Origin of the sequence: Nonomuraea basaltis (assembly GCF_005893125.1) — a bacterium.
GTDB lineage: Bacteria > Actinomycetota > Actinomycetes > Streptosporangiales > Streptosporangiaceae > Nonomuraea > Nonomuraea basaltis.
Genome location: NZ_VCJS01000014.1, coordinates 1 through 56,505 on the forward strand (window position 1 = coordinate 1; position 56,505 = coordinate 56,505).

The 56,505-nt window shown below is 68.4% G+C and carries 57 protein-coding genes and 2 tRNA genes (1 of these 59 only partly in view); 21 read left to right on the forward strand and 38 right to left on the reverse strand.

All coding sequences use genetic code 11. The features are described from left to right. A partial coding sequence (locus EJK15_RS08865) for an ATP-binding cassette domain-containing protein (RefSeq protein ID WP_240776852.1) occupies nt 1–1,203 on the reverse strand: 1,203 nt, incomplete at its 3' end. A 300-nt stretch (nt 1,204–1,503) separates the two neighbouring features. On the opposite strand from EJK15_RS08865, the gene EJK15_RS08870 reads away from it, so the two are divergent. The 4 genes from EJK15_RS08870 (at nt 1,504) to EJK15_RS08885 (ending at nt 5,531) form a co-directional block, all read left to right on the forward strand. Continuing rightward, entirely contained in the window at nt 1,504–2,670 is a 1,167-nt protein-coding gene (locus EJK15_RS08870) for a DUF4185 domain-containing protein (protein WP_138709898.1), read from the forward strand. Continuing rightward, a complete protein-coding gene (locus tag EJK15_RS08875; RefSeq protein WP_138709899.1) occupies nt 2,667–3,677 on the forward strand; it encodes a DUF4432 family protein in 1,011 nt (336 codons plus the stop codon). Before EJK15_RS08870 ends, EJK15_RS08875 begins: the two co-directional genes overlap by 4 nt. Then, the gene (locus EJK15_RS08880) at nt 3,674–4,453 is read left to right on the forward strand and encodes an SDR family NAD(P)-dependent oxidoreductase (RefSeq protein ID WP_240776853.1); all 780 of its coding nucleotides are present in this window, start codon (nt 3,674–3,676) and stop codon (nt 4,451–4,453) included. Before EJK15_RS08875 ends, EJK15_RS08880 begins: the two co-directional genes overlap by 4 nt. A 175-nt stretch (nt 4,454–4,628) precedes the next feature. Continuing rightward, the gene (locus EJK15_RS08885) at nt 4,629–5,531 is read left to right on the forward strand and encodes a hypothetical protein (RefSeq protein ID WP_138709900.1); all 903 of its coding nucleotides are present in this window, start codon (nt 4,629–4,631) and stop codon (nt 5,529–5,531) included. A gap of 264 nt (nt 5,532–5,795) precedes the next feature. Here the strand turns inward: EJK15_RS08885 and EJK15_RS08890 are convergent, their stop codons facing one another. The 11 genes from EJK15_RS08890 to EJK15_RS08940 form a co-directional block, all read right to left on the reverse strand. After that, on the reverse strand, nt 5,796–6,797 hold the full coding sequence (locus tag EJK15_RS08890) for a S10 family peptidase (protein WP_240776854.1): 1,002 nt from the start codon (nt 6,795–6,797) through the stop codon (nt 5,796–5,798). 8 nt (nt 6,798–6,805) lie between these two features. Beyond that, nucleotides 6,806–8,038 carry an enolase C-terminal domain-like protein gene (locus EJK15_RS08895; protein ID WP_138709901.1) on the reverse strand — a complete coding sequence of 411 codons (1,233 nt, stop codon included), beginning with the start codon at nt 8,036–8,038 and terminating at the stop codon, nt 6,806–6,808. After that, on the reverse strand, nt 8,035–10,980 hold the full coding sequence (locus tag EJK15_RS08900; protein WP_138709902.1) for a glycoside hydrolase family 38 N-terminal domain-containing protein: 2,946 nt from the start codon (nt 10,978–10,980) through the stop codon (nt 8,035–8,037). Before EJK15_RS08900 ends, EJK15_RS08895 begins: the two co-directional genes overlap by 4 nt. Next, nucleotides 10,980–11,789 carry a carbohydrate ABC transporter permease gene (locus tag EJK15_RS08905; RefSeq protein WP_138709903.1) on the reverse strand — a complete coding sequence of 270 codons (810 nt, stop codon included), beginning with the start codon at nt 11,787–11,789 and terminating at the stop codon, nt 10,980–10,982. Before EJK15_RS08905 ends, EJK15_RS08900 begins: the two co-directional genes overlap by 1 nt. After that, a complete protein-coding gene (locus EJK15_RS08910) occupies nt 11,786–12,613 on the reverse strand; it encodes a carbohydrate ABC transporter permease (protein ID WP_138709904.1) in 828 nt (275 codons plus the stop codon). Before EJK15_RS08910 ends, EJK15_RS08905 begins: the two co-directional genes overlap by 4 nt. Before the next feature lie 14 nt (nt 12,614–12,627). Beyond that, nucleotides 12,628–13,878 carry an ABC transporter substrate-binding protein gene (locus tag EJK15_RS08915; protein ID WP_138709905.1) on the reverse strand — a complete coding sequence of 417 codons (1,251 nt, stop codon included), beginning with the start codon at nt 13,876–13,878 and terminating at the stop codon, nt 12,628–12,630. Nucleotides 13,879–13,897: 19 nt separating this feature from the next. Further along, the gene (locus EJK15_RS08920; protein WP_138709906.1) at nt 13,898–14,596 is read right to left on the reverse strand and encodes a FadR/GntR family transcriptional regulator; all 699 of its coding nucleotides are present in this window, start codon (nt 14,594–14,596) and stop codon (nt 13,898–13,900) included. Between the two features lie 147 nt (nt 14,597–14,743). Then, nucleotides 14,744–15,283, reverse strand: coding sequence for a DUF305 domain-containing protein (locus EJK15_RS08925; RefSeq protein WP_138709907.1), 540 nt, complete (start codon nt 15,281–15,283; stop codon nt 14,744–14,746). A gap of 61 nt (nt 15,284–15,344) precedes the next feature. Further along, entirely contained in the window at nt 15,345–15,905 is a 561-nt protein-coding gene (locus EJK15_RS08930; RefSeq protein WP_138709908.1) for a dihydrofolate reductase family protein, read from the reverse strand. A 40-nt stretch (nt 15,906–15,945) separates the two neighbouring features. Further along, entirely contained in the window at nt 15,946–16,959 is a 1,014-nt protein-coding gene (locus tag EJK15_RS08935) for a phosphotransferase (protein ID WP_138709909.1), read from the reverse strand. A 131-nt stretch (nt 16,960–17,090) separates the two neighbouring features. Next, complete coding sequence (locus EJK15_RS08940) at nt 17,091–17,423, reverse strand: DUF4326 domain-containing protein (protein ID WP_138709910.1); 333 nt, start codon at nt 17,421–17,423, stop codon at nt 17,091–17,093. Nucleotides 17,424–17,679: 256 nt separating this feature from the next. On the opposite strand from EJK15_RS08940, the gene EJK15_RS08945 reads away from it, so the two are divergent. The 4 genes from EJK15_RS08945 to EJK15_RS08960 all read left to right on the forward strand — a co-directional run bounded on the left by EJK15_RS08945 (nt 17,680) and on the right by EJK15_RS08960 (nt 20,843). Then, the gene (locus EJK15_RS08945) at nt 17,680–18,012 is read left to right on the forward strand and encodes a hypothetical protein (RefSeq protein WP_138709911.1); all 333 of its coding nucleotides are present in this window, start codon (nt 17,680–17,682) and stop codon (nt 18,010–18,012) included. 715 nt (nt 18,013–18,727) lie between these two features. Further along, entirely contained in the window at nt 18,728–19,249 is a 522-nt protein-coding gene (locus tag EJK15_RS08950; protein WP_276615373.1) for a MauE/DoxX family redox-associated membrane protein, read from the forward strand. Continuing rightward, on the forward strand, nt 19,246–19,806 hold the full coding sequence (locus EJK15_RS08955) for a hypothetical protein (RefSeq protein WP_138709913.1): 561 nt from the start codon (nt 19,246–19,248) through the stop codon (nt 19,804–19,806). Before EJK15_RS08950 ends, EJK15_RS08955 begins: the two co-directional genes overlap by 4 nt. Before the next feature lie 542 nt (nt 19,807–20,348). Further along, nucleotides 20,349–20,843 (forward strand): hypothetical protein, encoded by a 495-nt coding sequence (locus EJK15_RS08960; RefSeq protein WP_138709914.1) that lies wholly within the window; start codon nt 20,349–20,351, stop codon nt 20,841–20,843. 723 nt (nt 20,844–21,566) lie between these two features. On the opposite strand, the gene EJK15_RS70325 is transcribed toward EJK15_RS08960, so the two are convergent. Continuing rightward, the gene (locus EJK15_RS70325) at nt 21,567–21,743 is read right to left on the reverse strand and encodes a hypothetical protein (RefSeq protein ID WP_171074189.1); all 177 of its coding nucleotides are present in this window, start codon (nt 21,741–21,743) and stop codon (nt 21,567–21,569) included. A 12-nt stretch (nt 21,744–21,755) separates the two neighbouring features. Between EJK15_RS70325 and EJK15_RS70330 the strand changes: the two genes are divergently transcribed. After that, entirely contained in the window at nt 21,756–22,451 is a 696-nt protein-coding gene (locus tag EJK15_RS70330) for a restriction system modified-DNA reader domain-containing protein (protein WP_240776859.1), read from the forward strand. A gap of 112 nt (nt 22,452–22,563) precedes the next feature. On the opposite strand, the gene EJK15_RS08970 is transcribed toward EJK15_RS70330, so the two are convergent. The 9 genes from EJK15_RS08970 to topA all read right to left on the reverse strand — a co-directional run bounded on the left by EJK15_RS08970 (nt 22,564) and on the right by topA (nt 33,351). Then, a tRNA-Thr gene (locus tag EJK15_RS08970) sits at nt 22,564–22,637 on the reverse strand. A gap of 88 nt (nt 22,638–22,725) precedes the next feature. Then, complete coding sequence (locus tag EJK15_RS08975) at nt 22,726–23,565, reverse strand: PSP1 domain-containing protein (RefSeq protein WP_138709975.1); 840 nt, start codon at nt 23,563–23,565, stop codon at nt 22,726–22,728. A 117-nt stretch (nt 23,566–23,682) separates the two neighbouring features. Then, the gene (locus EJK15_RS08980; RefSeq protein ID WP_171074191.1) at nt 23,683–24,741 is read right to left on the reverse strand and encodes a permease-like cell division protein FtsX; all 1,059 of its coding nucleotides are present in this window, start codon (nt 24,739–24,741) and stop codon (nt 23,683–23,685) included. Then, complete coding sequence (locus tag EJK15_RS08985) at nt 24,738–25,253, reverse strand: SigE family RNA polymerase sigma factor (RefSeq protein WP_138709916.1); 516 nt, start codon at nt 25,251–25,253, stop codon at nt 24,738–24,740. Before EJK15_RS08985 ends, EJK15_RS08980 begins: the two co-directional genes overlap by 4 nt. A gap of 107 nt (nt 25,254–25,360) precedes the next feature. Next, nucleotides 25,361–26,533, reverse strand: coding sequence for a DNA polymerase III subunit delta' (locus EJK15_RS08990; RefSeq protein ID WP_138709917.1), 1,173 nt, complete (start codon nt 26,531–26,533; stop codon nt 25,361–25,363). A gap of 67 nt (nt 26,534–26,600) precedes the next feature. Next, nucleotides 26,601–28,646, reverse strand: a complete 2,046-nt coding sequence (gene tmk, locus EJK15_RS08995) for a dTMP kinase (RefSeq protein WP_138709918.1) — start codon at nt 28,644–28,646, stop codon at nt 26,601–26,603. Between the two features lie 139 nt (nt 28,647–28,785). Beyond that, nucleotides 28,786–29,343 carry a helix-turn-helix transcriptional regulator gene (locus EJK15_RS09000; RefSeq protein ID WP_138709919.1) on the reverse strand — a complete coding sequence of 186 codons (558 nt, stop codon included), beginning with the start codon at nt 29,341–29,343 and terminating at the stop codon, nt 28,786–28,788. Between the two features lie 67 nt (nt 29,344–29,410). Further along, the gene (locus EJK15_RS09005; protein ID WP_206060734.1) at nt 29,411–30,655 is read right to left on the reverse strand and encodes a metallophosphoesterase; all 1,245 of its coding nucleotides are present in this window, start codon (nt 30,653–30,655) and stop codon (nt 29,411–29,413) included. Between the two features lie 14 nt (nt 30,656–30,669). Beyond that, nucleotides 30,670–33,351: a type I DNA topoisomerase gene (gene topA / locus EJK15_RS09010; protein ID WP_138709920.1), complete on the reverse strand. Its 2,682-nt coding sequence runs from the start codon at nt 33,349–33,351 to the stop codon at nt 30,670–30,672. Nucleotides 33,352–33,540: 189 nt separating this feature from the next. On the opposite strand from topA, the gene EJK15_RS09015 reads away from it, so the two are divergent. Continuing rightward, nucleotides 33,541–33,726, forward strand: a complete 186-nt coding sequence (locus tag EJK15_RS09015; RefSeq protein WP_138709921.1) for a DUF5703 family protein — start codon at nt 33,541–33,543, stop codon at nt 33,724–33,726. Nucleotides 33,727–33,844: 118 nt separating this feature from the next. Here the strand turns inward: EJK15_RS09015 and EJK15_RS09020 are convergent, their stop codons facing one another. Continuing rightward, nucleotides 33,845–36,046 carry a chaplin family protein gene (locus EJK15_RS09020; protein WP_138709922.1) on the reverse strand — a complete coding sequence of 734 codons (2,202 nt, stop codon included), beginning with the start codon at nt 36,044–36,046 and terminating at the stop codon, nt 33,845–33,847. A gap of 226 nt (nt 36,047–36,272) precedes the next feature. Next, a complete protein-coding gene (locus EJK15_RS09025) occupies nt 36,273–36,896 on the reverse strand; it encodes a hypothetical protein (RefSeq protein WP_240776855.1) in 624 nt (207 codons plus the stop codon). A 339-nt stretch (nt 36,897–37,235) separates the two neighbouring features. Between EJK15_RS09025 and EJK15_RS09030 the strand changes: the two genes are divergently transcribed. Continuing rightward, nucleotides 37,236–37,324: transfer RNA gene (locus EJK15_RS09030), tRNA-Leu, on the forward strand. Between the two features lie 105 nt (nt 37,325–37,429). Here EJK15_RS09030 and EJK15_RS09035 read toward each other — a convergent pair. Then, complete coding sequence (locus EJK15_RS09035) at nt 37,430–38,206, reverse strand: tyrosine-type recombinase/integrase (RefSeq protein WP_138709923.1); 777 nt, start codon at nt 38,204–38,206, stop codon at nt 37,430–37,432. A 143-nt stretch (nt 38,207–38,349) separates the two neighbouring features. On the opposite strand from EJK15_RS09035, the gene EJK15_RS09040 reads away from it, so the two are divergent. Together EJK15_RS09040 and EJK15_RS09045 are read left to right on the forward strand one after the other, a co-directional pair. After that, nucleotides 38,350–38,727 (forward strand): hypothetical protein, encoded by a 378-nt coding sequence (locus tag EJK15_RS09040; RefSeq protein ID WP_138709924.1) that lies wholly within the window; start codon nt 38,350–38,352, stop codon nt 38,725–38,727. A gap of 147 nt (nt 38,728–38,874) precedes the next feature. Continuing rightward, nucleotides 38,875–39,075, forward strand: coding sequence for a hypothetical protein (locus EJK15_RS09045; protein ID WP_138709925.1), 201 nt, complete (start codon nt 38,875–38,877; stop codon nt 39,073–39,075). Nucleotides 39,076–39,088: 13 nt separating this feature from the next. Here EJK15_RS09045 and EJK15_RS09050 read toward each other — a convergent pair whose 3' ends face one another. The 8 genes from EJK15_RS09050 to EJK15_RS09085 form a co-directional block, all read right to left on the reverse strand. Next, entirely contained in the window at nt 39,089–39,550 is a 462-nt protein-coding gene (locus EJK15_RS09050; RefSeq protein ID WP_138709926.1) for a lasso peptide biosynthesis B2 protein, read from the reverse strand. Beyond that, on the reverse strand, nt 39,547–39,798 hold the full coding sequence (locus EJK15_RS09055) for a lasso peptide biosynthesis PqqD family chaperone (protein WP_138709927.1): 252 nt from the start codon (nt 39,796–39,798) through the stop codon (nt 39,547–39,549). Before EJK15_RS09055 ends, EJK15_RS09050 begins: the two co-directional genes overlap by 4 nt. After that, on the reverse strand, nt 39,785–41,644 hold the full coding sequence (locus tag EJK15_RS09060; RefSeq protein ID WP_138709928.1) for an asparagine synthase-related protein: 1,860 nt from the start codon (nt 41,642–41,644) through the stop codon (nt 39,785–39,787). The genes EJK15_RS09055 and EJK15_RS09060 overlap by 14 nt, the downstream gene beginning before the upstream one ends. 15 nt (nt 41,645–41,659) lie before the next feature. Beyond that, on the reverse strand, nt 41,660–41,773 hold the full coding sequence (locus EJK15_RS70335; RefSeq protein ID WP_171074192.1) for a lasso RiPP family leader peptide-containing protein: 114 nt from the start codon (nt 41,771–41,773) through the stop codon (nt 41,660–41,662). A gap of 343 nt (nt 41,774–42,116) precedes the next feature. Further along, nucleotides 42,117–44,288, reverse strand: a complete 2,172-nt coding sequence (locus tag EJK15_RS09070) for an FtsK/SpoIIIE domain-containing protein (protein ID WP_138709930.1) — start codon at nt 44,286–44,288, stop codon at nt 42,117–42,119. Continuing rightward, nucleotides 44,285–44,584: a hypothetical protein gene (locus EJK15_RS09075; protein ID WP_138709931.1), complete on the reverse strand. Its 300-nt coding sequence runs from the start codon at nt 44,582–44,584 to the stop codon at nt 44,285–44,287. Before EJK15_RS09075 ends, EJK15_RS09070 begins: the two co-directional genes overlap by 4 nt. Then, a complete protein-coding gene (locus EJK15_RS09080; protein ID WP_138709932.1) occupies nt 44,584–45,471 on the reverse strand; it encodes a DUF2637 domain-containing protein in 888 nt (295 codons plus the stop codon). The genes EJK15_RS09075 and EJK15_RS09080 overlap by 1 nt, the downstream gene beginning before the upstream one ends. A 339-nt stretch (nt 45,472–45,810) precedes the next feature. Continuing rightward, nucleotides 45,811–46,269, reverse strand: coding sequence for a hypothetical protein (locus tag EJK15_RS09085; RefSeq protein WP_138709933.1), 459 nt, complete (start codon nt 46,267–46,269; stop codon nt 45,811–45,813). A gap of 97 nt (nt 46,270–46,366) precedes the next feature. Here EJK15_RS09085 and EJK15_RS09090 point away from each other — a divergent pair, with 97 nt between their 5' ends. Next, nucleotides 46,367–46,963 (forward strand): hypothetical protein, encoded by a 597-nt coding sequence (locus tag EJK15_RS09090; RefSeq protein ID WP_206060735.1) that lies wholly within the window; start codon nt 46,367–46,369, stop codon nt 46,961–46,963. Nucleotides 46,964–47,202: 239 nt separating this feature from the next. Here EJK15_RS09090 and EJK15_RS09095 read toward each other — a convergent pair whose 3' ends face one another. From EJK15_RS09095 to EJK15_RS09105, 3 genes are all read right to left on the reverse strand, one after another. Then, nucleotides 47,203–47,667, reverse strand: coding sequence for a hypothetical protein (locus EJK15_RS09095; RefSeq protein WP_138709934.1), 465 nt, complete (start codon nt 47,665–47,667; stop codon nt 47,203–47,205). Between the two features lie 306 nt (nt 47,668–47,973). Then, a complete protein-coding gene (locus tag EJK15_RS09100) occupies nt 47,974–48,849 on the reverse strand; it encodes a hypothetical protein (RefSeq protein ID WP_138709935.1) in 876 nt (291 codons plus the stop codon). Next, nucleotides 48,846–49,352, reverse strand: a complete 507-nt coding sequence (locus tag EJK15_RS09105; RefSeq protein ID WP_138709936.1) for a SigE family RNA polymerase sigma factor — start codon at nt 49,350–49,352, stop codon at nt 48,846–48,848. Before EJK15_RS09105 ends, EJK15_RS09100 begins: the two co-directional genes overlap by 4 nt. 486 nt (nt 49,353–49,838) lie before the next feature. Here EJK15_RS09105 and EJK15_RS09110 point away from each other — a divergent pair, with 486 nt between their 5' ends. Beyond that, the gene (locus EJK15_RS09110; RefSeq protein WP_206060736.1) at nt 49,839–50,702 is read left to right on the forward strand and encodes a tyrosine-type recombinase/integrase; all 864 of its coding nucleotides are present in this window, start codon (nt 49,839–49,841) and stop codon (nt 50,700–50,702) included. On the opposite strand, the gene EJK15_RS09115 is transcribed toward EJK15_RS09110, so the two are convergent. Both EJK15_RS09115 and EJK15_RS09120 read right to left on the reverse strand, forming a co-directional pair. Further along, nucleotides 50,654–51,124 carry a hypothetical protein gene (locus tag EJK15_RS09115; RefSeq protein ID WP_138709937.1) on the reverse strand — a complete coding sequence of 157 codons (471 nt, stop codon included), beginning with the start codon at nt 51,122–51,124 and terminating at the stop codon, nt 50,654–50,656. The genes EJK15_RS09110 and EJK15_RS09115 overlap by 49 nt on opposite strands. Before the next feature lie 765 nt (nt 51,125–51,889). After that, nucleotides 51,890–52,417 carry a DinB family protein gene (locus EJK15_RS09120; RefSeq protein ID WP_138709938.1) on the reverse strand — a complete coding sequence of 176 codons (528 nt, stop codon included), beginning with the start codon at nt 52,415–52,417 and terminating at the stop codon, nt 51,890–51,892. 73 nt (nt 52,418–52,490) lie between these two features. On the opposite strand from EJK15_RS09120, the gene EJK15_RS09125 reads away from it, so the two are divergent. From EJK15_RS09125 to EJK15_RS09145, 6 genes are all read left to right on the forward strand, one after another. Next, nucleotides 52,491–53,129, forward strand: a complete 639-nt coding sequence (locus EJK15_RS09125; RefSeq protein WP_138709939.1) for a TetR/AcrR family transcriptional regulator — start codon at nt 52,491–52,493, stop codon at nt 53,127–53,129. A gap of 2 nt (nt 53,130–53,131) precedes the next feature. Beyond that, entirely contained in the window at nt 53,132–53,428 is a 297-nt protein-coding gene (locus EJK15_RS09130) for a DUF6204 family protein (RefSeq protein ID WP_138709940.1), read from the forward strand. Between the two features lie 862 nt (nt 53,429–54,290). Further along, entirely contained in the window at nt 54,291–54,707 is a 417-nt protein-coding gene (locus EJK15_RS77460) for a helix-turn-helix domain-containing protein (protein ID WP_420847033.1), read from the forward strand. A gap of 597 nt (nt 54,708–55,304) precedes the next feature. Continuing rightward, complete coding sequence (locus EJK15_RS70340) at nt 55,305–55,457, forward strand: hypothetical protein (RefSeq protein ID WP_171074193.1); 153 nt, start codon at nt 55,305–55,307, stop codon at nt 55,455–55,457. A gap of 184 nt (nt 55,458–55,641) precedes the next feature. Further along, nucleotides 55,642–56,385 carry an ABC transporter ATP-binding protein gene (locus tag EJK15_RS09140; protein ID WP_138709942.1) on the forward strand — a complete coding sequence of 248 codons (744 nt, stop codon included), beginning with the start codon at nt 55,642–55,644 and terminating at the stop codon, nt 56,383–56,385. Continuing rightward, nucleotides 56,379–56,505, forward strand: the beginning of a protein-coding gene (locus EJK15_RS09145) for an FtsX-like permease family protein (protein WP_171074194.1). The gene runs 2,318 nt beyond the window's last position; 127 of the gene's 2,445 nt are visible here — the first part of the coding sequence; the start codon lies at nt 56,379–56,381; its stop codon lies beyond the right edge, outside the window. Before EJK15_RS09140 ends, EJK15_RS09145 begins: the two co-directional genes overlap by 7 nt.

The window sequence follows — 56,505 nt, forward strand, 5'->3', positions numbered from 1 at the left end:
GCGGGGGGCAAGCCCCCCGCGACCCCCCCGACCATCCAAAGAGGAAGAAGCGTCTTGAGTGCCGGGGAAGCAAGCTTCCCCCGCCAGCAGGCGCAGGAAGTGGGATTTGCCCGAGCCGTTGGAGCCGAGCACCGCGACCCGCTCGGCGTACCAGACCTCTATGTCGAACGGCCGCATCAGGCCGGTGAGCTCCAGTTGCTCGCAGATGACCGCGCGCTTGCCGGTGCGGCCGCCGCGCAGGCGCATCTTGATGTTCTGATCGCTCGGGGCCACCTCGGGCGGGCCCGCCTCCTCGAACTTGCGCAGCCGCGTCTGGGCGGCGTGGTAGGCGGGGGCCATGCCGTCGTTGTACCTGGCCTTGTTCTTGAGCATGTTGACCAGGGCCTTGAGCTTGGCGTGCTCCTCGTCCCAGCGTCTGCGCAGCTCGTCGAGGCGCTCGTTGCGGGCCTTGCGGGCCTCGGAGTATGTGGTGAACCCGCCGCCGTGGATCCAGATGTTCCCGGACTCGACGGTGACGATCCGGTCGGCGGAGTTGGCGAGCAGCTGGCGGTCGTGGCTGACCAGCAGCACGGTCTTGGGCGTCTCCTTGAGCTGCTGCTCCAGCCACTCCTTGCCGGGCACGTCGAGGTAGTTGTCCGGCTCGTCGAGCAGCAGCGTCTGGTCGGGGCCGCGGAGCAGCGCCTCGAGGACGAGCCGCTTCTGCTCGCCGCCCGACAGCGTCGCCACGTCCCGATATTTCACCCGTTCGTACGACATGCCGAGCGCAGCCACCGTACAGGTGTCCCACAACACCTCGATGTCGTAGCCGCCCGCGTCGGTGTAGTCGCTGATGGCCTGCGCGTACCGGATCTGCGTCTTCTCGTCGTCGCGCTCCATCATCGCCAGCTCGGCCACGTCGAGCCGCCCGGCCGCCTGGCGCACGGCCTGCGGCGCGACGCCCAGCAGCAGGTCGCGGACGTTGCTGCCGTCGTGCACGCTGCCGATGAACTGGCGCATCACGCCCAGCCCGCCCGAACTGGCCACGCTGCCGTCGACCGGCTGCAGATCGCCGGCGATCAGCCGCATGAGCGTGGTCTTGCCCGCGCCGTTGGGCCCGACGAGCGCGGCCTTGACGCCTTCGCCGACTCTGAAGGAGACGTCGTTGAGCAGGGGCCGCCCGTCGGGCAGCACGTATGTCAGATGTCCTACTTCGACGTGGCCCACTCGCGCAGGCTACCCGGGACTTACCGGCTGGGGCACCACATTTTTCGCACGGTCAGACGAGAGCGCTCTTGTAGAAGATGCCGGCCTTGCGGCCTCCGGCGCCGATCTTGAGCAGACCCCGGCGAGTGACCGGCATATGACCTCCACTGGAGACATTTCAGGGGTCATCACTTTAGTGCAGTCCAGTCCCACTACTCAGTGCCGACGGATGTGAGAACCCCTACCGGAGGCCCTAGACAGTAAGTGATCTAATGACTAGAACTGTAAGGACCCCCCACCCCCTAGGAATCGGAACCAGTGATGACGCGATTCCGCTCCGCCCTTGCCTCCCTGACCATCGCGATGCTCGGTCTCACGGTCGTGCCGCAGCACGCCTGGGCCGCCCCGCCCAAACCGGTGCCGAGCGCCGCACAGCAAGAACAACAGGTCACCCTGGCCTCGGCCTGCGCGCCAACGGTCAAGAGCGCGACCACTAACGCGCGGCTGACCAGCCTGTTCACCAACTACGGCAACGACAACAGCCGGTTGGACGACTGGACGGGCGCCGACGGCACCTACTCGCTCAGGCTGCCGAGCGGCAAGGAGTTGTGGATCTTCTCCGACACCTTCCTCGGCCAGGTCAACCCCGGCGGGTCGCGCCCGCCCGTGGTCGAGGAGGGCGGCACGACGGTCTTCCTGAACAACAGCTTCGCTGTCGAGCGCGGCGGCAAGCTGTCCACGATCTACGGCGGCACACCCCAGAAGCCCGCCGCCGTGATGCCGCCCCGCGACAAGGACCACTGGTTCTGGGCCGGCGACGCGACGCTGGCCGGCGGGATCGTGGAGGTCACCTACCAGGAGTACGAGCGGTACGGCCCCGGCGCGTGGGACTGGCGCTGGCACCGGAACACGGTGGCCAGGTTCGCCCCGGGACGGCTCGACCGGCCGATCAGCGTGCACGACCTGCCGTCCGGACACGGCGTCTCCTGGGCCTCCGCGACGCTCAAGGACGGCGGGTACACCTACATCTACGGCGTCGAGGACCTCGGCTCGCCGAAGTACATGCACGTCGCCCGGGTCAAGGGCCAGAGCCTGCTGGGCAGCTGGGAGTACCTCAAGGCCGACGGCACCTGGTCGCGGAACGAGGCCGACTCGGCGCGGATCATGAGCGGCGTGGCGAACGAGTTCAGCGTCAGCCGGGTCGGATCCGGATATGTCCTGATCACGCATGACACGACCGAGGTGCTGAGCCGGAACATCGTGGCCTACGCCTCGTGCTCCCCGTTCGGCCCCTTCACGGGCAAGCAGCACATCTACGCGACCCCCGAAACCAACGGGAACATCTTCACCTACAACGCCCACGCCCATCCCGAGGTAGCGGGCAACGGGCTCGTGGTGTCGTACAACGTCAACAGCTTCGTGAACACCGACCACTACCGCGACGTGTCCATCTACCGGCCGAGATTCCTGGACGTGACCTTCCAGTGAGGCGTAACTGGGCGGCCCGCCTGCGGCACGTCGTGATCGACGGGCTGCGGGCGGTCGTGCTGGAGAACGAGCGGCTGCGCGTGACCGTCGTGCCGGACAAGGGCGGCGACGTGGTGGAGTTCCTGCACAAGCCCACCGACACGGACTTCGTCTGGCTCTCCCCGCAGGGCCTGCGCAACCCGCACGACCACCTCCATGGCGCGGCCGACGACGTCGCCCAGTTCATCGACCACTACGAGGGCGGCTGGCAGGAGATCTTCCCCAGCGGCGGCGCGCCGAGCGAATACCGCGGCGCGCGGCTGGCACAGCACGGGGAGGTCTCCGGGCTGCCGTGGGAGTGCGAGGTGGTGGCCGACTCCCCGGAAGAGGTCGCGGTACGGCTGCGCGTACGGACGCGGCGGCTGCCGTACCGGGTCGAGAAGGTCTTCAGGGTGCGGTCGGGCACGGCCGCGCTGGAGGTCGAGGGGCGGGCCACCAACGAATCCCCCGTCCCGCTGCACGCCATGTGGGGCCAGCACATCGTGTACGGCCGGCCGTTCCTGCGCCCCGGAGCCAGGATCAGGCTGCCGGAGGGCGTCACCGTGATCCCGCACCAGAGCGCGATCAACCCGGCAGGACGCCGGGTCGCGGCCGGTGGGCCGTGGACGTGGCCGAGCGTACCCGCCGATCAAGGCGGCGAGACCGACCTGAGCGTGGTGCAGGAGCCGGGGGCACCGAGCGACATCGTGTACATGACCGGCTTCGACGAGGGTTGGTACGAGATTTCGGGGGATATCGGTATGCGGGTGGAATGGGATGCGTCGCTCCTCCCCTACCTGTGGATGTGGCAGGAGCTCGGCGCGTCCACCGGCTACCCCTGGTGGGGACGGGCGTACACGGTCGGGCTCGAGCCGTTCTCCAGCATGCCGACCGACGGCCTGGCCGCCGCCGTGGACAACGGCACGGCCCTCATCCTGGACCCGCACGAGACGAAGGTGTTGCGGTGGCGCGCGGAGGTGTTGGCGTGAGCGAGCGTAGCGAGTTCGGTGGCAAGGTGGCGCTGGTTACGGGCGGTTCGATGGGCATCGGGCGGGCGGTGGTCGACCGGCTGGCCGACGGCGGGGCGTCCGTGGTGTTCTGCGGCGTGGACAAGGGCGCCGAGCTCGACACCGAGCACGTCGTCGGCCGGATCGCCGACGTGCGGCGGGCGGGCGAGATGCGCGACCTGGTCGACCTGGCGGTGACCAGGTACGGCGGGCTCGACATCGTCGTGACCTGCGCGGGCGTGCAGCGCTACGGCACCGTGGAGGACACCCCCGAGGACGTCTGGGACGAGGTGCTCGACATCAACCTCAAGGGCGTCTACCTCGCGTGCCAGGCGGCCATCCCCCGGCTCAGGGCCCGCGGCGGCGGCTCGATCGTGATCATGTCGTCGGTGCAGGCGTTCTCCTCGCAGGCGCAAGTGGCGGCCTACACCGCGAGCAAGGCCGCGCTCAACGGCCTGACCAGGGCCATGGCGCTGGACCACGCGCCCGACGGCATCAGGGTCAACGTCGTGTGTCCCGGCTCGGTGGACACGCCGATGCTGCGCTGGGCGGCGGACCTGTGGCGGGGCGACCTGTCGCAGGAGGAGCAGATCCAGCAGTGGGGCCGCTCCCACCCGCTGGGCCGGGTGGGCCGGCCGGAGGAGGTGGCGGAGCTGGTGGCGTTCCTGGCAGGGCCGCGCTCGTCGTTCATCACGGGGGCTGAGCACCGCGTGGACGGCGGCCTGCTGGCGCAGAACCCGGCGGCGCTTCCCGAGTAGTGCCGGCACGCGACCCGCCGCCAGCGTGCAGGCCTTACCGGATCGGCGCGCCTTAACTGCACGCATGCGATTCGGCACGCTAAGTTACTAGGTGGAAACAACTCACCGAGGAGAGACCTGTGAGGCCATCCAAAAAGGCCGTCGCCGACGACCGCACCAGCTTCCTCGATATCTGGTGCCGCTGACCAGGAACGGGAGTGCCGACTTCCGGGACTGGCCGCCGGAGACCGGCCGTCGCGGGCTTCTCGCGAGCACGCTGCTGCTGCTGTCCGTCGCGGCCTGCGCCGCCGACGAGCCCAGGCAGGAGTCGCGCGCGCCGGGCGTCACGTCGGTGTCGCAACTGGTGCTGCCGTTCGACGCCTACAAGACCACTCCCGAGCAGCGGGCCATCCTGGGCAACGCCCACAATCTCCTGGTCATCCGGTGCATGCGCAAGCAGGGCGTCACCATCGACCCGCCCGCCGAGGACCCGGCCGCCATCGCCGCGGTGGACCCGGGCAACTCCCGCCGTTACGGCGTCGTGGACACCGAGGCGGCCCGGCACTACGGCTACCACCTGGCCCGCCCGCCGTCCCCCGGCACCACGCGCTCCTGGGCGGCCAAGCTGCCCAAGCCCGCCCGCCACCGCCTGTACGGCACCGCCGCCCACCGGGGCTGCCTGGACCGGGCGTCGCTCACCCTGGGGCGGGGCGCGCGAAAGGCGGACTGGCCGTGGCTGTCCCTGCAGGACTCCCTCACGCTGGAGCAGGCCGCCAAGCACCCGTCCGTGACGGCGGCGGTCAAGCGCTGGCAGTCGTGCATGAGCCAGGCCGGCCACTCCTACCCGGCTCCCGAGGCGGCCATCGCCGACAGCCGCTGGGACCTGGACAAACAGGCCGTGAGCGAGGACGAGAAGCAGACCGCGACCGCCGACACGGCCTGCAAGTGGTCGTCGGGCCTGGTGGTCGCCTGGCACGCGGCCGACGCGGACCTGCAGCGGGCGCTCATCCGCGACAACGCCGACCGCTTCGCCGCGCTCCGCGCCAACCTGGAGCACCGCCTCCGGCAGGCGTCAGGCGTTCTCGCCGAGCACGCCTGACGGCCATGTCCGCTGACTGGCGCAGCGTCTCTGATCAGCAAGGAGATCCTGAGCCGGGATGGGTTCCGCGGCCAGGGCCTGCTGATCGTCGTCACGCCCTGGTGCCGACGGACTGCGCGGGGCAGCCAACGCCGGTCCGTTGATGCGTGTCCCTCCGGACGCTTGCCCGCCCGACCAGGGCCGGGCAGGGGAGGGTGCCCCGCGTCGCCTGGGCGCGGGGCGTGCAGTAGCAAGGAGTAGTCATTCGTTCACGCATATCGCAAGTCAGATCGAGAAGTCGTTGGCGTAGCCCAGCTCCGTGCGGAGGTAGTGGTTGAGCGCGGCGCTGTAGGGCCCCATGATCGCGTTCATGCTGGGGTCGGCGGAGAAGTGCTCCCGCCCCGAGTCCGGGTCCCAGCCGGTGAAGCGACCGTCGAGCCGCCCGACGGTCAGGCGGCGCGAGCGCAGCAGCTCGGTGAAGAACCGGATGTGCTCGATCCGCAGGTTCACCCGGTCGACGTAGTCCTCGCTCAGCCCCGTCAACGCGGCGATCCTGGCGACCGCGGCGGCGCGCTCCTCGGCGGTGAGCCGGTTGCCGCGGGCCAGCGCCCACGGGTAGTCGCGCTCGGCGAACTCCTCGGCCTCGCGCAGCACGCCGGCCAGCGACCGGTCGCCGTGCAGCCCGTGATAGTGCGCGATGGCCGCGTAGGTCGGCAGGTAAAGGGCGTAAGCCAGGTCGTTGCCCTCGTTGAAGTCCCCGGTGATGTAGTCGAGCACCGAGGAGATCAGCATCACGCCGTTGAGGTACATGCCATAGCGCGACTGCAGGTCGCCGGTGAAGCCGTGGTACGGCTCGGCCTTCTCCCCCTGGGCCGCCCGCGAGTAGCCGGTGGAGACCGGGTCGATGAAGACCAGGTCGCTCACCGCCAGCAGGCTCTCCTCGTTGTCGGCCAGCCCGTACGGGGGCGGCAGCAGCGCCCCCGCGTCCCCCATCACGACCCGGCGCGGCCCGAGCACGCCCAGGTGCAGCCACACGCTCGACGATCCCGGCCCGCCGTTGAACGCGAACGTGACCGGCCTGCTCAACGAGTCGGGGCCATCCAGCGTGTACGACGTGACGAACATCTCGGCCTTAGGGCGCAGGCCGTCGAACGCGCCGTCGGTGAAGACCTCCTCGCGCAGCACCATGGTGCCGGTGGTGGCGGTGTACGCCTGCCCCGACGGCAGGCTGTGCGACGTGGTGACAAGGTTGTCCGCTGGCGGAGCAGGCTTCGACTCTTCAGACATTCGCCAAATTATGGGGCCATATCGAGGGACACCGTGGGGTCGGCGAAGCGCTCGTTCGGGACCGTGGCGTACCAGCCGGGCCGCCCGGGGTCACGGTCGTACGGATAGCCGCCTATTTCCCGATAAAGCTCGGCATAGCGGGCGACACGCTCCGGATCCAGGCGCACGCCCAGCCCGGGTCCCGAAGGCACGGCGATGGCGCCGTCCACGTACGCCAGCTTGCCGCCCTCGATCACGTCGTCGCGCAGCTGGTGGTAGTGGGCGTCGGCGGAGTACGTGAGGTTCGGCAGCACGGCGCCGAGGTGCAGCATGGTCGCGAGCTGGATCCCCAGCTCCCCCGACGAGTGCACGGCCACCCCGAGCTGGAACGTCTCACACACCCCCGCCGCCTTCACGCACGGCCTGATCCCGCCCCAGAACGTCGTGTCGAGCAGCACCACGTCGGCGGCCCTGCGCAACACGTTCGAGGCGAGCTGCTCGAAGTTGACCACCACGGTGTTCGTCGCCAGCGGCACCCTGACCTGCTCGCGAATGGCCCGGAGCCCTTCGAGCCCCCAGACCGGGTCCTCCAGGTAGTCGTTGTTCAGCCCCTCGATGGCCCGGCCGAAGCGCAGCCCCTCGGCCACGGACAGCACGGCGTTCGGGTCGTACCTGAGCCGGTCCCCGGGGAACGCCTCGGCCAGCGCCCGGTAGCACTCCAGCTCGTAGTCCGGCGGGAACACCCCGCCCTTGAGCTTGTGCACGTCGAACCCGTGCGCGGCCTTGAGCTGCGCGGTGTGCTCGACGAGCTGCTCGGGTGTACGGATCTCGCCGTAGCCGGCGTCGGCGTAGCGGAAGAACAGGTACGAGGCGAACGGCACGGCGTCGCGGATCCGCCCGCCCAGCAGGTCGCAGGCGGGCACGCCGAGCTGCTGCCCGATGAGGTCGATGCAGGCGAACTCGACGGCGGCCAGGAGCTGCGTCCTGTTGTTGTAGAGCGACGCCGTCGGGTTGGCGATCTTGAAGCGGAGCGCCTCCAGCTGGAAGGGGTCGTGGTCCTTCAAGTACGGCATCAGCGCGCGGAACGCGGCCTCGGCGCTTTCGCCCCCGCCGCCCATCTCCCCCAGGCCGACGAGCCCGTTGTCGGCCTCGACCTCGACGATCGTGCGTACGAACCGGCCCCAGTGCGCGCCGTTGCTGTGCCGCAGCGGCGCCTCCAGCGGGACGGCGACCGTCGTGGCCCTGATGTCAACGATCTTCACGAACGCGTCCCCCCAATGACGGCGACCCCGCAGGCAGGCAGCCGTACCTTGACCGTCTCATGTCCTGGCATGCCGACCGTCGCCTCGACCGGCTCGGCGGCCAGCGACTGCAGCCGCACCACGCGCTCGCCGCCGGCGCGCCCGATCGACGTGATCAGCACGTCGGGGTGGTCGACGGAGGCGTACGTCTCGGTGGCCGCGGGGCTGTCGCTGATCAGCGCGCCGACGAACGGCTCGGTCAGCCCGGAGGCCGCCGCCGCGCCCAGCCGACGGCCCTGAGCGGCCGCCGCCGAGGTGACCGCGTACCGGAACGTGGTCTCGCCCTGCTGCTGCGCGGGGAAGTTCGTGTCCCAGATGTTGTTGAGCGCCCACGAGTAGACCGTGCCGTCCTCCTGGTCGAGCGTGGGCGGGAACGGCGCGTACGGCATGTGGATGGTGCCGAGCTGCACCAGCGGCGCCTCCAGCGTGGCCCAGGCGATGGTCAGCTCGGGGTCCTCGAAGGCGATCCAGTGCCTGATCGGCAGCATGTACTCGGCCGAGCCGGGCACACGCGGCACGCCGGGGCCGCCGACGCCGCCGGTCAGCTCCCACGCCGTGGCCGCGCCCGCGGCGAACGGGAAGGCCAGGAACACCGCCTCCTTGGCCGGGGTGCCCTGCTTGGCGAGCTGGTAGGTCAGGTCCAGCCGGGGCACGCCGTAGTGCAGCTCGATCGTGGTGCGGATCCAGTCGACGCCCTTGCCCTGCAGCTCCACGACCAGCTTCTCGCCCACGGCGGTGCGCTGGCACTTGGTGATGGTGGCGTGCTTTCCGATGGCCCGGTCGCCGAGGAGGGTGCGGTCATGCGCCCCGACATGTCCCGACAAATGGTTGAAATGCGGGGCGGTGGCGTACTGGTCGTAGACGTACTGGCCGAAGCCGGCGGCGGCATCGGCGTTGACCAGCTCACGGCCCGCCTTCTTGTCGAAGACCGAGCTGATGTAGCCCTCGCGCACGTCGTAGGCCACGCGGTAGAACTCGTTCTCGATCACTGGGGTGTCGCCGAGCTCCACCGGCTCCGGGGCCTGGATCTGGCCGGGGACGACGTCGAGGCGCGCGTACCCGAATCCCGGAATGTCCGGCACGACCGCGTGGATGTGCCGGCCGATCGGCCGCGTCGGCCAGTCGTCCGGGTCCACGAACTCCTCGTGGTGCGGCAGCGTCTCCCCGGTCCGCGCGTCCACCAGCGCGATCGGCACGTCCACGCCCACCACGTCGCGCGGCAGGAACGCGCGCATGATGTCGGTCCGCGCCCAGGTCCCCGGGTTGAACACGGCGAAGGAGGCCAGTGCACCGCCCTCGCCGCCGCCCTCGGAGAGCGCCGCGGCGAACCGCCTCACGGCCGCGTGCAGCAGGTCGGACGCGTCGTCCTGGGCCTGGTAGGCCCCGGAGGACTTGCGGTTCCACTGCAGGCCGCCGGAGTCGCCGGCCTCCTCGGCGTCCTCCCACGGGTTGGCCGCGCCCCAGGTGTGCTCGTTGAACAGCGCTACCTTGTCGTAAGCCTCGTCGATCTGCTCGGTGGCGTCCGCGCCGGCGATCGTGTGCAGCGTCTCGGCGGCCCTCAGCGCCGACTGCGCCCGGCGGACGTAGCCGAGCGGGCGCGCGCCCGAGCCGAGCCCGTCGGCCCACCAGTCCGTCCAGTCGCCCTCGTGCACCGCCAGCCGGTCCAGATAGCGCTCCTCGACGTGCTCGAAGAAGTCGCTGTTGACCGCCGAACGCAGGCGCGGGAAGGCCCACTGCTCGTTCCACCTGCGCGCGATCTCCGCGGGCACGATCGACGGCCCCGCGTTGTCGGCGTGCGCGCCCTGCACCCGCAGGTGCAGCACGTCCAGCTCGTACGGCTCCCGCGGCGCGTCGGGCCCCTGCCACCCGAACGTGCCGGGCCCGTACGGGTAGCCGCGCGAGGCCAGCGCCGACAGGTAGCGCGGCAGCAGGTCGTCGGCCAGCTCGTAGGAGTCGGTGAGTCCGACCGTGTTGCCCTCCATGTACGCCATCCCGTGCGGCGTGTCGGTGAACCACACGAGCAGCTCGTTCCCGCTCGGCGCCCGCCACCGGAACGGCCTGGTCAGCTTGTCGCCGCCATGCAAATACGGAACAGAGCGCCCGGCCCAGTTGTGCGCCGCCGCCAGGTAGCGCACGCCGGCCGAGCTGAGCGCGTCCACCAGGCCGACGACCGCACCCGGCACGTCGGTGTGCATGGCCGACTTGGTGGCGAAGCCGTACCTGTCGTAGAGCTGTCCGGTGAAGCGGAGCTGCCGGTGCAGCTCCTCGGTCGAGCACGCCTCCGTGTGGAGCTGGAACGGCAGCGCGGTCACCTCGATCACGCCCTCGCGGGCCTTCTGGGCGAATGACGCCACCATGTCCGCCGGCCGCGCGGCCAGCCACTTCAGCGCGGGCATCGACGACTCGACCGTCCACCGGAACTTGGCGTCGTCCGGCCAGGACGCGGTCTCCTCCGCCAGCCGCAGCGCCGCGTCCAGGTAGTCCAGGTGGTGGCGGAGCACGGTGCCCTGCGGGTCGGTGTAGCCGATGTCCAGGTGCGAGTGGTGCACGACGAACACACTCCATTTGCGCTGCGGCGTCACCGTGATCCGCGCGCTGCCGACCACCCCGGCGTCGTCGCGGCACTCCAGTGTGAGCGCGTGCGGCGCGTCCACCTCGGGCACCAGCAGCGTCACGTCCTTGCCTGACGCGCTGTCCACACCGACCAGCACGTGGGTGAGCGGCTCGGTGCTCGACACCCGGACCGCCTGGCGGCCGTCGTGGGTGAACAGCGGCAGCACCGCGACGCGCACCTCCAGCCCGCGCACACTGATGACGGGCGTCGAGGTGTCGTCCCGCAGCGCCTGCCTGATCCCGTCGTAGTCGGGACTACCCAGGCTCCGCTGGAGCAACCGGCTGGTCATCAAACACTCCCTAGAGACAGGCCTCGGGCGAAGAGGCGCTGGGTGGCGAGGAAAAGCACGACGGTCGGCAGCGAGACCATGAGCCCCGCCGCCAGGCCGACGGGCACCGGGGTGCCGGCGTAGACGTCGGTCATGAGCCCGGCGATGGCGGTCATCACCGGCCGCACATCCTCGGCCTGGGTCAGGGTCAGGCCGAAGACGAGGTCGTTCCAGATGAAGGTGAACTCGAGGATGAACACGGCCATCAGCGCGCTGAGCGACATCGGCAGGTAGATGCGCCAGAAGATCCGCCAGGTGGAGGCGCCGTCCATGCGGGCGGCCTCGAAGATCGAGAACGCCACGCCGGAGTAGAAGTTACGCAGCACGAACGCGCCCAGCGGCACGTTGATCGCCGTGTAGACGAGGATCAGGCCGAGGCGGGTGTCGTACAGGCCCGCGTCGCTGTAGCTGACGAACAGCGGCACGAGCAGCATCTGCGAGGGGAAGATGGTGCCGCCGAAGATCAGCAGGAACCACCAGAACCCGTGCCGCAGCCGCAGCACCACGATCGTGTACCCGGCCAGAGCGCCGATGACCACGCCGAGCAGCGGGGACACGACGCTGTAGAGCGCGCTGCTGGCCAGGCTCCCGGCCAGGTGGGCGCCGTCGACAGCCCAGGCGAAGTTCTCGAACAGCGCGAAGTCGCCGGACGGCACCCAGGCGCTCGCGGGATCGTACGATGCCGCCGGCCGCGAGGCGTTGACGAGCAGCAGGTACGTGGGCCCGAGCCAGATCAGCCCGAGCACGACCAGCACGGCTCTGCGGATCATCGGACCTGCCTCCTCAGGTAGAGGTAGGACGCCAGCCCGGTGACCACGGTCAGCAACACCGCGACCGCCGAGCCGTAGCCGTAGTCGCTCGCCACGAACGTCTCCTTGTACATGGTGACCGCCAGCGTCTCGGAGTTGCGCCCAGGCCCGCCCTGCGTCAGCACCCACACGATGTCGAACGTCTTCAGGCTGGACACCAGCGCGAGCCCGACCACGACCGCCGTCAGCGGCCTCATCAGCGGCCAGATGACGTGCCTGAACAGCCGCCACCCAGACGCCCCGTCGAGCTTGGCCGCCTCGATCGGATCCTTGGGGATGGACTGCAGCCCGACCACGAACAGCAACGTGTTCACGCCGAGCTGCTGCCACGTCCAGACCAGCAGCATCGCCAGGGTGTTCTGCGGCGCCTCCTGCAGGAACGCGGTGTCCACGCCGAGTAACAGGTTGGCGACCCCGCCGTGCGACAGGACCGGGCTCCAGACCATCGCCAGGCCCGCGCCGCTGAGGGCGTACGGCAGCATGAACGGCACGCGGTACCACGCGCCGCCCTTGATGTCGTACGACAGGACCGCGACCAGCAGGCCGAGCCCGACCGGCAGCACCATGGTGCCGGCGACCCAGATCAGCGTGTTGCGGATCGAGGTGAGCAGCGACGGGTCGTCGAGCAGGCTGACGAAGTTGCCGAAGCCGATCCAGGCCGGCGGCTCCAGGCCGTCGTACCGGGTGAAGCTCAGATAGGCGGTCCACACGAACGGCGCGTAGAGCAGCACCGCGACCAGGATGGCCGCAGGCGCCACATATCCGTGCCGGAACCGACCGAGCATGGGCGTACGGGCGCTCACTGATGCGTGCTCCAGTACTCGTCGGCGGCCTTCTGGATGGTCTCGAGAACTTCCTTGTAGGCGCCCGGCTCGGTGACGAACTTGCTGAAGCCGTCGAGCGCGGCCGTCAGAATGGGCGGCGGCGTGGCCTCGAAGTAGCGGTTGACCAGCCGGTACTTGCCGCTGCCCGCGTCCTTGGTGACGGCGCCGAGCGCCTGGTCCTCGATCGTCACCTTGGGGTTGGCGCTCACGTCGCCCCGGCTCGTGGCCCACTTCTCCTGGGCCTCGGCGGTGGTCCACCACTTGAGGTATTTCATGCTCGCGTCGGGGTCGGCCGCCTTGGCCAGCGAGCAGAGCGGGCCGCTCTCGAAGATCATCGAGGTCTTGGGGAGCGCGGCGTTGACGTTGGGGATGACGAAGAAGTCGTAGTCGGTGCCCGGCTTCAGGTTGCGCTGGGCCATGCTGGTGTTGAACCAGCTGCCGAAGGAGACCATGGCGGCCTTGCCGTTCTTCAGCACGTCGCCGGGATCCGTTTTATCGCCCGGATTGATGAAATATCCGGCGTCGATGAGCTGCTTCCACCGCTCCATCACCTGGACCACGCCCGGGTCGGTGTACTTGGCCTTGCCGGTGGCCAGGCGGTCGTACAGGTCGGGGTCGGTGCCGGCCATGAGCTGCTCGAACCAGACGAACGAGAACAGCACGCTGGTGTGGTAGAACGCCTTGACCCCGTTCTTCTTCAAGGTCTCGGCCGTCTGGACCAGCTCGTCCCACGTGGTGGGCGGCTTCAGGCCGAACTTGTCGAAGATCTTTTTGTTGTAGAACATGCCCCAGTACGCGACGTTCATCGGCACGCAGTACTGCTTGCCGCCGATCGTGTAGTAGGGCGCGAGATCCTGCGACAGATCACCGGCCTTGATCGCCTCCTGCCAGACGGCCGTGGTGTCGGCCACCTGCTTCTGCTTGACGACCTCCTCCAGCATCCCCCCGGTCTGCCAGGTGAACAGGTCGGGCTTGACGTTCGTCCGGAACGACGCCTTGATGAACGCCTGGTACTGCGCCGAGTCCGTGTACCCCGTCGGCTTCATGCCCAGGCCGATGCTCTGCTTCGACAGGGCCCCCATCTCGTCGAAGTACTTCGTCCACGCGCCCTTGTCGTTGTACAGCGTCAGTTCGGTCTTCTTCTGCGGCGCCGCGGCGCCGTTGCCGCCACAGGCGGCCAGGACGAGCGCCGCCACGCCGAGCATGGCAACACGTGACCGGAGCATGGGCCGGCCTCCTTGGTTCTCATCGGGGGGATTGCAACCGGTCCTCGATAACCGTCTTCACGTCGACCAGGTGGGCCCGCATGCGCTCTTCGGCCTCCGCCGCGTCACGTGCCTCGACGGCCTCCAGGATCGCCAGGTGCTCTTCGTAGTCCCGGCGCCGGTCGTCGAAGATCTGCAGGATCTCCCGCTGCTCGGGCCCGTGAACGGTGAGCAGCGAGTCGACGACCTCGTTCAGCACGCTGTTGCCCGCCATCCGCGCGGTCGCCCGGTGGAAGGTCATGTTCGCGTCGTGCAGCTCGGCGTCCTCGCCGCGCAGGTGCCTGCCCGCCTCGTCGAGTGCCAGCTTGAGCGCCGCCATCTCCTCGCGGCCTGCGTGCTCGGCGGCCATGGCGGCCAGCGGCGGCTCGATCAGGATCCGCGCGTCGAGCAGCTCCAGCAGCCGGGCGGCGCGGATCTCGCGCATGTTCGGGTTGGGCAGGACGAGCCGCTCGATGTCGGCCCCGACGTAGATGCCTGAGCCGTGCCGCATCTCGATGGCGCCGGTGGCCTCCAGCCTGCGGAGCGCCTCGCGCAGCGTCGGGGTGGTGACGGCGAAGCGCTGGGAGAGCTCCCTGGTCGAGGGCAGCCTGTCTCCTGGCTGGTGCCCGCCCGTACGGATGAGCTCCAGCATGCGCTCGGTCAGCGCGTCGGAAAGCGTGGGCCGCGTTACCTCGGACATATCAAGTGATCTAATCACTTATTGCCATGGGCGTCTATGAGGAGAGTAGTTTTCGCGGAATGAAGCGTGTGATGGTGTGGATCGCCGGTTGTGGTGGTGCTGGCCATGGAGCCGGGGGTCAGCCGCAACGACGAGGACGCGACTTCGTCAGCCACCTGCCCGCTTGAGCAGATTCGTCATCAGGTCGATCTGCCCCTTCCTCGAGACCTGCACCTGCCGGGCCCATTCCTTGACCGTCGGGTTGGCCCCGCTGTAGACCTCCGTGCCCGCCATCTGCACGGCGTCGTCCTGGTGCGCGATCAGCAGGTTGAGCAGGTCACGCTCTAACGACTTCGACTTCTTCAGCGCCTGGATCCGCTTGACGTCGGTCTGCGCCATGCCGCCATGGTGATCGTGCGCGCCCGTCGGCGCCGTGAGCGGCTGATCCCAGGAGTGCAGCCACCGCAGCATCATCTCGACCTCGCTCTGCTGCGTGCTCTCGATGGCCGCGGTGAGCGTCTTGATCTCGGGCATGGCGGCTCGGGCGGTGCCCACCTTGGCGATCTCGATTCCATGCCGGTGGTGCTGCACCATCATCTGCACGAACATCACGTCGTCGGCGTTGACCGGCGCCTCGGCCTGGGACTGACCGCAGCCGGAGATCAGCAGCAGGAGGCCCAGCGCCACCGCGACGAGCCTCCTGGGCACCTGCCTCACCCCATAACTAATAGGAAACCTTCTTAAGTGATTTCCTGTCCGGGCGCAAGGTTCACGTGACTTCGTAGCGAAGGTAGACGATGCCCGACGCGAACGCACGGGTCTCCAGCAGCCGCGTCCTGATGGCGCTGTCGAGCGGGGGGAAGAACGGCTTGCCCGCGCCCAGCACGAGCGGGTGAATGAAGATCTGGAACTCGTCGATCAGCCCGAGCCGCAGCAGGCTCCCCGCCAGGGTGGCCCCGCCCACGTCGAGGTCGCCGCCCTCCTGCCGCTTGATCTTCAGGACCTCCTCCTTCAGGTCGCCGGTGACGAGCGTGCTGTTCCACTCGACCTTGTCGAGCGTCTTGGAGAAGACGTACTTGGGCATGGCCCGCCAGGTCCTGGCGAAGTCCACCTCGATCTGGGGTGCGTCCGGCCGCTCGTCGGCGGTGGGCCAGTAGGCGGACATGTTCTCGTAGAGGCGGCGGCCGTACAGGCTGCCGCCCAGGTCGCGGGCCTGGTCGTTGATGAACGCGTGGACCTCGTCGTCGGGCCCGGTCCAGCCGATGTCGCCGTTGGGCGACTCCACGTAGCCGTCGAGGGAGATCAGCATCGAGTAGATGACTTTCCGCATACCCATATGACGCCCATCCCCACGGGAACTCATCGGCGGCTCACGGCGTGCGGTAGTCGCGGAGAAACCTGAGCGCACCCTCCGTGTGACCTTTTGCTATCCCTATCATGAATTCGCGATCCGGAAAGTCCCCATCCAGCAGCCGCAAGGGCCCAGCGACGAGCGACAGATGCTGGGCAAGCCGATAGAGCCGCATCCGCCGCTCGTCCAGCCCGTCAATACGCAGCCGCTCGTAGAATTCGTGAAACCTGAACTGCATGAACACGTGCTCCCACTCGACATCGAAGAACATCGTCCCTTCGATATCGATGAGCACCGGCTCCCCTTGATCGTTGACGAGCACGTGATCGGGCCCCAGCTCACCGTGGATGAGCCCGTAATCCTCCCGCGGCTCCACAACGGCGGCCATCCCCCTCAGAGCTCGCTCGAACCCCTCACGAGCCTGGTCAATGCGCTCGACCCGCCCCGCCGCCTCGCCGAGATCCTTCAGTGCCCGCTCCAGGACCACCTCCACCGAAGACCGCCCCTGCGGGGCCATACCGTCCTCAACTGACGCGACCTTCCCCAGGTGCCGCGCCCGATCCCGCCCCATCGCCGCCAAACCGGCTGCCAGCCGATCCAGCACCCGCTCGCCCTCGACCGGATCGTCGCGAAGCAGCGTCTCCAACGTCCCGCCGCGGACGTCCTCGATCAACGCGATATCGGCCTCCGGATGGTGCTTCCTGCTCCGATCGGCGAAATAGAGCTCAGGAACCCGCACCCCCAAAGAGCTCAGCCGAGCCTGCCCGGCCTCGAACAGCCGCAATCCCGAGGCATGACTGAACGGATCCGCCTCCCCGCCCTGCGACCCGGCCGGCCAGAAGTCCTCATCGGCGCTCCAGGCGTACAGAACAGCACTGAGCCCGTCACCAAACGAAAGCCGATACACCCCTTTCTTACTGCCACCCCGAAGCCGCTCCACCGCATTCAGCCGGCAGTCCGCCCCGAAAACCTCCCGCACAATCCCACTCAACTGCTCCCGCTCGGCGAACCGCCGCCGCCCGTCATCCACCATCACGCCTCCACTCGCAGAACGGACCACTGTACGAGAGAAGAGACCGATCGTCTGCTCGCCCACCGTGTCACGTTCCTCCCTCGCGGCGTGTCACAGCGGTGGACCCACGAAAAACGCCCGGGCATCCGTGCTCACGGTTCCTGACCGGCGACGACGGCAAGCAGAACGTCAGCGTGGCACCCTTGCTCCGGCGGGCACCAGCAAGCGAGATCCCTGCCGGCGAGTTCACGACGGCCCTGCTCGACAAGCTCGGGATGCTCGCGTAGATGGACACGGTAAAGCTCGATCACCTCGCTCCGTTCGTGGACCCGGCCACCGCAAGCCCGGCATCCCCGCTGTCCCACGCTGTGAGGGCTGCTGTACGGGCTCGCCTTCAGGCCGGGTGCCGCCCTGCCGACATAGACGGCCCCCTCCGGCACGCGTCCGTGATACCTGTCGCCTTCGATCTTGACTCGGCGTGGCATGCGGCATCTCTCCTCCCGGTGTCTTGATAGGCCAGCGGTGAGCCCGGCACACCTCCCCTACCCGGATCAGTTTTCGGAAGAGCGCGAACCGTCCCAGGCGCATCCCGATCTCGCCCTCACAATCGGCAGACGCCCTGGTCTGCCGCCATTTGGTGGCGAGCGGAGACGATCTTTGGCAGATTTAACGTCGATGCTTGTCTGTCCTCATGCTCATCGATGAGGTACAGCGAGTGCCGGATCTCTGGCTGGTGCGTTCATGCATCCGGTGAAGCTACAACTGGCCCTGGATGAGGTCGCTCCCGGTTCGTTGGAGACGATCCCGGCGGCGCACCGCCTGCTCTCCAACGGAGCAAACCGCGACGACCTTACACAGCTCGCGCGCACCTCGGCCTATGAAGCAGCCTTCGGCCTGCTGTACCGCCTCACCGCCTATGGCCAGGACGACGATGCACCGGACGACTACCCCGGTTGGCGGCTGGTAGAGACCACAGCGGCAGGCGAACTCACCGGCCGCGCAGTGCAATCGCTCCACGAAAGCCTGCTCACCATGGACCCCTCGGGCCGCGAGGGCCAGGACCTCTTCGAGTAGCGATCAGCCCCTGTTGCTGCGGACACGAAAATCATCTACTCACGTAGCGTCACCTCCATTCTGCTGGGCGTACGAAAGGGCTCAGTACATCGCTCAATCTCAGCAGAAAATCAACCCTTGACAGAACCAATCTGACAAAGGATTGTTGATCATGTTCGGGGAAGCGATCAATACTCTGGAGTCGTTCATGGGGAATCGACAGCCAACCCGCAGGCAGGTATTAAGGGCGGGAGCCACCGCCGCTGCAGCTACGGCCGCCGTAGTCGCAACAGCCAGTAGTGCATCCGCTTCGGACAGCCCTCCCAGCGGCGACTTGGCATCCGCCCCGCCAGCAACCTCTCGGGCCGATGTCGCGCGAGTAGTGGCCGTCAAAGACGACCAGGTCACAGTGGACCGTCCGACTAAAAAGGGGATTAGGAGCGTTCAATCTGCCGAGACCGTTCCTTATGTAGGGTTCCCCAACGGGCTTGTTCCACGAACCGGGGACCTGGTAACGGTAGTGGACAGCTGGCCGGGTTACGCCGTCGCGGCGATTCCGGTATGCCACTGGGTATCCGGCGTTCCTAAGAAGCTTCCCAGCGGGGAGCTGAGTGTTGACGGCGTCCGCCTCGCCGAGTTCGAGTTGCCCGTCGGGCGGAGCTCGATGCGTGTAGAAGTCTGCGTTCTCGACACCGAGCTCCCGTCAGCGCAGGTACTCTCGTCCCGAGCCGCATAAATGCTAGTTGCCGTAGCCATCGGCATTCGGTTCGCGGTGGCGTTCCTGCTGCTCTATGCGGCAGCACAGAAACTTTCCTCCCCCAGCTCTTTCCGGCAAACTCTGACCGCCCTCAAAGTGCCTTCGCCAAAGATAATTTCGGTCTTTGTGCCCTTGGTAGAGATCGGGACCGCCTTCAGCCTCATCGCCATACCGCACGAACTGACCACTAGCGCTCTGGTCGCAGGGCTCGGCCTGTCCTTCGCAGCGGCAGCACTGACTGCTCTGGTGCGGAAGCAGAACATCCGTTGCGCCTGCTACGGCCAAGCTGGAGAAGCGAACCTGGGAGCACGTCAGCTGATGGCGTTGCCGGCGTGGCTGGCGGTGGCGGTGATGAGTTACTACCTGCCGGACGGCGGAGTCGCCGGAGTTGAGTACATCCCCGTCAGCGGGCTCGCGCTGGCTGTCTTCGTCGTTCTCCGATCGTTCCTGCGGCCGGCATTGCGGAACCGCTCCTATTTGAGAGTCCTGGAGACACAGTGATCGTACTATGGCTGGTCGTCGGCGTGCTCAGCGTTCTCGTCGTCATCTGCCTGCTCGCCCTCGTCGATCAGTACAAGACTCTTGAACTGATACGCGCCAAGCTCAAGCTTGAAGACAACCCTGAGCCCATCGCCCTCCCGCAGGGGCCGATAGCTCCGTCCGTTATCGGCCTGCCCTCCGCACTCGATTCGGCGCCGCACCTTCTGGTTCTGTTCCTGTCCACCTCCTGCAATACCTGCCGGTCGATCGCCAACGAGCTGAGCCCTTCGACGGCATCCAATGTCTGGGTCGTGCTGGAGCATGCACATACCGCTGAAGAGGGCGCGGAATGGCTCGCCGCGGCAAGCTATCCGCACGATCGCGCCACGGTTGACCTCGATGGCAGTGTCGCCGCAGCGCTCGGCATCAACATCACGCCTTCGGCCGTCCTCTATCAGGAGGGCGAGCCCTTGATCGCGCAGAGTATCCCGTCGTTCCGGCAGCTGAAGCCACTGCTGTCGGCTCGGACGCTGCCATCGTCGCTCACGTTCGCCAGCGAAGGGAAGATCAAGTTATGACCGCGCTTGAATGCGTTGAATCATCGGGCCCGGAGCTTGAGGAGGGCAACGACACGGGACGCCGGCCCATCCTGCTCGCCTCGGCCGCCGCATTCATCGCGGGGGTGGCGACGCTTTTGAACGCCTCCCCCGCTGCAGCCGACTGCCTCGGCTCGCCCTGCTGCAGCCTGGCCAGCTGCACGCGGTGCCGCTACCAAGTGGAACCAGACCGCTACACCTGCCCGAGCGGCTACTACAGAACCATGTGGACCTGCGTCTCGGGTAGCACGACCTTCGGCTGCGGCGAGTGCTCGAGAGGAAGGGACTGCTACACCGGTCCCTTCGCCTGCTCCATCTGGTTCCGCTGGTAGGGTCCGGACGCCATGGATGTGGTCTCCATCTGGGCGGTGAGCATAGCCGCGATCGCTGGGTTCGCCCAACTGTTCAGCCCTTGAGGGCAGTCATTCATCGGAGTAATCCGCCCCTTCGTGCAAGGGGGTTCGTCATCCCACCGGCGTGATGCGATGCGTTTCGCAGCAACGCTGGTAGTAGCGCATGTTGCGATGGCTGCATTCCTCGTGATGCTGGTTTATCAGGTTGGTACGACCCTAACCGGGTACGTCTCCCGACCGGTAGCGCTGGTCGCGTGCTCGGTTGCCGTCGTCGTGGCGATCGCCGTGGACGTTCGGGCAGCTTGGAAGGGGTCCTATTCCTTAGGAATCAAACGCCAGACTGCGAAGTCCCTCGCCCATCGAGAGGGGCAGCCATGGTGGGTCACCCCGCTGTTCTGGGGGCTGGATACCGGGCTTATAGGGAGCACGTTCCGTGTATCATTCACCTCGTGGATATTGCTGTTCGGTGCATTCCTCAACATCTTTCCGCAATGGGGTGGACTGGTGTACGGCACAGCCTTCGGCATACCCCTTCTGATAGCGGTATCGAGGGATGCCGGAGAATTTAAACGCCCCCCTTCCGTAAGGATCATCCAGATGATCGGTGTGATAGTTATGGCTATGCTTCCGCTTGTATTGGTGCTCGGTCAGAGTGCGCTCACGTGAGTGGAGGAGACGGTTCTCTGTCGCTTCGGTATCCGTCGCATGCGGCCTTGGCTTTGCGATCGGAGGCTGCGGGGCTACGACAATGACCGCCTCTTGCGATGACTTCATCACGCTATCCGCGGAGGTTCCCTCGGCCATGAGGGCGGCGGACATGGTGCGAGGCGTCGGGTCCGGTGACGTATGGTTCATTGCGCCTGAAAGTGCGCGCTGGGGCGATGTCGTGGCTAGAGAAGGGGAAGGCGCGGCTGGCAAGTTCCCCCTATGGGTCGACAGCCAGCATTCTCCTGACGTAACCATCCAGGGTGTTGAAGGCACCCAAGGCACCGGCGTCGTTCAAAAATCACCCACCGCAGAAGGGCTGCCCGGCCCTTTACCGGTGAGGATTCAATTTCCTGGGCCCGGCTGCTGGCTTATCACAGCAAAGGGAGAACGGGGTACGGCCAGCATTCGAGTGCATGTAAAACTCTGAGGTCGAGCGAGCGCCAGCCGAAATAAGGTCTGGTCTCCCGCCGAAGTTTCGCCTAGCGGACGCGCCATTGCCGACGAGTTGCTGTGGCGCGTTCCGCTCGACGGTGATCGTACCAGCGCCTCTGTTGGAACTGAGTCCGCAACTCCCGACACGCTCAGTGTTCATAGGCCCCGGGTCCTTCACCAGGGCGTCGGCCTTGGTAAACACCCAGGGCCCCGGCATATCGAGGATCTGAGCTGATCTGACGGGTTTTGTCATAGCGAGAACAGCGCCAGCATGCGGTGTGGATCGTAGGTGTGGCGCCGGCGTGCTTGGGCCATGTTGACGATGCCTTTCTGCCGGAATGCGCCGATCACGAAGTTGCGGATGGCGGCCATGACGTGCGGGAGTTGGCCGGTTCTGGCCTGGTTGGCGTCCTCGTGGAAGATCACGTCGGGGACGTGATGCAGCGCTTCCCCGACACGGGAACCCTGGAAGTGGTGCAGACGCTCCAGCGCGTCAGCGGTGAGCTGCGCTTCGTCCAAACGGCCGGTCACAGGTGGCGAGCCTCGAACCTCGTCTTCACCACCAAGTGGGGTACGCCGATCGAGCCGCGCAACTTCAACCGCTCATTCGAACTCCACGCGAGAAAGGCCGGCCTGCCGCGCATCCGCTTCCACGACACCCGTCACACCTGCGCCTCGATGCTGGCGGCCCTCGGCGTGCACCCACGCGTGGCCATGCGAATCCTGCGGCATTCGCAGATCTCCGTAACCATGAACGTCTATTCCCGTCTCCTGGAATCCGACGCCGGTCCCATCAACCTGGCCATCAACCTCAGTGACGAGGGCTCGGCTGGGGATCTCACCGAACCCCCCGTCGTGCCCACTGGCCCCCTCGCGCCGCTGCTCATTAGCGGCCTCCTCAAGCCCGGCACGCAGCTGCGCCTCGAGCAGAAGAGGGCTAGCCGCGCTGCCAACGCCACCGTTCTCGCTAATGGCTCGATCATGGTGGAAGGGAAGAGCCGGGCGTACAGCTCCCCTTCCAAGGCCGCGAGCGCGGTGACCGGCAGCCAGGCCAACGGATGGGTTATGTGGCAACTGCCCGACGGACGGACCCTGGACAAGCTTCGGGACGAGCTGGAGAACGGCGACGAGTAGGTCGGGCTCGACGGTAGAAGCGCGACACGGACTGAGGGCGTAGCTGTACTTCGCTGCTGTACGCCCATGCGAAAGGCCCTCCCGGATCATCCGGGAGGGCCTTTGACCTGGGAGCCGCCTTCGGGATTCGAACCCGAGACCCCTTCATTACGAGTGAAGTGCTCTGGCCGACTGAGCTAAGGCGGCGTGCCGTTGCAGCGTGGAAGAGTCTACAGGAGTGCGAGGGTTCTCGCTCCCATCGATCATCCGATGCCCGGCAGACCGTACACCGACCCTAAACGGGCTCCCCGCCCGATTCACCCCCGTACGTCGAGTCGTACGCCTTCCGCGGCGAGCACACGCTGGCCTTCGAGCACGCACAGCGTCGTCCGCCATCGTTGAGCCGCACCACCACCGAGTCGGACGGTACGTTGTGCCCCACTACGGTCCCGCCCCCCTGCGGGGTCTCCACGCTCGCCCCCACCCGGGGAGCCGACGCCCGGAACTCCTGATACAGCGGGTGCTCGTACTTCAGACAGCACATGAGCCGCCCGCACGCCCCCGCGATCCGTAGCGGGTTGACCGGCAGGTCCTGATCTTTGGCCATCCGCACCGAAACCGGCTCGAAGTCCTTCAGGAACGTGGCGCAGCACAGGTCGCGGCCGCAGGGGCCGATGCCGCCCTGCAGCCGCGCCTCGTCCCTGGGCCCGATCTGGCGGAGCTCGACCCGGGCCCGGAGGTTGCGGGCCAGGTCGCGTACCAGGGCACGGAAGTCCACCCGGTGGGGCGCCGAGAAATAGACCGTGTAGGTGTTGTCCTCGTCGAGGTAGTCGACCCCGACCACCTTCATCGGCAGCGTGTGCCGTTTGATCAGGCGCTTGGACACGCTGCGGGCCTCGGCCCTGCGGCGTTTGTTGGACTCGTCGCGGGCGAGGTGCTCCTCGCCCGCCGACCCCGCGCACACCGGCAGCCCGTCGATGTCCTCGCTCGTATATTGCGGCGCCCACACGCACTCCGCCACCTCCGGACCCGAGTCCGTCGGCACGAGCACCTTGTCGCCCACCTTCGGACTGTGCCCGCCGGGATCGAGGTAGTAGAGCCTCCCGTAGCGGGTAAAGCTCACGGCCATGATCATTCCCATGGGCTCGAGCTCGCCTCCTGACGGCCTAGGGGGTTCTTGCGGCCTTCGCTGCCACATTACGTGGCTCCGTACGCGAAAGGTCAGGGGGTGCGGGGGCGGATGTTCGCCGGATCACTTGCTGATCGGGCACACTTTGTTGTCCGGCAGGAACAACCCGTAGTCGATCTCCAGCGGGGCCTGATCGGCCAGGCAGGGGGTGTAGTTGGCTGAGGCCACCCCTGGTTGCCGCTTCAGCTTGGCGACCACTTCGGCCCAGTCGGTGTTCGGCTTCAGCATCAGCCGGAAGGATTCAGGCATGTCCTCCACGCTGGTTGCCTCGACGAGCACCTTGTTGTCCTTGTACGCGCGCACGAAGTTCTCGTATGCCGTCTCCTTGTCCTCGAAGACGTACGAGTGGACCTCGGGCGTGGCCTCGATCAGCTTCCTGATGGCCGCCTTCTGGGCGTTCGTCGCTCCCTTGCCCCGCTTGGTAGAGAGTTCGTCGTTGCTTCGGGGCTCGCGCTCAGCACCGCACGCCGGCAGCCTGGACTCCTTGCCGCAGAGAAACACGCTGAGCCGCGGCTCCGACAGCCGCTCAGCCGACGCCTCGACCTCGACAGAGGCGGATTTCTGGTCCACAACACTCTGTACCCCGGGCACTCCTGTCAGCCCTGTCAGCGCCTGCTGCACCTCGCGCCGGTCAGCCCCCTCCTTGATCTTCAGTCGGAACGACGTCGGTAGGTCGGTGACCTTGACCGAGTCCAGCAGCGCCTTGTTGTTCGCGAACTGCACCCGGAAGTCGTCGTAGGTGCGCGCCTGGTCCATGAAGAACACCGATTCGACCTGCGGCAGCCGCGTCAGCGCCCGCTCGACCGCCTGCACCTCTTCCACGCTGGCGTCGCGCCCCCGGCACAGCGTCTCCTTCGGCGCTGACTTCGTGCACAAGAAGACGGCCATATCCGCCTGCTCCGGGTTCGTCGCCACCACCCGGTCCTCGCCTTCGGGACCGCCCAGCCCCACGGCGGTCGCCGCCCCCGCGACCACCACGACCGCCGCCACGGCCACCAGCCGGAAATCCACCCGGAACCGCCGCCGCTCGGGCGCCCGCAGCGGCCTGAGCGTGCTGGTGTCGATCGTCGCCCCCGCCTCGCTGAGCGCCTGACGCAGTCTGTCTTCCATCGGGCTGTTCATGAACCCTCCCCAAGTGCCCGGCCGAGGGCGGCCAGCCCTCGCGCGATCGTGGATCTGGCCGTGCTGGCACTGATCCCCATGGTTTCGGCGATCTCCTGGTCGGAGAGGTCGAAGTAGTAGCGCAGCGTCAGCGCCTCGCGCTGCCTGCGTGACAGCTCGCGCAGGGCGAGCAGGACCTCCCGCCGCTCCTCGCCGACGAGCGCGGCGCTCTCCGCCGACCAGACGGGCGGCTCGTACGGCACCGCCCGCCGGAACACCGTCGCCCGTCTGCGCAGCACCGACCGGCACCCGTTGAGCACCGCGGAGCGCACGTAGGCCAGCGCCTTGTCGGCGTCTCGCAGCCTGGTCCGGCCGGCATGAGTGCGCGCGAACGCCTCCTGCACGACGTCCTCGGCGGTCGCCTGATCGCCGACCATGATCAGAGCCAGCCGTACGAGGCCCACATGATGCTCGGCGAAGATCGACGCCACGTCGACCCGCTCCCGCGCCAGGGCCTCTTCTTGGGTGAGCATTTCGACTTCCACGTAACAGAGACGCCCGGCGGCCTCGTCTGCTGCTCCGGTCACTCCGTTATCTTCCGCCGGCCTCCGCCCACCCTGTCCCGAAGCCTTGCGTCAAGTCAGCCGCGCAACGCCAGCATCATCGCCTCGACCGCGATCTGCGGGTTGACGTTCGCCGCGAGCCGTTCCCGGCACTGCATGATCGCATCGATCCGCCGCAGCGTCTCCTCGGGCGTCAGCCGCTTGGCGAGCTGATCGAGATCGAACCGGATGTCGTCGTTCGCCAGCTCCACCGCGGCCCCGAACTGCATCGCCAGCACGTCCCGATAGAACGACACCAGCTCCAGCAGCGCCGCGTCCAGTGAGTCCCGCTTGATCCGGGTGGCCCGCGACTTCTGCCGGTCCTCCAGCTCCTTCAAAGCCCCGGCCCCGCCTCGCACCAGCCCCCGATTGAGGCCCTTGCCCGTGGACCCCTCGCCATAGATCTTGCGCAGCTCAGACGTCTCGTCATCGTTGAGCGCGGCCGTGGCCGCGGCCGCCTCCTCTTCCGCGGTCTTCACCAGCCGCTCGGCGGCGGTGATGCACTCCCCCACCCCCGTGAGCGAGCGTGGAATGCTCAGCACGGCCTCGCGGCGCCGCCTGGCACCCTCGTCCAGCGCCAGCGCCCGCGCCCTGCTGATATGTCCCTGTGCGGCCCGGGCGGCGAACGTGGCGGTCTCCCACGGCACGCTGTCGCGCGTGGCCAGCACGTGGGCGACCGCCTCCGTGCTGGGGGTGGTGAGGGTGACCAGCCGGCACCGCGACCTGATGGTGATCACCAAGTCGTCGAGGGCGGGCGCGCACAGCAGCCACACGGTGCGGGGCGGCGGCTCTTCGATGGCCTTGAGCAGGGCGTTCGCGGCCGATTCCGTGGCCCGGTCGGCGTCCTCGAACAGGATGACCCGCCACCGGCCCTGCGTCGGCGCCCCTGCCGCCCGCAGGATGAGCTCGCGAGTCTGCTTGACGCTGTAGGACAGGCCCTCGGGGCGTACGGACTCCAGGTCGGGATGGGAACCGATCATCACCTGATGGCACTGGTCGCAGTGGCCGCAACCGGCGTCGGGGCACATCAGCGCCGCGGCGAAGGCGCGGGCGGCGTACTCCCGACCGGAGCCTGGGGGGCCGGTGAACAGCCAGGCATGCGTCATCCCAGCCCCGCGCCCGCCGCTGACGACCTCTCCGGCCGCCGCCGCGGCCCGCGACAGCACGGCTGTCGCCTGATCCTGCCCGACGAGGTCATCGAAAACCGTCACGGGGTAAGGCTAGTTGCACTCGGCCTTACGTGGCACAACGACCGGGCGCGGACGGGGGGACGTCGGCCTAGTCGCGGATGGCGGGCATCGTGCCCGTGGCGTCCTCCGACTCCCGGGGCACCGGGTCGGGCAGGATGTCGCGGATCCGGTCCTGGATCGTGCGGGTGATCAGCTCGAGCGGCTGCGTGCCGTCGACCACGAGGTAACGCTCGGGAGCGGCGGCGGCCAGCGCGCGGAACTCCTTGCGCACCCGCTCGTGGAACTCCAGCGGCTCCGCCTCGATCCGGTCCACCGCCCCGCCCAGCCGGGTCAGCCCCACCTCTGGCGGCGTGTCGATGAGCACGGTCAGGTGCGGCACCAGCCCGCCCGTCGCCCATGCGTTGATCTTGGAAACGTCCTTGGGGTCGAGCGCCCGCCCCGCGCCCTGATAGGCCAGCGACGAGTCCACGTAGCGGTCGGTGATCACCAGCGAGCCCCGGTAGAGGGCCGGCCGGATCACCTTCTCGACGTGCTCGGCCCGGTCGGCGGCATACAGCAACGCCTCCGAGCGCGCCGACAGCCCGCGCTCGGCCGCGTCGAGCAGGATGGCCCGCAGCCGCATGCCGACCTTGGTCGAGCCGGGCTCGCGCGTCTGCACGACGTCGTATCCCTGGTCGCGCAGCCAGATGGCGATCAGCCGTGACTGGGTCGTCTTGCCCGATCCCTCGCCGCCCTCGAACGCCACGAACAGCCCGGGCACGTGCTCGGCCGCCTCGGCGGGGAACCGCTCGCCGCGCACAGCGGCGATCAGGTCACCCGACAGGGGGATGCCCTTCCTGTCGTCCATGTGGCGCAGCGCCAGGATGCCGACGGTCATCGCCAGCACCCCGCCGATCACCAGCACCAGGTTGGTCCCGTCGAAGCGGTAACCGAACTCGCCCAGCGCCAGCTCGTGCGTGCCGAAGAGCGCCGCCAGCGGGCTGGCCACGGCGACCACGAGCAGGAGCGTCACGCGGGCGGTCGACTGCAGGAACGAGAACGTACGGCCCCGCAGCCCGTCCTCGACCTCCAGCCCGATCAGCGTGTAGCCGATGATCCAGGAGATCCCCGCGCACGCCCCGAGCAGCACGGTCAGCATGACCACGATCACCAGGTTGTGCACCAGCGCGATCGAGACCAGGAGCAGCCCGGCGACCGTGATGGCCAGCCCGAACAGCCGCCGCCGCGACAGCTCGCGCAGCAGCCGGAGCCCGAAGAACATGCCCAGCGCCATGCCGACGAAGACCGCGGCGAACACGACACCGTAGGCCGCGTCGCCGCCCCCGAGCGTGCCCACGTAGATCTTCGCCACGCCAACCACGGCCCCGCCGGCGGCGAACGCCCCCAGCATGCCGATGATCAGCCCTCGCACCAGCCGGTTGCCGCCCACGAACCGCCAGCCCTCGACGATCTGCTTGAGCACGGAGGGCGTGGAGATCGTGCCGTCGCGCTTGGGGATGTCGCGCAGCGTGAAGATCAGGAACGCCGACACGAGGTAGGCGCAGGCGTTGACGATCAGCGCCAGCCCGGTGGCGTCCCGGCCGTCCAGGAACGGCACGAGGCCGGTCATCAGGTCGCCCACCACGGACAGCGCCGCGAACAGCATGGCCGCGACCGGCGCGCTGCCGTACGTGACCATGAGGTTGAGCCGGTTGGCCGCCTCCAGCTGCGCCTTCGACACCAGGTTGGGCACCGTGGCGTCCTTGGCCGGGACCCAGAACAGGTTGACGCACTCGACCAGGATGGTCGCGATGATCACCCACTGATAGCTGTTGACCACCGGGATCGACAGCACCACGGCGAACCTGGCCAGGTCCGCCACGAACATCGTCAGCCGCCGGTCGAACCGGTCGGCGAACACCCCCGCGAGCGGCCCGAGCAGGACGGCCGGCAGCATCTTGGCGATGAACACGCCGCCGACGGCCAGCGACTGCACACGGTAGTCGTCGTTGCGGGTGAGGTTGGCGGCCAGCGCGGTCAGCGCCAGGATATTCAGCCAGTCACCCAGACTGCACACCGACATGGCCATCCAGAGCCGTCGAAACGGCGCATTGGCCAGCACGTGAGTTGGGCGGCGTCGGCCAGGGGCAGTCATGATTTCAGCGTATCCAGGTGGGCCAGAAGCGGGTGGACAAGAGACGAGCCGGATATTCCCGGCGGCTCGTGGCCGAGGGTATTACGTTGGCGGGCTCGTGCGCAGGTTACACAGCTCGAGTAGGTCCCCGAAAACATCATCAATTGATAACTCCGGCCCCATGTCGAGCTTCTTCCACCAAAGACCGCCACTCCGCCCGGATATCGGGCGGTAGATCCAGCTCATCCCAGAGATCAGCGAGCAGCACCCCGTCCACGTGGTCCAGCAACTCCCGAGGGGTGCCCTCGCACAGTAGCAGCGTGTACGCCGCCCGCCGCTGCTCGCGGTCGGCCAGGTCGTAGACCCGGTCGCGCAGCCGCGCCACGCCCAGCGCCGCGGCGACCGGCAGCCGCTGCAGCCGGCTCGGCACGTGGAACGCCCGGCCGTCGCCGCGCATCCGGCCGGCGAACTCCACCTTCGGCTCGAGCACCAGCCGGAACCCCGCCGCGTCCAGGATGCGCCCGGCGGTCTCGAGCGTCGGTGACTTCCTGCCGTGCTCGTAGGCCGACAGCGTGGTCCTCGACGTGCCGCTCACGCTGGCCAGCGCCTTCTGGTTCATGCTCGCGGCATGCCTGGCCTGCCTGAACAGCAGCCCGCCGCGCTTGGCCCAGGCGGCGACGTCGGACGCCAGCGCCGCCTCCACCGGGGAAGAGACCATGCCCACCTCCGAAAAGTATCCGGACGGATACTACGGCAAGATGGCGGCCCGTGACTACTGGATCACACTAAGTCAGTTCGAGCATCGTGATCTCGGGCGGGGCCCCGACGCGTACCGGCGGCCCCCAGAACCCGGCGCCCCTGGTGACATAGACCTGCACCCCGCCGACCGTGGCGAGCCCGGACACGACCGGCTGCTGCAGCCCCACGACCAGGTTGAACGGCGCCATCTGCCCGCCGTGCGTGTGCCCGGACAGCTGGAGGTCGACGCCGTGGCGCGCGGCCTGCTCCACCTGGATCGGCTGGTGCGCGAGCAGGACCGTGGACCGGCTGGTGTCGCGGTTGCCGAGCGCCTTGCCGAAGTCGGGGCCGTCGCCCGCGGACTCGCCGTTGAGGTCGTTCACCCCGGCCAGGTCGAGCACGGCGCCCTGGTGCCTGATTTCCACACGCTCGTTTCGCAACGAGCGGACGCCGAGTTCATCGAGTTCCTCGATCCACTCGGTGAACCCGCCGGGGGCGAAGTACTCGTGGTTACCGGTCACGAAATATGCCCCGTAACGGGACTCGAGGTTCTTCAGCGGCTGCGCCAGCGCCCCCAGCTGGGCGACCGACCCGTCCACCAGATCGCCCACGATGGCCACGACGTCGGCCTCGAGTCCGTTGATCATGCGGACGATCCGCTCGGTGTGGGCCTTGCCCGTGAGCGGCCCCAGGTGGATGTCGCTCACCACGGCGAACCGCAGGCCGCCGAGCCGCGGATCGAGCTTCGGCAGCGCGACCTTTGCCCGCTCGATCACGGGGTCGCCGAAGGCGCTGGTCACGCCGTACCCGACCGCGCCCAGCGCGCCCACCCCGGCGATCGCGGCGGTGGTCCGCCCGAGGAACAGCCGCCTGCTCATCGGAGCGGGCGGCGCGACCTGCTCCTCCTCGACGGCCGCGGCCGGTGCGACCTGCGCCTCCTCGCCCGGCGCCGCAGTGCCCGCCAGCACGGCGACGGGCTCGGGCGCACGCTCCCGTCGCCGCTCGGCCCGGCGCAGGAACAGCCCCGCCACGGCCCGCGGAACCTCCAGCACGACGAGGAACACGAGCAGGTAGAACATCACCGCCAGCCAGAGGAAGCCCGGCCAGGCCAGCCAGTGCCCGAACTCCATCCGCGTGCCGGTGAACGTCGCCACGACGAGCCCGACCAGTCCTACCAAGCCCCAGGTCAGCGCCTTGCGCAGCCGCCCGGGGCCCGTGGTGGAGCGCACCATCCGCTGCCACAGGTAATAGTGCGCCAGCAGGATCAGGCCGACGAAGATCAGGATCACCACGTAATAGATGCTACTTACGATTTGGCCGCCGGCTTCTTTGCGGGAGGCTTTTTCGCCGGAGCCTTCCTGGTGGTCTTCTTCGGCGCGGGCGCCCGCTCGCGGCGCTCGGCCAGCAGCTCGGCCGCCCGCTCGATCGTGATCTCCTCGACCGTGTCATCCTTGCGCAACGAGGCGTTCGTCTCGCCGTCGGTCACGTACGGGCCGAACCGGCCCTCCTTCACCACGACCGGCTTCTTGGACTTAGGGTCTTCCCCCAGCTCACGCAGCGGCGCCGCGGCCGCGGCGCGACCCCGCCCGCGCTGCTTGGGCTGCGCGAACAGCTCCTTGGCCTGATCGATCGTGACCGTCAACAGGTCATCCTCCGAGGCCAGCGACCGCGAGTCCGTCCCCTTCTTCAGGTACGGGCCGAACTTCCCGTTGTGCGCCACGACCTCCTGGCCCTCCAGCTCGCCCACGAGCCTGGGGATCGACAGCAGCTTGAGCGCGTCCTCCAGCGTGATCTTGTCCAGCGACATGGTCTTGAACAGCGAGCTGGTACGCGGCTTCGGCGCGTCGGCCTTCTTCGTCCGCTTCTTCGGCGCCTCTTCGGCCGGCTCGGGAAGGATCTCCGTCACATAAGGCCCGAACCTGCCGTCCTTGGCCACGATCATGTGCCCGGACACCGGGTCGTGCCCCAGCTCCCGGTCACCGGTGGGCCGTGAGAACAGCTCCTCGGCCTTCTCCGCCGTCAGCTCGTCGGGCGTCATGTCCTCGGGCACGTTCACCCGGGCGCCGTCTCTGTCCAGGTAGGGGCCGTATCGCCCGACCCGGATGACGATGTCCGTCCCCTTGATCGGGAAGGAGCTGATCTCCTTGGCGTCGATGTCGCCGAGGTCGGTCACCATCTCCTTCAGGCCCTCGTCGCCGTCGCTGCCGTAGTAGAAGCGCCGCAGCTCGGGCACCCGCTCCGCCCGGTCGTTGGCGATGTCGTCGAGGACCTTCTCCATCTCGGCCGTGAAGTCGTAGTCGACCAGGTTGCCGAAATGCTGCTCCAGCAGGTTGACCACGGCGAACGCCAGGAACGACGGCACCAGCGCCGTGCCCTTCTTGAACACGTAACCGCGGTCGAGGATGGTCCCGATGATCGAGGCGTACGTCGAAGGCCGCCCGATCTCCCGATCCTCCAGCTCCTTGACCAGCGACGCCTCGGTGTACCGCGCGGGCGGCTTCGTCGAATGCCCGGCCACGTCGAGCCGCGTCACGCTCAGCCCGTCGCCCTCGGCCAGATTCGGCAGCCGCTTCTCGGAGTCGTCGCGGTCGCTCGACGGGTCGTCCGTCGCCTCGACGTACGCCTTGAGGAACCCGTAGAACTTGATCGTCCGCCCGGACGCGCTGAACTCGACGTCCTCGCCCGAGGACGACCTGCCGCCCACCTTCACCGTGACCGACTCGCCGACCGCGTCCTTCATCTGCGAGGACACGGTCCGTTGCCAGATCAGCTCGTAAAGCCGGAACATGTCACCGGACAGCCCGGTCTCGCCCGGCGTGCGGAACTCCTCGCCCGATGGCCGGATCGCCTCGTGGGCCTCCTGCGCGCTCTTGACCTTGCTGGTGTAGACGCGGGGCTTGTCGGGCACGTACGCGGCGCCGTACAGCTTGATCGCCTGCGACCGCGCGGCCGCCACCGCCGTCTCCGACAGCGTGATGCTGTCGGTACGCATGTAGGTGATGTAGCCCTGCTCATAGAGCCGCTGCGCCACCTGCATGGTGTACTTCGCGGAGAACCCCAGCTTCCGGCTGGCCTCCTGCTGCAATGTGGTCGTCCGGAACGGCGCGTACGGCTTCCTCGTGTACGGCTTGCGCTCGACGGACTTGACCGCGAACGACGTCTCCCGCAGCCTGCCCGCCAGCTCGCCCGCGGCGGCCTCGGACAGGTGCAGCACGTCGGCCGTCTTGAGCCGCCCCGTGCTGGCGAAGTCGCGCCCCTGCGCCACCCGCTTGCCGTCCACCGCCGCCAGGGTCGCGCTGAAGTCGCGCGGCCGCTCCTCGGCCCTGCCGGTGTCGAACAGCGCCTGCAGGTCCCAGTAGTGGGCCGAGGTGAACGCGATGCGCTCACGCTCCCGCTCCACCACCAGCCGCGTCGCGACCGACTGGACCCGGCCGGCCGACAGGCGCGGCTTGACCTTCTTCCACAGGACGGGGCTGACCTCGTAGCCATAGAGGCGGTCGAGGATGCGCCTGGTCTCCTGGGCGTCGACGAGGCGGAGGTTGAGGCTGCGCGGGTTGGCGACAGCGTCCCTGATGGCCTGCTGCGTGATCTCGTGGAACACCATGCGGTGCACCGGCACGTTGGGCTTGAGCACCTCGCGCAGGTGCCAGGCGATGGCCTCGCCCTCGCGGTCCTCGTCAGTGGCCAGGTAGAGCTCGTCGGCGCCCTCCAGCAACCGCCGCAACTTGCCGACCTGCGACTCCTTGTCGCGGTTGACGATGTACAGCGGCTCGAACTCGTGCTCGACATTCACCCCCAAGCGTGCCCACGGCTTGCCCCGGTGCTCCTCGGGGATGTCATCGGCCTTCTCCGGCAAGTCGCGGATGTGACCGATGCTCGATTCGACGATGTAGCCGCGCCCGAGGTACCCGGCGATCGTCTTCGCCTTGGCCGGCGACTCGACGATCACCAGGCGTGTTCCGCCGGCGCTGCCGTTCTTGGCTGGCACGCTGCTTCCTACCTCGCTGTTCGCTTGCAAATCCCCCTGCCGGGAGTCGGCACAGACTGAAAGGTAACCCGACTCGCGGAAATTTCCTTCCCCCGGGCTACCCACTACCTTCCGGGTCCACCCACAAGGACGCAGAATAAGGCCCATCGAGCGGCATGGCGCCCTGACTCACCTTGGAGACTAATCGTTGTGCTCGACTACTCCTACATGGATATCTTCATTCCGCGCGACCTCACTCGCGAAGCAGCACGTCAACTGCTGACCGAACACGCAGAGTACGGTAAGTGGGAGCTCGCCCGCGTACGCGTCCATCCGGACGGCAGCCGTCACGTACGGCTACGCCGCAAGATCATGCGAGTACGCAGCACGCTGTGAACGCGGACATGGCTTTGCCCGTCCCGGGCCGCGCCCCCGGAACGGGCAAAGCATCTATTGCCGACTACTCACGGGCCGTGAGCAGTAGCCGTCCTCGTAGACGTACTCGCCGATACCCTTACTTACGGCCGAACCGGAACCGGCGGGCCGATGCGAACAGGGTCGCCGAGGCGGCGAGCATCGAGCCGAGCACGAGCGCGAGCAGCGAGCTCGGGTTCATCCCGGTGACCCCGGCGGGCTGCTCGGCGCTCATCAGGCCGACGTCGCCGATGGGCAGACCGTGGGTGACCGAAGTCACCGTGCCGCCGACCGGGGTGGAGGCGAGCAGGTCGGTCGCGGGGCTGAGCGGGGAGGCCGGGCCGCCGACGCCATGGCCACTGCGGTCGGCGCGGCCGGACATGGCGGCCTTGGCCGGCTTGGCCGGGTTCTGCGCCTGGACGGGCAGGCCGGGCAACTCGGGCAGCCCCGGCAGGCTGAGCGTCCTGGAGGCGTCCTCGACCAGTGGCAGCGCGGTCAGGTCCGCGCCCTGCTTGGCGAGGCCCTCGAGCGAGGCGACGCCGGAGACGTCCTGCACCTGCCTGGCGACGCCGGAGACGGCCTCGAGCTGGGTAACCCCGGAGACGTCCTGCACCTGCCTGGTGACATCGGAGACGGCCTCGAGCTGAGTGACCCCGGAGACGTCCTGCACCTGCCGGGCCACCCCGGCGACGCCCTGCCTCTGGACGGCTCCCGTGGCGCTCTGGAGGGCGCCCAGGGCCGGGATGCCCTGCAGGCCGCTCAGTGCAGGGACGCCCTGCAGCCCCTCCAGGGCCGGGACCGCGGGCAGCGTGGGCAGCACACCGCCCTTGGCGGCGGCGACCCTGTCGGTGGCGTGGGTGTAGCGGTGGAAGTGACCGTCGTATCCTGGCCTGCCGACGTTCGCCCCGCCGAGGCACCCTGCCGCGGCGTCGCCCAGAACGGCCACGGCGTTGCCGCAGACGTTGAGCGGCGCGGTGATCGGCGCCACGATCTGGTTGCCGGCCAGCACCCCGGCCCTGCCGGATGTCCAGTTGCCGCCGCCCACGCCGTTGCGCGGCGAGACGCCCGCTCCGCCCTTGCAGTGCGCCTCGGACGCCGCGAGCACCGCGGCCGCGTTCCCGCAGATGTCGACCGGGGCGGCGATCGGGGCGACCGCCTGGTTGCCGCTCAGCACGCCCGCCTGGCCGGAGGTGTGGTTGCCGCCCGCGCCCCGCTTCGCGGAGGCGCCGCCCTTGCAGCCGGCGAACGCCTGCCCCACCAGGGCTGCCGCGTTGCCACAGATACTGACCGGCGCGGCGATCGGCGCGACCGCCTGGTTGCCGCTCAGCACGCCCGCCTGCCCGGAGGTGTGGTTGCCGCCCGGCGCTCCCGCCCCCGTGCCGTGCCCACCCGGGTTGTCGACCGTGGCGCCGCCCCGGCACCCGGCGGACGCGTTGCCGACGGCGTTGCCGCACACGTCGATCGGGATGGCGACCGGGGCGACGACCTGGTTGCCGCTGCCGGCCGCGAAGCGCCCGTCCGTGTCGTTGCCCGTCGAGCCCGCGGCCATGGGGCGGCCCTGATAGGCCTGGCGCCCGTTTCCGGCCACGGATGAGCCGCCCTTGCAGCCGGAGAACGCCCGCCCGAACACGGCCACCGCGTTCCCGCAGATGCCGACCGGCGCACCGACCGGCGCACCGGCCTGGTTACCGCCCAGGACGCTCCCGTGGCCGGAGGTGCGGTTGCCGCCCGCGCCGGTGTTGAAGACGCTCGCGCCGCCGTTGCAGCCTGCCGTGGCGTCGCCGAAGATCGCCACCGCGTTGCCGCAGGCACTGACCGGGGCGGAGATCGGAGCGTTGACCTGGTTGCCGCCGAGCACGCTCCCGTCGCCGGAAGTGCGGTTGCCGCCCGCACCGCCCCGGCCCTGGTTACGTGTGGTGGCGCCGCCCTTGCAGCCGGCGTCGGACTTGCCGAACAGCGAGACCGCGTTGCCGCAGGCACTGACCGGGGCGCTGATCGGAACGTTGACCTGGTTGCCGCCGCCGACGGAAGCGTGGCCGGAGGTCCTGTTGGGGATGCCGGTCCTGCCGTGGTTCACGACCTCGGCGCCGCCCTGCGAGGAGGCATCCGCCGAGCCGGCCGCGACGATGGAGTTGCCGCTGATGTCGATGGGCAGAGAGATCGGCAGGTCGACCTGGTTGCCGCCGCCGATCGACGCGTTGCCCGAGGTGTCGGCGTTGGCGGTGCCGCTGCCTCCGCCGAACGACATGACCGCCACAGCGAGAAGGGCGGCAGGAGTCGATGCCTTGGCCCACGTACGCATGATGAATGCTCCTAGTGGTTCTTGGGGGGATACCTGAACGGATCGCGCGCAGCCCGAGGCCAGGTGAGGCTCACACACAGCGGAGACCTCGGACTCGCGAACCGGTTGAACTGACGTGTCACCCGCCGGCGGAGGGGATCAGGCCGCGCTCCGCCGCTGTTTCAGGGAAAGGACCGGTCTTGAGTCGTGAAAGGAACTGATGGACCGACCGGTGTCAGGGCGGGGATCAGTCAGGTGAGAAAGACGGGTCGTCCGCCGCTGTGCGGACGACGGGGGGAAGCACGTGCGCCAGGAGAGCGCGCCGCGCCTGGAGCCGCGGGTCGATGACGGACCTCGCGACGTCCCCCGCAGCGGGCCCGAACGGGCCGCTGCCACCGCCGTTGGGCACCAAGCCGTTGGTGTCCAGGATCGTCCGGGCGGTGGATGGTGATGGCAGACCAGGATCCTGCTGGCTGTTGAGCCCGTCGACCGTGCGCCCGGCCATCGCCTCGGCGTTGTCCGACGCCGTGAGGTGGCCCGAGCCCACGAGGGCATGGGGTGCGAACGCCTGGGTGGAGTCGGCCTCCGCGGCCGCTCCTGTCACCGCAGTCGCGGTCTTGCCTGTCGCCGCGGTGGCGTCCGCGGCCGCCGGAGCAGCGGTGAGCATGCCGAACAGAACAGCGAGCAGCCACCCGGCGGCCACAAGGGCGCCAATCGCGACTGCCCGCACGACGAGCCGACGGGCACCGGCCGCGAACCGCGCCATCCGGTCAACCCGATCGGTGGTCGCGTCCTGCCCCGAGACGGTCACGGGCAGACGGCGAGCAACGAGGGACATCGCCCTCATCTGCTGCACCACCGCGCGCGTCACGTGACCTCCCGAACTCCAGAACCGGCCCCACGTCGTGAGGCCGGCCCGTGGACTCACCCCTCAACGGTCCGTAACCGTAGCAGCACCCAAGGTGGTCGCAAGGGCCTTTTCACGTGAGCCCCAGAAATTCACCAAGCCTCCGGCACTCAAACCAGACCCAAGCGCCCCATACCCTGGCGGCCGCTCTATGAGATCGTCATCCGGAGCTCCCGCCCACCCCATCCGGCCTTGCCGAGGCCTCTCCGAAGAGTGACCGGATTCTTGGTATGACGCAGTCCGCAGAGTTTGCTAACCTTACTGAGCCGACGCGGGATGACGGTCTCGCGTGCAGGCACCAAAGTCCGGGTGGCGGAATAGGCAGACGCGCTAGCTTGAGGTGCTAGTGCCCAGTGATGGGCATGGGGGTTCAAGTCCCCCCTCGGACACCATGAAGGCCCTGAGAATGTGCAGGTCACAGGCTCGGGGCACTTTCATTTCTGCCTCCAGAACGAGCCGTGATACTCCGCTGATACTTGTGGGCCTGAGCACGAGGATCACGCGCTCTCGACCAGGGCCGCGAACCAGTCGGCGGCCTCTCGCTGATTGCCGGGCATGACATGAGCGTAGACCCGGAGAGTGATGGCGGGGTCGGCGTGGCCGAGGCGCTCTGCGACCATCTTCAGAGGCTTGCCGCCCGCGATGAGGATCGTGGCGTGGGTATGGCGGAGGTCGTGGACGCGGATGCGCGGCAGCGCCTCTCGGCCGGCCTTCTCGAACGCCCTCGCGCAGCGCCCGAGCTGGTCCTGGAAACCGCGCGAGAACCGCTCGGGGTGCCGGTGGTTGCCCTCCTGGTCGCCGAAGACGAGCGCGTCGTCCCGGGCGAGCTGTAGAGCCATCCCGCCCCGTTCGCGCTTGTACGCCTTGAGTAACGCCACCGTGGCGGCGTCGAGATCAACCACGCGCGGCTTGGCGGTCTTGTTGTCGCCCTCCTTCACGATGGCCTTCTCCCCCTTGACCCGCACGACTCCCACGGACCGGCGGACGCTGACCGTTCCGGCCTCCAGGTCGATGTGCCGCCAGCGCAGCGCGAGCAGCTCGCCGCGGCGCATGCCGGTGTGCGCCAGGAGGTGCCAGGCGACATGCAGGTGGCTGTGGTCGCGCGACCAGGCCAGGAAGTCCTTGAGCTGGACAGTCGTCCACGGGTGCATCTCGGGCGCCTTGGCCTGCTTGGCGGTGGGCGGCTTGGCCTTGTCCGCCGGGTTGCGGGCCAGCAGGCCGGCGTCCACGGCCTCGGAGAGTGCGGCGCTCAGGATGGTGTGGACGTACCGCACGGTGCGGGCCGACAGCCCCTCGCCGGCCTTGTGGTCCTTCCGGCCGCTCTCCTCCAGGTAGCGGTAGTGCGCGGTCAGCTTCGGCCCTGACGGTGATGTGCCACCTCGCCGACAACCGGCCTGTCCAGCATGAGACCGACCGGATGATCGGGTGGTACCTCGCCAGCAGGCCACCGGCCGGACACGACGTCTTCCAGGCCCGCCTCGGCATGGCCGTCGCCGACCTCACGTCCCTCGCCGATCCCGAAAAGTCCGGCACGGTGTACACCCGCCTCATCAGCGAGGCCATCGCGTCAGCAGACGGGTACGTCGCACGCGAGATACTCGCCCACGACGGATGCAGAGCGATGCTGATCGGCGCTGAGGAGCAGCCGCTCGCCTCGGCCGTACAGTCCGCCGGACTCGGACTCGGCGCAATCCCGGACCCGCTGATGACCGACCTGCTCTCAGCCGTGCGGATGAGCGAGACAGCGATAGAAGCGCGTTTGGACACGCTCGCCAAGAGACAAACCGCGACGTAGCAGCCATCACGGGCCGTGGCTATACCCCCGCAACCCCAGCCACGGCAGCCGCCCCAGCTCACAACCCGGTCCTGGGACGGCGGGCCGTGGGATGGCGGCCCCTGAGCGCCGTCCCACGGCCATCCCGCCCCCTCCGGAGAACAGACGATGTCCCTTTCCCCCCTTCCTCCTGACGGCGGCTACTACGGCTGGGTGCCACCACTCGGCGAACCGAGATGGATGTGGGTCGCGTGGCTGCTCGACTGGCAAGCCTCCGAGCTGATCCGAATCACCATGCCGGACCCTGACCGTCCTCTGCGCCGTCAGGCCGTCAGCCGCTACGAGCGGCTCATCGAGCTGCAGCGGTAGCCCTCCGCTACCGTCACCGTCGCCGCCGGCCACGGCCGGAGATCGGACGCTTTCCCTGGTCGTCACACGGGGCGATGGTGATGTTGGGGATGTAGTAGCCGGGCGGGTGGGGTTCGTCGATGGGGTGACCGTCGGCCTCGACCCAAGCGTGGGCGGTGAAGGGGTGGATGTGGACGCCGGTGCGCCAGGTGGGCCAGACGCCGTGTGTACGGCAGAGCAGGGCGGTGGCGATGGAGCGGGGAAGGCACCCCTCTCCGGCGCAGGACAGACTGACGGCGATGACGGCGTCGCGGGCGGCTTTGGCCTGCACGGCGGTCGCGGGCCTAGCGCCGCGGCGGACGTGGGTGAGCACGGTCTGGATGCGCAGGGGGGATTGTCGGGCGATCAGATGGGCGATCCCGACCGCGACGAGGGCGGCGGGACGGTGCCGCAAGGGCAGGCGCGGACGTGGCTGGTGAGTGAAGTCGACGCTCATGGGATGAGGAGTCCGATAATGGTGAGCCGGGTGATCAGGTCGGTGGTGTCGGCCTGGGCTCGGTCGGCCGCGCCCGGATAGGTCTCGGCCAGATGTTCGGCAGCCTCGGCGGGAGTGGCGCCGTCCAGCAGAGCCGTGAGGACGAGGTGGGCGGTGGCGTTGATCTGGAAGTAGCGGCCGGTTCGCCCGTTCAGCAGGACCGCGCCGTTCTCGGCTGCGGTCATCGTGATGTGGTCAGGAAAACGCATGGTCACCGTCATCGGTCGCAGGGAACATGGGAAGCCGGGGATCCTGGGCGCGCAGCCAGTTCTCGGCACTGACGAACAAGTCGAGGGCGACCATGCTGCGACCGGCGTCGGTGGGGGTGTAGGCGTACGCCCGACGCAACGCTTCCGGGTCGGCGAAGCCCAGGTCGACCAGCCGGGAGCCCTCGGCCAGGGCCCGGAGTTGGTCGCGGTGGGCGCGCAGGCCGTCGTAGAAGAGGGCTGAGAACGCGGCCTTGGTAGTGCGGGCCAGGCACTCGGCGGGCATGTGGGGACGCATCGCGGTGGTGGTGAGGGGTTTGAACCTGCCCGGCGCGGCACGCTGATCGAGGCGTATCGCCAGTGCCGCGGTGACGACATGATCGTCCAGGAAAGGAGCGTGCAGAGCGGCGCCCGCCTGACTGGTCAGATGATGGATGGCGTTGAAAGAGCCGGCCTTGATCCGCACGTTGTTCAGGATCTGATGCTGGGCGCGCAGGGGAGAGTAGGGGCGGGCGGTGGTCGCCGCTTGTCGTATGCGTCGGGTGACGGCGTCCACGGCGGCGGGGGTGGTCCAGGCCGGCAGTCGTATCGGCCACTGCCAGCCGAAGTCCCGGCCGCTCGCAAGTGGGACCGGTGTGGTGAGCAGCGGGATCTGTGCGTTGAGCCAGGCCGGGAAATTCTTCGTGTCCGCGAGGGCGCGCAGGGCGGCGGTCAGTGGCCAGCGGACCTGGGCGCGGGCGGCGCGCAGGTGGGGGAGCAACAGGGCGGGGTGGGTGCGTGCGAGGTCGTGCAGGTAGCTCCTCGGCAGCAGAGTGACCTCATCGCCGCCGTGACCGGACAGGTGGACGGTGGCGCCGCGCTTGGCCAGCAGGGCCGAGATCGTGGTGGTCTGGGCGAGGCCGCGCAGCCACGGGGTGGGTTCGTCCAGGCCGGGCACGGGAGTGGCGCTGTCGGCGAACCAGCCGGGCACGTCGCTGGAAGGCATGTGGAGGTGTTCGCCGCTCAGGTGACGGCGAGCGCGGGTGGTCCAGACGTGGTCGTCGTGAGCGGCGTCCTCGACCCCCTGGCTGAAGGTGACCAGGCGTCCCCCGCGTCGCCGGACGGCGGCGTCGGCCAGGAAACTGACCGGTGTGGAGTCCAACCCGCCCGACAGGTCCGACTCGACCGTGTCTCCGGTCCCGATCCGAGCCTGCACGGCATCGCTCAGCGCGATGGCGAACGCCAGGGCGCCCCTTTCCAGGGACAGTTCGGGTTCGGGTGGGAACCACCACGACCGGAAAGAGACCTGGCCGGTCGAGATGCGCCGGGCGTCGATGTGAAGGGCGTCGCCCGGCGAGACCTGGTCGATGCCCTGCCACATCGGGATGGCGAGCACGGGGGGAACATTGCCCACCAGTTGCACCGCGAGCGCGTCGACGTCCAGGCTCGCGCCGGTCAGGTAGGCCAGCGTGCTCGCCCGGTCGGCAGCCACCACGGTGTCACCGACGCGGGCATGGAACACGCGCCGTCCTCCTGAGGCGGTGCCCTGCACCCGCACCTGCCCGTCCACCGCCGCCACGAGATGGAAGCAACCGGCCGACGCGGACACCGCGTCGGCGTCTTCCAGGCATTCGATCCGTCCCGCCAGCAGCGCCAGTTGGTCGGCGGTGACCGATGTGCAACCGATCACCGCCAACCGGGTCCGGCCTGCCTCGGCCACCACCGGTTCCACCGATGAACCGGTCAGCACACACGGGTGCCCCGACGCGTACAGCAACGCCGGGCGCCCCGGCAGCCGCTCACACACGGCGGCACCCGCGGCACTGTCCGGCAGCACCGCGAACCAGCGATCACCAAGACCCGGACCCACAACCGGCACCTCTCACTACAGCCACAGCCCGACCGGGTAATCCGGCCAGTCCCCGAACTCTCCGCGGGTCAGCTCAGCGAAATCACCAAGCTCGACCACCTGCGGCGCCTCATACGAAACTGTCTGCACAAAAATCACCCCCTCACCGTGCACGTGACCAGCAGGCGTCGCCACGCATCTTCCCAGCTCCCCCACCAGTTAAAGCAGAGAGTAGCTGAATTGTAACTATAAGTAATATTCGGATGTCGCGACGCTGAAGCGGGGTAACGACCCAGCCCGCCGCAGGGCCTCGGGGCAGATCCAGCCCATGTCCTGGTAGCCGCGAGGGCCCCTTCTAGCGGGTGCAGCCGCGAGGTCTAGCGGCTTGACTAGCAGTGCGACCTCGTCCTGAGCTGGGATCTAGCGTTCTAGCGACCCCATGCGAACGCCCCCGGAAGCGGCTCCAGGGGCGTTCGGGGAGGTGATCTGGGCGCTAGGGCTGGGCCTTCCGCTTGCCGTACACGTCGGCGATGTCGGACCGGCCGAAGCCCTTGCGGTTGCGCCCCTTACCGGCGGCGTCGCGGCCCCAGGTGTCCTCGGTCTTGACCCCGTACTCCTTGAGCCGCGCGGTCAGTGTGGCGGTCTTGGCGTCGTCCTCCAGGTCCACCCACTGGCCGTAGGCGTCCGGCCGGAACTCGGCCAGCCGGTCCACCACCGTGCTGTTCCAGACCTTCTCTTCCTTGGCGGTGGTGACGGTCAGGATGTCGGCCAGGAGGTCGTAGGAGACCCGCTGCGGCCCTTCCTGGCCGATGGCCTGCCCGGACAGCGTTCCGGCCTCCTGGCGAATCTGGTGGGCGCGCTCGGCGATCAGCTCCGAGGTGGGGCCGTCCAGGTAGGCGGACCGGACTATCATCGGGTCCTCAGCGATGCCGACCGCCCAAGAGATGCCCTTGTCGTTCAGGGTGAACATGGTGGCCTTGACCCCGGCCTGGTGCATGCCGGTGCCGAGGATCATGTCGTTCTCCTGCCACCCCATCACCCGCAAACAGATCCGGATGCCCGCATTCGCCGAGATCGCCTTGGGCAGGCTGTCCTTGTCCGGCCGCTGGGTGGCCAGGATGAGGATGATCCCGAGGGCCGGGCCGCGCTTGATGATCGCGGTCGCATACTTGGCGGCCTCCTCGCCGTACTCGTCGTCGGCGAACAGTTCCTGACACTCGTCGATAGCCACCACCATCGGGTGCAGCCCTAGATCGCGCCGGGCCGCCAGCTCGGGCGTGACCTTGAACTCGGGCGCCTGGTGGCGCGGCAAGCCGTCGATAACCTCCGCGCGCCGGTCCAGCTCGGCGTACACCTCGGCCAGCGACGCGACGCACGCGGCCTTGGCGGAGTCGGTGGCACCCTTGGCGTAGTGATGGGCCACCTTCTCCAGCGCCGACAGATCCCCGGTGCCCTTCAGCTCGAACAGCCGCAACTCGGCCAGCGGGTCCAGCGCGCAGGCCAGCAGCAGCACCCGCAGCGCGAACGTCTTGCCGTAGCGCGGCATCGAGCCGATGAGCACGTTGGCGAACATGAGCAGGATCGAGATCGGCCGGCCGCGCTGGTCGTTGCCGTACGGAACGGGCTCGAACAGGCTGACCTGCCCCGACTCGGCCAGCGGCCAGGCGGGCTGCCGGGCCTTACGCATCTCCTGATCGCCCACCCACAGCACCAGCCGGCCGGGATGCTCCTCCGACACCGGCTCGGGCCACACGCAGCCCAGCGCGCGGCGCAGGCCGGAGGCGAGCTTGTCGCGCTTCTCCAGCACCTCCCCCACCGTCACGCCCAGCGGAAGATCCACCTCAGCCCGCCAACCCGGCCCGTCACGCATGATCGGGGCAGGGAAGGTGATGCCGCGCCCGTTCTTACCGAGCGCCTGGTTGATGGCCGAGATGCCGAGCGAGCCGAGCGCGTCCAGCACCTGATCACTGGTCAGCTTGCGCACCCGGTTGGGGACGACCGCCCGGTCCAGCAGCGGCTGATCGGCGGGCGTTCCGAGCACTCCCGCCCCGGCGATGAGCACGCCGAGGATCGCCCACTGCACCCAGGTCGGGGCCGCCACGGCGACGAAGATGCCGACCAGGACCGCCGTGATCGCGCCGACGAGGAGCGTCCACAGCCGCGCCTTGACCCGGTCGTCGCGCTGCCGCGACAGAGCCAGGTACTCCGCGGCCTCCTCCTTCGTGGCCGCCGCCCGCCGCACCGGACGGCCCTCCAGATCGAACAGCCACCGCACCAGCGCCACCAGCAGCCGCCAGGCGCCAGCCGGGGAACGGGCCGCGAGCTTGGCCGCGTATCTCGGGGCGCGCAGCGCGTGGTAGGCCAGCACGTAGCCGGTGTGCTCGGCCTGCCACTTCAGCACCTGCAAGGCATCCGCCCGCGACCGCAGCCACAGCGGGACCAGCGGCTGCCGCTCCCGGCGGCGCGCGGCCAGCTCGGCGAGCAGGTCCGTCGGTTCGGGCCGGTGCGCCTGATCGACGAGAACCACGGCGCCCTCAAGGACACCGTCGCCCGCATCCGGGCTCTCCTGAACCGCCCTCTCCTGCACGGCCTCGGCGGCGAGGCGCACATCCTCGTCCTGGAGGGCGATCACCATGCCGTCGCTCATCTCCTCTGTCGCAGTCATGCCCGCACCTCCGTCCGCGTGACCAGCGAGCCGAGGATCTCGGCGTGCACGGCGAGCGCCTCGACGACGACCCGCGCCCCAGCGACCGCGTGCCCGACCAGACGGCACACGTCCGCGAAGATGAGCAGCACAAGCACCACGGCGACCCGTGCCGCGGTGAAAGCCGTACGGCTCCACCCGGCCCGGCGTATGACCGCCCACATCTGCCCGACGGTCCGGGCGTCCGCGCTCGCCTCCCGCGTGGCACACAACAGGAACACGCCCACGCCCATGGCGGGGATCAGGAAGGTGGTCATCACGCCGCCTCCGCCTGACTCGCGCCAGTCGGCTCCGCGCCGCTCAGCGACAGCATGGCGGCCTCTGCGTCGGGCGTGCCGGCCTCCGTCGCTACGGCGGCCTGCATCCGCTCCTGATCCACCTCCGCGATGATCTCTTCGGCCTCGCGCTGCTCCAGCCCCCACCGGTTCATCAGCGGGCGGCGGCCCAGGCGCTGCTTACCCTCCCCGAGGCTGTCGAGGTAGGCCAGCCGCGCCGCCGCGTACCGGTCGGTGGGCAGCACCGGCACCTCGCGCTCCACCTCGACGACGGTCTCAATGGGCTGGCACACGTGCTCCTTCACCGGCGTCTCACCCGATGGCCGACGGTTGTTGCGGACGATCCACATGAGCAGCTCGTACGCACCCGCGAATGCCAGCGGCGCCAGGGCGCTGACCAGGCGCGATCCGAGTCCGTCGGACCAGCCGTGCGCCACGTTCGCGGCCAGAGTGACTGCGCCTCCCAGGGCCAGGGCGACCCACGCCAGGACTGGCACGCGGATCTGGCGACGCGAGCAGTAGACCATCACCAGCGACGCCATGACGATCACGCCGTCGGACATGGCCGGGTACAGGATGGCCATGTCGTGCCGTTCCCCGAGGGCGATGGCCAGGCCGTAGAAGTGGTGGTACGAGACGTAGGCCGCAGCCGCGGCAACGGCCAGCAGGACGGCCACCGCGAAGCCGAGGATGACCCGGTCTCCGACGCGACCCGCGCCAGTGTCCACAGGCCGCTCAGCGACCGGCACGGCACGCGGGTGACGGTGGCGGAGAAGGTCGGTGAAGAAGCGCCGGATGCGCTTCGGCTGCATCTCGTCGGCGGGATTCGCTTCCAGGCCGATCGTGGGTGTGGAAGGGTACTGGCTCATGGCCTGGCTCCTGGTTTGGTCAGGTGGCTGGGTCTAGGCCGGGGCCCGGTGTTAGAGTCACCGGCCCCCGGCCGCCTAACTGCCGCTGGGTTGGCGGGTCAGCGGGGTCAACGTGAGACATGCGACTGGGCGGTCCCTGGAATTCGGGTACACGTCCGCTGTGGAGCGCGTGACCGAGACCTCGTACGGGTAGCGACGCTGAATCGCCTTGCCACCTTCGTCGCGGGTTGGAGGTGCCTCAACCTGCACCAGGAGGTGCCCGCGGCTGATCCCCCGCGTGATACTTCGACTGATACCGCCGCCCGTGTTCCCGGATGTTCCTGGATGCCCCAGCCAAGATCAGAAAACGGCGTACGGGCAGCTCAAGATGGGTGCGGATGCCCGCGCATGTACCCCATTGCCCCCATGATCCTGGGAGTTCAAGTCCCCCTCGGACACAAACCGGTCGCCTATGGGGTCCTGGTCACGCGCAGACGTGACCAGGACTTTTTGTTTTGACGGGTGGTAGATCAGTCGCAGTCCGATGTCGGCGTAGATCTTGGCCTTCCGCAACGGGTCGGCGTTCGAGAGGACGCGCGCCATATCTCCGAGCCGGCGCGTGATCCCTGCCAGTTCATCACGTCCCAGCCGCTTTCGAGGCAGTACGTGCGCCCGGCTCAGACGTTGCTCGGCCGCCGTCTTACGGTCGAGCTCTTCCTGGATCCATCCAGCGACCACGGCTGCATCCGCGCCCGCCTCAAGGGCAGCCCGATGCTGGGCGAGCTTGCGATCACACTCGGCGATCTGACGGCGTGCCACGGCCGGCCGCCAGGAGATCGGGCAGACCGATCCCTCGCTGCTGACCGAGGAAAGAGCGGGACCACGCCTGCTCCTGCTCGGTGGCCGGAGCTGGCGGGTGGCCTTCATCGACTGGACACGCAAACGGGCCTTCGTCGAGCCGGCCGAAGGCGGTGGCGTCGCCAAGTGGACAAGTTACGGCATCGCCGGACTGTCCTACAGCTTGACACGGGCAATGCGTGAGGTCCTGCTCGGGGCAGATCCACCGGTGTCATTGACCCGCCGTGCCCAGGTCAAGCTCGCCGAATGGCGAGAGGAGGAAGCGCCCGACACTGTGCATCCCGGAGGAACGCTGATCACCCGCGCAGGTGACGGCGTTCACTGGTGGACTTGGGCCGGATACCGCGCGAACGCAACGCTCACCGCCACATTGCCGTCGATCGCCGACCCGATCCAGCGGCCCACGGACTTCTCCGTACGGCTGCGCGAAGACTTTACGCCCGCTCTTTGGCGAGAGGCCCGAGATAAAGCGGGCAAGGGCGAGATTCTTGCTCTGCCAGAAGTCGACCGCCGCGCGGTCAGTGGGCTGAAGTTCTCCGCAGTCCTGCCAGAACGACTAGCGATGGCGACGGTCGCGGCGCGGCTCGCTGACATTGAGGGAGCACGGGCCTCCTTAACCGAGCCGATCCGGCTACAACTCGCCTCTCCCTCATGATTATTCCCGAAAAACGGAGGACCTTAGGCGGCAGATGTGGGGCAACCTGGCACAGCTTGTGCGCGAAGCTGGCAGCGACCAACCCGTGATCACCAATTCCCGGCCAGCGCCGACTGCCTCCCCTACCCGGCACCGCCAACAAACCCATGACGAGAGCCTGACCAAACGCCTCCACTTCATCACCGAAGCGGGCAGCGCCGTCCATGCGGTCCTCAGATGATCCACGACTCAGCCTGGCCTCAGACCGTCACAGTTACAGTCAGGGTGAGGACCGCCGAGCGGCCGGCCTGGGTGTACTGGGCGATCTGCAGCTCCTGGCCGTTGCTGACGTGCGGGTCGGCGCTGACCTGGGCCGCGCTCGAGACGCCGGTGGCCCGGTCCACGACGAGGCTCCGGCCGAGGTGCGCGTTCACCTGGATCACGTGTTCGGGCAGCGATGTTGTGCTGTTGCGGCAGAACAGGTGGATTCCGTTGATGTCCAGCTCGCGCTGCAGGGCCATCAACCGGTCGTAGTCCAGACGGTCCAGTTCCCGGCGCAGTCGCGCAAAGGTCGCGGGTGTCACCTCGATGGTCAGCTTGGGTGATCCGAAGGACAGGACCGGCAGACCGTCGGCCAGGGATGGCAGCGGCAGGTGGAAGATCTTCTCCAGTGCCTGCTCGTGGCCGTGCGCAATCCGGGGCTCCTGGGAGGCCAAGTGCAGCATGACCGTTCGGGCACGGGGAAGGCGGCCCGTTATCTTGGGTGACTCTTAGCAGTCAGCCATGTCAGGCAAGTAAGGTTGGCGCGTACTTGCCTCACTAGTATTCAGGGGTCTTCAGGCATGTCAGGTGCGCTGCCTCGGTACTACCGGCCTGAGCGGGCGGTGGCCGCCGACGCCGGTCAACGCGCTCGTTAACCTTCCGGCTGTCGTACTCAGGGTCGGGCGAACCCAGGACTGCGGTGGAGAGCGTCGTACGGGCCTGAGGTCGGCAGCCGCCGCCCTCGCGGATCCAGCGGCTGCCTGATGCCGTCAGTCGCTGCCGCGCCCCAGCGGCCCGAAGGCGACGTCCTTCTCCTGCCGCAGCACCTTCCCGTCGGTCCCGTACGCCGTCACCGTGACGGGCGGCGACTCCAGGATCGTGGCCTCCTTATTCTCAGGGTCTTCGGGGTCGCGCACCAGCTTCCCGGTGATCCGTACGATGAAGAACCCGTTGGCGATCCGCGCCGACGTACGCCGCCCGTCCGCCCAGTCGACCTCAACCCGTCGCACGGCGTCGCTGACCCGCCCGGTGACGACCCGGTACACGTCGTCCTTCTGGATCCGCTGCTTGCCGACGGTGTACGAATGCGTGTGGCTGGTGTATGCGTCCACCTGCAGATCACCGGAGAGCCCGGCTAGATTCCCGGGCGGCTTGAACCCCCAGTAGGTGAAGACCGCGCGCTCGGCCATGTCCTTCTGATCGGTCGGCGTGCAGAGCACGAAACCGGCGTCACTGCCCACCAGGGCAGTACTCCCGCCCTTGTCTGGGTAGTCCACCAGCACCCGGAAGTCGTCAGCCGCCCCCTGCTCGGCGATCCGCCGGTTCCCGTCCATGTTGTGCACGGGCCCGCCCTGGGGCATGCACTCGCGTACGAGCCGCAACTGCTCGGGGGTGTTGTCCGGCAGGGCCGCCACACCGGCCGCGGTGGCCGGGCCGGGGGTGTCCGGGGAGGGCAGGACCACCGCCGCGATCACCGTGGCGGCCACCGTGGCGGCCGCGGCCACCGTCGTGAGCCCGGCGACCGACCACGCCCGGCGCCGGCGTCGGGCGAGCGTCCGCGTGGCATAAGCCAGCGGGTCCACGGGGGTGGCTTCGCCGGCCATCAGGCGCAGCTCTTCGGCGATCCGCCGTTCGTCGATGGTCACTGCAGGCCCTCCAGGATGACGCTCTCGCCGACCAGCTTGCGCAGGCGGGCGACGGCTTGATGGGTTTGGCTGCGTACGGTGCCCACCGAGCAGCCCATGATCGTGGCGACCTCGGACTCCGGGAGGTCTTCGTAGTAGCGCAGCACCAGTACCGCTCGTTTGCGCGCGGGCAGGATCCGTAACGCCTTGCCCAGCGTGATGCGGGTCTCCACCTCGGAGGTGCGGTCGGCCACGCCGTGATCGGGAGGCGCTTCGTGCACGCGTTCGCGGCCCCAGCGCGGGCTGCGCCACCGCCCCACCTGTTCGTGGTACATGACCCGCCGCACGTACGCCTCCGGGTTGTCTCGGATACGCCGCCAGTGCCTGACTGTCTTGGCCAGCGCCGTCTGCAGCAGGTCCTCGGCGGCGTGCTGGTCGTTGGTCAGGACATAGGCGAGCCTGATCAAGCTGTCGGATCGGCTGGCGACGAACTCGGTGAAGTCGCGCTGATGGTCAGGGTGCAAGGGCTCTCCTCGTGTCTCGCACCAATAGACGTAGATGAGCTGACGGATCTATGGTGCGCGTCAGCCAGCACCGCCGATGTCCTGGATGCCGGCGTCGTCGCGCCGCCGTTCATGCTGGCGTTAACAGCGTTATCTTGAGTGACTCTTGGTAGTCAGACATGTTCGGCAAGTAAGGTTGGCGCGTACTTGCCGAACAGATATCTAGGGGTCTTCAGGCATGTCAGGCATGTCAGGTGTGCTGCCTCGGTACTTCCGGCCTGAGCGGGCGGTGGCCGCCGATGAGTCGGTGTCGTGGGTGGTGGTCGATGAGAATCTCGGGTTGCATGTCGAGGCGTGCGCGTATCTGGCGGGGCTGCGCGCGGCGGACCGGGCGTTCAACACCGAGAAGACGTACGCGGGCCGGATCGCCTTGTACTTGTCGTACTGCGTGGGACATGGCGTGGACTGGTCGAGCCCGAGCTTGGCGCAGTTGATGGCGATGATGCGGTGGCTGGTGGACGAGCCGATGCGGTCGCGGTCGCGCAGGCCGGGGGCGACGGCGCGCTACCGCAGCGAGGGCACCGCGAACGCGATCATGGGACGGTCGGGGAGTTCTTGTCGTGGTGCTGTCTGCAGGGGTGGGTGCCGCCGACGCTGGTCAACGCGTTGTCCCGGCCGAAGTATCTGCGTTTTCTGCCTGCGGGGTTCGACGCGGGTGAGGACGGTCAGCACCGGACGGTGATGGCCCGCACGATCAAGTTCCGGGTGGCGGTGCCGGGTTATGAGTGGCTCTCAGATGAGGAGATCGGCGTGCTGCTCGGCCTGGCCCGGCACGCCCGCGACGTCTTCTTGATTCAGCTGCTTGCGGAGACCGGCATGAGGATTGGTGAAGCGCTGGGGCTCCGCAGGCAGGACATGCACCTGCTGCCGGACTCTCGGGTGCTGAACTGTCGGCATGAGGGGCCGCACGTCCACGTCCGGCGGCGCCTGAACGCCAACGGCGCGTTCGCCAAGGCGCGGCAGCCGCGTGCGATCCCGGTGGAGCGCGACACGATCGAGGCGTATTCGCACTACCAGTACGAGCGGGACGAGGTCAGCGAGGCCGCCTCGATTGACCTGGTGTTCGTCAACCTGTTCCACCCTCCGCTGGGCGAGCCGATGAAGTACGACAACGCCCACGAGCTGTTCTGCCGCCTGGCCGAACGGGCCGGGTTTCGGGCTCGGCCGCACATGATGCGGCACTCGGCGATCACGCGGATGCGGCGGGCCGGGGTGGACCGCCGGGTGGTCCAGGAGATCGCCGGGCATGGCCCGTGTACGACTTATGCGGGTGCGCGTGATGCCGGAAAACGAAGAAGCCGTTTCGCGTAGAGGGTGGCGGCAACGAGTGCGGCTGCGACGAGCAGGTTCCAGCGGATGCCGGTGATCATGAGCGCGAACTCGGTGCCGTGGGTGAGATCCTCAATGGCTCGTTGGAGTGCGGCCAGGCCGAGGAGCGCGGCCGTTGCCAGGGTGATGTGGCGTCGTGCCCGGTGCGTGGCGACGGTGCCCGCCGCTGCCGCCAGGGCGACCAGGACGATCAGGACACCGTCCACGTCGGCCTTGCACGACCACGCCCACGGATGGTTCCACCGCACCTCGGCCGGCGTCGTGCCGAGGACCCATCCGGCAGGGCCCGAGGCCGGCCGGAGTGACGCCCATCCGGCCGTGAACGCCGACGCCGCCATGGCGAGCGCCCAGACGACGGCTTCCGGTCGTGCCGGGGAGCTGGGCGAACGCGCGGTGAGCAGCAACGCGATGAGGGCGGCGGCATAGCACGTCTCCGCCGCCCAGTGCGGTGCGGTGCGAAAGGGAGGTATCCAGCGCTGTCGGTGTGCTGGGTCTCGGAGGGGAGCCGGAGCATGAGAGCAGCTGAGATCGCTGCTGTTCCCAGGGCTACGCTCCAGCGCGGGGCCGCGAGAAGGAGGCAGGCCAGAACAGCGAGCAACATCAGCTCGGCCCATGAGAGCAGGTTCCCCCATGGCGTGACCGTCATGAGGAAGGGGCCTGCTCCCTCGATTCCACCGCAGATCCCGAGGACCAGTTCGGCCGCGGTGACGCCGGACGTCTTCAGCAGGACCGGCGCGGATGCGGCCAGCACGGCTCCGACCCGAAGGAGGCCGGGAATGAGCCGCGGGCCCACAGTTGGCGGCTGCGCCACGGATCTCCTTTGTCTCGTTCACAGGTGGCCGGAGCCGAAGCGACGATAACGGAACGAGGCCGCGGGCCGGAAGGTGGTGCGGGTCCGCCGCCGACTAGGCCCAGTACGGTTCCGACGCTCTGACGCGGGGCCTTGGTCATCGAAGTTGGTAAGCCTACTTGCCTTACGTGGCTTACAGCCCTTCAAGCGGCTGACCAGCCAGTTCGCTTGAGTACCGGTAGGCCGCTGACGAGGTGCCTGATATTCAGGTCCTTTTCCAGCGGCCTCCGGGAGGAGGGCCACCCAATGATCACTTGCGCAGTCCTGACGAGAGCCGCCGACCAGACTCTCGCCCGTCTCGGTCCCCGAATCGCTCACTTCACCCCGAAGCGGCCCGCAACAGCCGAAGCTGACCAATCTCAGTGACGTTCTTCATCAGCTCGGAATTCACCCAGGCGACCATATGGGCGACGGTGTGCTTGGAGTCCCTTGGCCATGGGAAGGCGGGGGCCGTGGCGTCCAAGTCGGTGTCGGTGAGGCGGTCCAGCACCGCCAACCAGTCCTCACGGAGGCTGCGCAACCACTCGATGGCGGTCCTTCCATCACCCGGCCAAGCGATCTCGGCCCTCTCCCGCGGTGTCCGGCCCTGAGCGTGATCGATAGTCACGCTCCACCACCAGCCGATATGCCAGCTCACCCAACCGATCGTGGGAACCGGGACGGGGTCGGGCTCGATCTCCGCCCAGTCAGGCACCCAGGTCCCCTCGACGTCCGGACGCACAGTCCAGCAGCGGGAAGCGGGCTCCCACAGGAAGTCCGCGGGCTCCAGCCGCTCCAGGTGGTAATCGAACAGCGACCAGGTCAAGTCGAACTGCCAGCGCAGCAGCTCGCATCGGGATACATGCATTGGTTGATCATGACAGAAACTACAGCCCATTGCAAAAATATAATCGACTTAAGTTTTGTAGTAGACTCCTCTTATGCAGGAAGGACTGCGGGAGCGCAAGAAGCGGCAAACTCGGCAGCGTATCTCCGAGGTGGCCATCGGCCTGTTCGTGGAGCGCGGCTTCGAGAACGTGACGATCGCCGAGGTCGCGGCGGCCGCCGAGGTGTCGGTCAACACCGTCTACAACTACTTCGAGGCCAAGGAGGACCTCGTCCTGCCGCCCGAGGAGGCCTCCCCGCAGCGGCTGGCCGACATCGTGCGGCAGCGTCGGCCTGGGGAGTCCGCGGCGGGCGCGGTGCTGGCGCGCCTTCGGGAGGAGGTGCGCGGCCGCGAGCGCCGCGTCGGGCTGAGCGCCGGATTCGGAAGCGTATTGGAGATGATGCGAGCCGCGCCCACGCTGTCCGCCCGACTGGAGGACCTCGGCCGTCAGATGACGGACGCGCTGACGGTTGTGCTCGCCGAGGAGACTGACGCATCCGAGTACGATCCGCTGCCGCGCGCGGTCGCCTGGCACATCGGCTGCCTGCACGCACTGGTCATGACCGAGATCGGCAGACGAACGGCGGCGGGCGAGCGTCCCGACGCGATCGCCGAGGCCGTCCTCGAACTGCTGGACATCGTGGAGAGCCTGCTCGGTGAGCGAGTCCTGGGCTATGCCGTACGAGAGGAATGACCGTGTTCAGAGTGACGATCAGAGGCAAGTTCAAGGGGCTCGACGACGCCGGCCGGGCCGCCGTGATGGCGGGGAGCGGCGCCGCCTACACCGAAGTGGGCACGTTCACTCACGACGCGAGCGTATCGGCCTTCACCTTCCGCTGCCAGGTGCCCGCCGGGCCAGACGACGACGAGGACGACGCCGCCCTACATGCGATGGCCGCACTGGAGGCGCACGGGTATGCGCACGAGATCTTGCAGGTCGCGGTGACGGACATGCGTACGATCAAAATCCGCCGAAAAGGGCGCGACGACTAGCTAAGCGAACCTCCGAGCGGGCAAACAGGCCGCGAATTGCCGGCAGGATCCACCTGACGATTACGTGGAGACACCGAAGCAGCGGTGGCGCTCAGCGAAAACTGGCGATCTGGTTCGAGTGGCGTTCGACCCGCTATGTTTCTACCTGGAGTCAGGACGCGCACGCTCCTCGCCGCTGCCACCGCCGCCCACGCCGACGCGGTGGCACCGTCGGCCAAGGTTCCTCGGGCCCGCGAAGTTCGCCTTCCTTCCTGCTGAGCGCATGTGCATCCGCGAAGGCAAGGCAGCGTGGGGGCTCTGCTGGAACAGGACGACACTATGCCCAGAAACAGTAGCGCCGCCCGCCGCGAACAAGCCCGCGCTCTCGCGGCCGCCGAAGGAATCTCCTACACCCCCATAGCGTGTCGACCGTTCGAGGTGGGGGTCGTCGGGAGTCCCGTTCCAGCCAGGACTCGTACCCGACGTGATCGCCGGTCGTGGCCGAGTAATACCAGCCCGCGTAACTCGTCCGTGCTCGAACCTCACGTTCCAGCTGGCCCCGAGCGGTCTGCGACACCGTACACCGTCCTGGTAGAAGTCCAGCTCAAACGCGTAGAGCGCCGGATCCGCGTACCAACCGCGAGTTCCTCCAACGTCACTCCTGACGACCGGCGACGCGTCACTCAACCTTTGGCGGCACGAAACTGGTGGTCATCAACCTTCGGTGACAATGATCAGCCTTCGGTGACGCAGGACAGGGACGGACGATAACGGGGTGAGCACCGCTAGCGAACAACACGCACAAGCCAGACCGGGCAGCGGGAGCTCCGGCCGCGTGTCCGGCGGCTTGGCCGGGCGCGCCCTGGCCATGAGCCGGTACGAGATGCTCGCGCCGCACCTGCACGAGGAAGTACCGCTGGCGCAGCTGGCCGCTGCCCAGGACGAGGGCGGCGTCTCCTATCGGACGCTGCAGCGGTGGCTGGCCGACTACCGGCAAGGCGGCCTGGACGCCTTGACGCGCCCGGGCCGCCGCGACAAGGGGGCTGCGTCGGTTCCCCGACGAGCTCGTAGCCTTCATCGAGGGGCTGGCCCTGCGCAAGCCTCGCCCCAGCGCGGCTACCATCCACCGGCAGGCCGAAAGCATCGCCAAGGCGCGCGGCTGGCCCTCGCCCGCCTACCGGACCGTGGCTCGCATCGTCGCCGACCTGGACCCCGCGTGTCTGCCATGTCTACCTCACGGCACTCGGCACCGTTTCCGTTCCGCTCTTCCCAGAAAGAATCTCAACTGGTTGTGGGATAGCCGTCGCTGACAGGAACTACACCGGCACGGGGTTCAGCGTTCGTCGGTCCCAGGTTGGTCTTCGTCCGGGCCGGTGCCGGGGAAGGGAGGAAGCGGTCCCGCCAGATGCTGGCGTTCCGCGCGCTGAGGTCGATGACGGCGACCAAGTCGTGCGCGGCCCACGTCTCCAGATCGTTTGCGATGGCGTCGAGGTCGGCCGCGGCTATGCGCTGCACTCCGGCATCCGTCAGGAGGTCGTCAAACCGGGTGCCCTGCGGCTTGGGGTCCTGTCATATCCGGCCGGAATTCCCGCTAAGCAATGAGGCGCTGGTCAGCGGGGCTCGGTGCTCTGCCAGCCGGGGTCCAGCAGAGGCGCTTGCATGGTCCTGTAGCCGGGCAGGCCAGGCCAGCCCGTGCGGTCGGGCGTCGTCGCTGCCGTTCTTGCTGATCATCTCGGTCGCAGAGATGGGATGAGGGCGTGGGCCGCCGCCGTCGGCCGCACCGGCCGCCTGCCTCGCAAGCAAGGCTGCAAGGCCGGCGAGCCGGCTGGGCAAGACGGCGATCGACAGGTCGATGGTGCGGTGCCGGACGTGCCGCACCTGCCCGTAGGGGTTCACTGTGAACGATGCGGATGTGGCCCGCCTGTCGCCTTTCATCCGCGCCCACGTGAACATGCTGGGCCGTTACTCTTTCGCCTTGCCCGACCTGCCCGGAGGCCTGCGGCCCTTGGGAGACCCCGGCGATGTCCATGGCGATGAGATCAACGGCTGACAGGCCTGCCACCTCGCAATTCAGCCACGGATTGGCTGCGAGGACTCGACGGTGACGCCGCATACAGCGTATCTCGCGGGCCTGGTCAACGGGAGCGTCCTGGACCGGAGGTAGTGCTGGGTCTACCGGCGTTTCTCGCCTCAGCGCCCATGTGCCAAGATCCCCGCGCCGGTTGGATCGAGGCATGACATCGACAGATATGGTCCAGTTGTGGTCGGTGAGCAGGGTGTACGGCTCCGGCGACCAGGCGGTGGCAGCGCTGGACGCCGTGACCACCGGATTCGCGCCGGGCACTTTCACCGCGGTGATGGGACCGTCCGGCTCGGGAAAGTCCACGCTGCTGCACTGCGCCGCCGGGCTGGACCGGCCCAACGACGGCAAAGTCGTCATCGACGGCACTGACCTCGGCACGCTGACGGAGGACGAGCTGACGCTGCTGCGCCGCGCGCGGGTCGGGTTCGTCTTCCAGTCCTTCAACCTGGTCTCCGCCCTGACCGCGGAGCAGAACGTCGCCCTCCCGCTCCGCCTGGCGGGGCGCCGGCCCGGCGTGGAGCAGGTGCGTGCGGCGCTGGCCGAGGTCGGGCTGGCCGAGCGGGCCAGGCACCGGCCCAGTGAGCTGTCCGGCGGCCAGCAGCAGCGCGTGGCGATCGCCCGCGCGCTCGTCACCAAACCCGCAGTGATCTTCGCCGACGAGCCGACCGGCGCCCTGGACACCACGACCTCCCGATCCGTGCTGAAGCTGCTGCGCGGGATCGTGGAACACCAGAATCAGACCGTGATCATGGTGACGCACGATCCGGTCGCGGCCGCGTACGCCCACCGGGTGCTGTTCCTGGCCGACGGCCGGGTGGTAGACGAGCTCACCGGAAGCCCCGGCGCGGAGACCATCGCGGCCCGGATGGCGAGCCTGGAGGCGGCGGCATGCTGAAGCGGGCCCAAAAACATGTATCAGCGCGGCGGGTCCAGGGCGCGACAGGCCGCCGGTGGCGCGGTGGCGGTTCACTCGCCCTGGCCTGGGATCTGGCGCGCGGCCGCTGGGGCAGCCTGG

Coding starts and splice junctions, on each gene's coding strand:
- EJK15_RS08870 (WP_138709898.1), top strand. CDS start 1,504: ATGACGCGATTCCGCTCCGCCCTTGCCTCCCTGACCATCGCGATGCTC.
- EJK15_RS08890 (WP_240776854.1), bottom strand. CDS start 6,797: ATGTCTGAAGAGTCGAAGCCTGCTCCGCCAGCGGACAACCTTGTCACC.
- EJK15_RS08900 (WP_138709902.1), bottom strand. CDS start 10,980: ATGACCAGCCGGTTGCTCCAGCGGAGCCTGGGTAGTCCCGACTACGAC.
- EJK15_RS08905 (WP_138709903.1), bottom strand. CDS start 11,789: ATGATCCGCAGAGCCGTGCTGGTCGTGCTCGGGCTGATCTGGCTCGGG.
- EJK15_RS08910 (WP_138709904.1), bottom strand. CDS start 12,613: ATGCTCGGTCGGTTCCGGCACGGATATGTGGCGCCTGCGGCCATCCTG.
- EJK15_RS08915 (WP_138709905.1), bottom strand. CDS start 13,878: ATGCTCCGGTCACGTGTTGCCATGCTCGGCGTGGCGGCGCTCGTCCTG.
- EJK15_RS08920 (WP_138709906.1), bottom strand. CDS start 14,596: ATGTCCGAGGTAACGCGGCCCACGCTTTCCGACGCGCTGACCGAGCGC.
- EJK15_RS08930 (WP_138709908.1), bottom strand. CDS start 15,905: ATGCGGAAAGTCATCTACTCGATGCTGATCTCCCTCGACGGCTACGTG.
- EJK15_RS08935 (WP_138709909.1), bottom strand. CDS start 16,959: ATGGTGGATGACGGGCGGCGGCGGTTCGCCGAGCGGGAGCAGTTGAGT.
- EJK15_RS08940 (WP_138709910.1), bottom strand. CDS start 17,423: ATGCCACGCCGAGTCAAGATCGAAGGCGACAGGTATCACGGACGCGTG.
- EJK15_RS08945 (WP_138709911.1), top strand. CDS start 17,680: ATGCATCCGGTGAAGCTACAACTGGCCCTGGATGAGGTCGCTCCCGGT.
- EJK15_RS08950 (WP_276615373.1), top strand. CDS start 18,728: ATGCTAGTTGCCGTAGCCATCGGCATTCGGTTCGCGGTGGCGTTCCTG.
- EJK15_RS08960 (WP_138709914.1), top strand. CDS start 20,349: ATGGCTGCATTCCTCGTGATGCTGGTTTATCAGGTTGGTACGACCCTA.
- EJK15_RS70330 (WP_240776859.1), top strand. CDS start 21,756: ATGCAGCGCTTCCCCGACACGGGAACCCTGGAAGTGGTGCAGACGCTC.
- EJK15_RS08975 (WP_138709975.1), bottom strand. CDS start 23,565: ATGATCATGGCCGTGAGCTTTACCCGCTACGGGAGGCTCTACTACCTC.
- EJK15_RS08980 (WP_171074191.1), bottom strand. CDS start 24,741: ATGAACAGCCCGATGGAAGACAGACTGCGTCAGGCGCTCAGCGAGGCG.
- EJK15_RS08985 (WP_138709916.1), bottom strand. CDS start 25,253: ATGCTCACCCAAGAAGAGGCCCTGGCGCGGGAGCGGGTCGACGTGGCG.
- tmk (WP_138709918.1), bottom strand. CDS start 28,646: ATGACTGCCCCTGGCCGACGCCGCCCAACTCACGTGCTGGCCAATGCG.
- EJK15_RS09000 (WP_138709919.1), bottom strand. CDS start 29,343: ATGGTCTCTTCCCCGGTGGAGGCGGCGCTGGCGTCCGACGTCGCCGCC.
- EJK15_RS09020 (WP_138709922.1), bottom strand. CDS start 36,046: ATGCGTACGTGGGCCAAGGCATCGACTCCTGCCGCCCTTCTCGCTGTG.
- EJK15_RS09040 (WP_138709924.1), top strand. CDS start 38,350: ATGATCGGGTGGTACCTCGCCAGCAGGCCACCGGCCGGACACGACGTC.
- EJK15_RS09045 (WP_138709925.1), top strand. CDS start 38,875: ATGTCCCTTTCCCCCCTTCCTCCTGACGGCGGCTACTACGGCTGGGTG.
- EJK15_RS09050 (WP_138709926.1), bottom strand. CDS start 39,550: ATGAGCGTCGACTTCACTCACCAGCCACGTCCGCGCCTGCCCTTGCGG.
- EJK15_RS09055 (WP_138709927.1), bottom strand. CDS start 39,798: ATGCGTTTTCCTGACCACATCACGATGACCGCAGCCGAGAACGGCGCG.
- EJK15_RS09070 (WP_138709930.1), bottom strand. CDS start 44,288: ATGACTGCGACAGAGGAGATGAGCGACGGCATGGTGATCGCCCTCCAG.
- EJK15_RS09075 (WP_138709931.1), bottom strand. CDS start 44,584: ATGACCACCTTCCTGATCCCCGCCATGGGCGTGGGCGTGTTCCTGTTG.
- EJK15_RS09080 (WP_138709932.1), bottom strand. CDS start 45,471: ATGAGCCAGTACCCTTCCACACCCACGATCGGCCTGGAAGCGAATCCC.
- EJK15_RS09095 (WP_138709934.1), bottom strand. CDS start 47,667: ATGCTGCACTTGGCCTCCCAGGAGCCCCGGATTGCGCACGGCCACGAG.
- EJK15_RS09120 (WP_138709938.1), bottom strand. CDS start 52,417: ATGCATGTATCCCGATGCGAGCTGCTGCGCTGGCAGTTCGACTTGACC.
- EJK15_RS09125 (WP_138709939.1), top strand. CDS start 52,491: ATGCAGGAAGGACTGCGGGAGCGCAAGAAGCGGCAAACTCGGCAGCGT.
- EJK15_RS77460 (WP_420847033.1), top strand. CDS start 54,291: ATGCTCGCGCCGCACCTGCACGAGGAAGTACCGCTGGCGCAGCTGGCC.
- EJK15_RS09140 (WP_138709942.1), top strand. CDS start 55,642: ATGACATCGACAGATATGGTCCAGTTGTGGTCGGTGAGCAGGGTGTAC.